Consider the following 57,671-nt stretch of genomic DNA (forward strand, 5'->3'; position numbering starts at 1 on the left):
GTGGTCGAGCAGCCCGCGAGCGCAGCGAGCGCGCGTCGTCGAGACCCCCTTCGACGGACGTCGGCCGTCTCACCGGGCTCGAGGCTCGGTCGCTGCGCGACACTCACACCTCGACCACCGCCAGAGGTCGAGGTGCTCCGAGCTCCAGCGAGGAGCCACGAGACCCCGTACGACGGACGCCCACCTGACCCACGGTGGTCGAGCAGCCCGCGAGCGCAGCGAGCGCGCGTCGTCGAGACCCCCTTCGACGGACGTCGGCCGTCTCACCGGGTCTCGAGGCTCGGTCGCTGCGCGACACTCACACCTCGACCACCGCCGGAGGTCGAGGTGCTCCGAGCCCTGGCGAGGAGCCACGAGACCCCGTACGGCAAGCGCCGATCGGACCTCGGTGGTCGAGCAGCCCGCGAGCGCAGCGAGCGCGCGTCGTCGAGACCCGGTGACCCGCGCCGTTCAGGCGCAGATCAGGCGCAGATCAGGCCCCGAGGCCCCCGGCGCCCGGGAACCCACCGCCGGCGTCCATCTGCTCGAGGAAGCGCCCGAGCTGCTCGACGAGCATGCGGGCCTGGGGCCCGAGGTCGCCGGCGAGGGCGCGGTCGTGGACGTCCGCGAGGGCGGCGAGCCGGTCGCCGGCGTCGCCGTTGCCGGCGGCACGGACGAGCTCCTGACGCAGCTCGGCCGGGACCTCGATCGGGAGCGTGTCGAGGTGGTCCGCCGCGAGCTGCTGGAGCTCGCTCTGGGTGGGCAGCTCGCTGTCGAGGCGGTCGACCTTGTCCTGGACCTCGGTGCCGTAGCGGCCGTCGGCGGCGCGGTCGTGGACCGCGGCCAGCGCGTCGAGACGCTCGCCCAGGTCACCGGACTGCCAGGCCTCCTCGAGGTCCGCCCGCAGCTCGTCCGGCAGGTCGGCGAGGACGTCGTCCAGGTGGCCGCCGAGCGGGCCGGCCATGCCCATCGAGTGGGGTCCGTCGAGGTCCTGGCCCTGGCTCGCGGGGACGACGGTCGCGGAGACCGTCCTGACCGGTTCGTCCTGGCTCAGGGCGAGGCCGGCGACAGACGCGGCGCCGATGGCCAGGGCGGTGAGGGTCCCGGTGAGGGCGAGCTTGACGGACATGGCTGCTCCACTGCTGGACGTCAGGTGTTCCCCTCCAGTGTGCACGGAGGTGGTGGGACGGCGTCCGGCGTCGACCGGCTCAGGTCGGGGAGACGAGCTCCTCGTGACGGCCGTAGTCGTCCTCGAGCCGCTCGATGTCGTCCTCACCGGTGTAGGCGCCGTGCTGCACCTCGATGATGACGAGCTCCTCGTCGTGCGCGTTGGAGATGCGGTGCGCCTGCCCGCAGTCGACGTCCACCGACTCCCCCGGGCCGGCGACGATGACCTCGCCGTCGACCACGCAGGTGGCGATCCCGAAGATCACCACCCAGTGCTCGGAGCGGTGCCGGTGGGTCTGGTACGACAGGCGCTGGCCTGGGTGCACGTGGATGCGCTTGACCTTGTAGCCGTTGGCGTCATCGATGACGTGCCAGGAGCCCCAGGGGCGTTCGGCGGAGTCGTGGGGCATGGCGTTGAAGATACCTGGGTCTCTCGTCCTAGCCGACTCGAGAGGTCCGCTCGACCGACCCGCTGAGGGCGGCGATGGCGTCGCGCACGTGGCCGGTCGATCCGGTCGTCGGCAGGTCCTCGGTCGCCGCGATCGAGATCGGCGGCACGGACACGTGGGAGACCAGCGGGTGCGCGGGCCGGGTGCCCTGCTCCTCGTCCTCGCCGAACAGGTCCTCGTGCAGCTTCTCGCCCGGGCGCAGGCCGGTGAACTCGATGTCGACGGTGGTCTTGCCGGAGTGAGCGATCATCTGGCGCGCCACGTCGACGATGCGGATGGGCTCCCCCATGTCGAGCACCAGCGCCTCGCCGGGGCGACCGATGGCGGCGGCCTGGACGACGAGCTGGCAGGCCTCCTCGACCGTCATGAAGAAGCGGGTGACGTCCGGATCGGTCACGGTGACGGGTCCGCCGACGGCGATCTGCTTGGCGAAGGCCGTCAGGACAGAGCCGCGGCTGCCGAGCACGTTGCCGAAGCGGACGGAGAGGTAGGCCTGGCCCGTGAGGTCCGCGCGCTGCGCGGTGAGGCGCTCGCTGAGACGCTTCGACCAGCCGAGGACGCTGCACGGGTCGGCGGCCTTGTCGGTGGAGATGTTGACGAACCGCTCGACCCCGGCGGCCTGCGCGGCGTCGAGGACGTTGCGGGTGCCCCACACGTTCGTCTTCACGGCCTCGGCCGGGTACTGCTCGAGCATCGGCAGGTGCTTCAACGCCGCGGCGTGGAAGACGACCTCGGGACGGCGCTCGAGCATCACGCGGTGCAGCGCCAGGGTGTCGCGGATGTCGCAGAGGATGACGTCGTCGGAGTCCAGCAGCGCGCGGTCCGTCAGGCTGAGCTGCACGGCGTGCAGGGCCGACTCGTCGCGGTCGAGCATCATCAGCTCCGCCGGCTCGTACCGGCTGATCTGGCGGCACAACTCCGAGCCGATCGAGCCGCCGGCACCGGTGACGAGGATGCGGCGGCCGGTGAGGTACTCCGCGATGGAGTCCACGTCGGTGTCGAGCTGGCTGCGCCCGAGGTAGTCGGTGAGGTTGATGTCGCGGATGTCGCGGATGTCGACCCGGTCGGTCAGCAGCTGCGCCGTCGAGGGCAGCACCTTCACGTCGACGGTGCGGTCCGTCGAGGCGACCGCCCTCCGGATGTCGGTGATGAGCTCTGTAGTGGCGCTCGGGATCGCGATCACCACCGCGTCGGCGCCGGTGCGCTCGAGGGTCGCCGCCAGGTCGGCCAGCGTGCCGGTGACGGCCACGCCGCGCAGGCGGAGGTACCGCTTGCGGGGGTCGTCGTCCAGGAGCGCCACGGGCACCCAGGTGCTGTCGGGGTCACGCTGCATGGAGCGCAAGAGGTCGTTGGCGGCGTCACCCGCGCCCACGACGACGGCCTGGCTGACCCCGTCGGTCCGGCGGTTCCCTGGTACCTGGAGCGCCAGGCGCCAGGCGGCCCGGACGCCCACCATGAGCGCCAGGGCGGTCAGGGCCGCGAGGGCCGGCGCACTGCGGGGCACCCAGATGGGCGCGAGGTTGACGACGAAGATGACGAAGCCGAGGCCGAGCGTCACCACGCCGAGTGTCGTCATCTCCTCCAGGCTCGCGGTGCGGGCCCGCCCCTCGTGCAGGCGCAGCGCCCGGCAGATCACGAGGTGAACGACGCCGGCGGCGGCACCGACGAGGGCGACCTGCGCCCACGGCACCGCCGAGGACTCCGAGAAGCGGAGCGCGGCGAAGAAGAGGAAGCCGGCGATCCAGGCTCCGAGGTCGAAGGCGCCCATCAGGACGGTGCGGCGCTGTCGCACCCACCGCACCAGGGTCTTCTCCCGTGCTGCCAGCAAGCTGCGCATCTGTCTCATCCCCATGTCGGCTTCCCCATGTCGCACGACCGCCCCCGATTCGCGGGCCGGACATGCCCAACCTCAGCGACCCTACGGGTCGCTCCTCAAGATCTCATCAAATCCGGGGTTGACGACAATTCGACCTGCTCCGGGCGTCGAGCGGTCGAGGAAAGGTCTCATGTCGCCCGCCACAGGTACGGTGTGCGCGATCATCGGGCACGGGAATGGGGCGACGTGGAGCTCAGGGACTACTGGCAGACGGTTCGTCGCCGGTGGAAGACCATCGTGGCGTGCCTCGTGCTCGCGCTCGCCGTGGCGGGTGTCGTCACCTGGCAAGCGACGCCCCAGTACGCCTCCACTGCGCAGCTGTTCGTCTCCACCAGCCAGTCCGACACGTCGTCCGACGCCTACACCGGCGGACTGTTCGCCTCTCAGCGCGTGACGTCGTACGCCGACCTCGTGGAGACCCGCGACCTCGCCGAGCGTGCCGCGGACAGCCTGGGCGGAGGGACCGACCCGGAGGACCTGATCGGCAAAGTGACTGCGACGGTGGTGCCCGAGACGGTCATCCTCGAGCTGACGGCGACCGATCCCGACCCGTTACGCGCGCGAGACATCGCCCAGGCGTATGCGGAGGGCCTCAGTGATCTGGTCGAGGACGTCGAGGCCGTCGAGGGCCGAGCAGAGGGGTTCATCAGCGCGTCGATCGTGGACGACGCCCAGGTGCCCGAGACACCCGTTTCGCCCCAGCCGGTGCGGAATCTCGGCCTAGCCGCCGCACTGGGGCTGCTGATCGGTGTCGCGCTCGCGGTCGCCCGCGAGCTGCTTGACACCTCCGTCAAGTCCCCGGACGACGTCGCGGCCGTGACCGAGGCCCCGATCTTGGGGAGCATCCAGGCCGACGGGGACGCGGCCGAGGCCGTGCCGGCGGACGTGCTGGACAACGTGACGCCGTGGGCCGAGACGTTCCGGGTGCTGCGGACGAACATGCAGTACATCCAGGTCGACAGCGAGACCAAGACCGTCGTGGTCTCCAGCGCGCTGCCGGGTGAGGGCAAGTCGACGGTCGCCGCGAACCTCGCCGTGACCCTCGCCCTGGCCGGGCAGCGGGTTTGTCTGGTCGACTGCGACCTCCGACGTCCCCAGGTCGCCAAGCGCCTCGGACTGGACGACGCGGTCGGCACGACCCGGGTCCTGGTGGGCCAGGTCGACCTGTCCGACGCGGTCCAGTCCTACGGCTCGACCGGGCTCCAGGTGCTGACCAGCGGCCCGATCCCGCCGAACCCGTCGGAGCTGCTGCAGTCCCAGGCCATGGCGGAGATGCTGAAGGACCTGCAGAGCCGCTTCGAGGTCGTCATCGTCGATGCGCCGCCGCTCCTGCCCGTCACCGACGCGGCGCTCTTGGCCGCGCAGGCCGACGGCGCGGTCGTGGTCGTCCGGCACGGCAAGACCACCCGGGACCAGCTCGACCACGCGCTGGAACGACTGGAGGCCGTCGAGGCCGCCCCGCTGGGTGTCGTCCTCAACCTGACGCCGTCGCGCCGGTCGGGCAAGGCCTACGGATACGGCTACGGATATGGCTACGGGTACGGCTACGGACCGGAGTCGGACGTGAAGAAGCCGTCCAGGCGACAGCAGAAGAAGGAGCGCAAGAAGGCTGTGGCCGACGCCGCGCGGACCCGCCCCGAGGGCGGCCGTCGCGCCCAGCGCTGACCGGGTCGGTCAGGAGCGCCGGAGCCCCCGAACGGCGGGCCGCACGTCCACGAGGAAGACGATCGCGGCGATCGTGAAGACGATGTTGAGGATGGCCAGCAGGCCCAGCAGCTCCACGACGAGACCAATGCCGAGGATCGCCAGCCACGACGGCTTGGTCAGCTTGTCGGCGGCGAGGTAGCCCTCGGCCGGGAAGGTCAGCGCGAGGATGAAGGCGTAGGCCTTCAGCGCGATGAGAGCGACGGTGACGGCGAGCATGACGCCGCCCTGCGCGTAGGAGAACAGGCTCATGTCCACGCCACGAGCCTATCGGGGCAACCCGACGACACCTGCGAGCGTGCAGCCCGACCAGGGTGGACGCGGCTCGACGCCGCTGGTCGACGTGCGACGAGCCCTTGGCGACGAGCCGCGCACACCGGTACTCGAAACCCGGTAGGGGCCCGGTGATCGGACCGCCGTCCTTCCCACCGGGTCTCGAGGCTCGGTCGCTGCGCGACGCTCGCACCTCGACCACCGACGAGGTGACCGAGCAGCCGGAGATCGAGGTGCGAGGCCGCCCGCGGCCGAGCCACGAGATCCCCGCAGCGCAGCGCCTGTCGCTCGCCGGGTCTCGTGGCCCCTCGCCAGGGCTCGGGGCACCTCGACCTCCGCTGACGATGCGGTCGGGATCCGCCACTCCCCCATGGACGGCGGTCCCGACGCCGACGCGGTGCGTCGCGGTCCGAGACGCACGCCGGCCCGCCACCCGTGACGGGTGGCGGGCCGGCGTCGTGCGGTGACCCGAGGGTCAGGGATCAGTCCCCGACCTTCGCGGCGGCCTCGGTGACGGCCTTGGTCGCGCTCTCGGCGGTCTTCTGCGCCGAGGTGTTCGTGGCCTTGGCGCTGGAGCGCGCGGGCGACTTCTTGGCGGTGTCGGCGGTCTTCTTGGCCGCCGTCTTCGCCGTGTTGGAGGTCTTGGTCGCGCCGCTCTTCGCGGCCGTCCGGGTCTGCGCGGCCGACTTCTTGGCGGTGGTCTGCGTCGACTTCGCGGCGGTCTTCGCGGTCTTGCGGGTCTCCTCCGCGCCCTGCTCGGCGACCTTCTCCACCTTCTCGGCGGTGTTCTTGGCCTGGGTGCGGGTCGTCTTGGCCTTGGCCTTGGTGGTCTTCGCGTTGCGGACGGTGTCCTGCGTCGACTCCTGGCGGCGGATGCGGGTGACGAGGCTCTCGCCGCGCTTGGCGAGACCGACGTAGGTCTCGGTGGCGGCCTCGACGCCCTCGCTGACCAGACCGGTCACACGACGGGGGAAGGACCGGACCTCGTCACGCACCTCGGCGACACGCTGCTCGGCGGCCTCCTGGGCGTCCTCGGCGGCCTTGCCGAGGGCCTCGACGCGCTCGTTGACGCGGCGGGTGGCCTGCTCACGGACCTCGGTGGCGTCGAGGTTCTCGATGCGCTTCTGCGCCTTCTCGGCGCGGGCGTGCACGCCGCCGACGACCTCACGGACGCGCTCGACGGCGAAGTCGGTGACGCCGATGCCGACGTACAGCGGGCGGGTCGGGACGATGCGGTTCGTGTTCTCGAGCTTGGTCTTGGCCATGCTGATCACTCCTTGTGTGACGTGATGGTTGCTGGTGGGTGCGGAAGGGTCAGGACGCGGCGGCCGTCTTGCGGCGGTCGGGGATCTCCCCGGTGGCCAGGTTGGTGGCCACGAACGACGCGTAGACGTCGAGCAGCGACTGCTTCTGCCGCTCGGTGAGCGACGGGTCGCCCAGGATCGACAGCTCGACCGAACCACCCATGCCGTCGGCGGGATCGACGATCCCGGCACGGACGTACAGCTGCTCGGCGCTGATGCGCAGCGCCTTCGCGATCTGCTGCAGGACCTCTGCCGACGGGCGGCGCAGTCCCCGCTCGATCTGGCTGAGGTAGGGGTTCGACACCCCCGCCTGCTCCGCGAGCTGGCGCAGCGACAGCTGCGCTGACACGCGCTGGTCCCTCAGGTAGTCGCCGAGAGACTCGACCGTCTTGCCTACCTTTCCCTTCGCCATGCCTCCATGATGCTAGCTGGTGCTAGCGCATGCAAGCTGCTAGCGCGTGAGGTGCCCCACATCCAGCCTAGAAAGCGCCCCTGACGGGCGATCTCGCCGCTAGCAGAGTTCGCAAACACCCCGAGGTGCTGTCACAGGACAGCACGGATCTGGCCCACCCGGACGCCGCCGCCCAGCAACGGCGCCTCCCCGGTGGCCCGCACCGCGGCACCGTCCACACCGTCCTCGCGGTCCACGCCGGCCCGGGCCAGCGCGGCCGCGAGCACGACCGGCCGAGCGCGGGGCGCGCCGTCGTCCACCTTGAGCGCGAACGCGCGGCCGTCGGCCAGCGCCATCGCGTGGCACGACTCCGCCCCGGCCTTGCCGATGGCACCGGGGACGGCGTGCAGCAGCGCCGCCTCGTCGCGCCGCGACCCCGAGACCATCTCGGGGTGGCTGCGGATGGCGTCCGCGATCCGGCTCTCCGGTGTCCCCTCCGCGGCGACGGCCAGCGCGCGGAAGGCGCGGGCCAGACCCGTCAGGGACGTCGACAGCAGCGGTGCGCCGCAGCCGTCGATGGCGGTGGTCGCCACGGGCTCACCGGTGAGGTCGGCGAACGTCTCGGCGATCGCCACCTGCAGCGGGTGGTCGAGGTCGCGGTAGGACGCGGTGTCCCACCCGTTGACGACGCAGGTGGCGAGCATGGCGGCGTGCTTGCCGGAGCAGTTCATGAGGATCGGCGCCTTCTCCCCGCCGGCACGGATGACCTCGTCCCGGGCGACCTCGTCGATCGGCCAGTCCGGAGGCGTCTGCAGCGCGGACTCGTCCAGTCCCGCGCCGGCGAGGATCCGACGTGCACCGTCGACGTGCATCGGCTCGCCCGAGTGCGACGCCGAGGCGAGGGCGAGGAGGTCGGGCGGCAGGTCGAGGCCGCAGCGGAGCATGCCGAGCGCCTGGACGGGCTTGTTGCAGGACCGGGGCAGGACCGGCGACTCGACGTCGCCGACGGACCATTCCACCGCCCCGGAGGCGTCCAGGGCGACCACCGATCCTCGGTGGTGGCCCTCGACGAACCCGGAGCGGACGATCTCGGCGACGACCTCGTGACTCGGCATGTCCGGACCCTACGAGGACCGGGTTAGGCTGCGCCGGTTGCCCGGCGCGCGCCGGGCCAGCCCGCCCCGCCCGAGCCCCTGGAGTCCGCTGTGTCCCGACGACCGTGGGCCGCGGCCCGCCTCGCCGCCCCTCTCGCTCTCGTGCTCTCCCTGGTCGCGTGCTCCTCCGACGAGGACGCGCCCGCTCCCGAGGCGGACCGGTCCTCCTCCTCGACCGCCAGCGAGGACACCGACCCGGGGGTCGTCACCGAGGACGACGGCAGCAGCGTCACCACCTACCAGGGGATTCCCCCGGGGTTCCCCCTCGACGAGGTCCCCCTCCTCGACGAGGACAACATCGTCAGCGGGAGCACCTCGGAGGAGAAGGGGCGCACCAGCTACTCCGTCATCGTCGGGTCCGACCAGCAGGCCCTCGACGCGCGGGCCGCTGCGGTCGACCAGCTCGCGGGCACCGATCTGCAGCTCCTCGGTGAGGTCCCCACCGCCGAGGACGAGCCCGTCGTCTACACCGGCGACGGCGGCCTCTTCGTCGTCCTGCTCGTGGCGGGCTTCGACGACGGGTCCGAGCTCACCTACAGCGTCGAGACGAAGTGACCGTGCCCCTGCCGCAGCACTGCCCCTCCCCCACCGAGCTGGACGACCTCGAGCTCCTCCTGTCCGGAGCCGCCGCACCGCAGACCACCTTCGGGGGTGCCCTCGCGCTCGATCTCCCGGGCGACGTCGCTGCCGCGCAGCACGACGCCGGGGCGGTCGAGCTGGTCGATCCGGAGGGCCTGCCGCTGGCGCGCCTCGCCCTCGACGGCACCCTGACGGCGCTCTCACGGCCCGAGTACGGCGCGTTCCGGCGCCTCTTCCTGACCCCCGCCGAGTCGCGGACCACCCACGCGGGCCGCGTCGTCGTGCCCGTGGACGCCGAGCTCGGCGACGACCAGCGCGCGAGCCTGGCCGCCGACGGTCGACCGCTGCTCCTGCTGCCGCTGGTCGGCGCCGGCACCTCCTCGCTGTCCCGTCCGGCGCTGCTGCGCACGACGCTGGCCGCCGCCGACGCCCTGCCCGACGCCGCCGTGGTCGCCGTGCCCCTCGCCGCCCACCCCGACCACCCGGGTGCCGACGCCGACCTGCGGCGCACGGTCCTCGCCCACTACGCCGGCGAGGACCCGGTCCTCGACGTGGGCGCCCCCGGCGCAGTGACGGGTCGCATCGCCGACATCGTCGCCGCCGACCGGCCCCCGCTCGCCGAGCAGGGCCTGGTGCTGTTCTTCACCGGCCTGTCCGGCAGCGGCAAGTCGACGATCGCCCGCGCTGTGATGGACCGGATCCTCGAGACCACCGACCGCACCGTCACCAGCCTCGACGGCGACGTCGTCCGCCGGAACCTCAGCGCCGGCCTGACCTTCTCCCGCGCCGACCGCGAGACCAACATCCGCCGCATCGGCTGGGTCGCCGCCGAGATCGCCCGTCACGGCGGTCTCGCCGTGTGCAGCCCCATCGCGCCCTTCGAGGAGACCCGGGCCCAGGTGCGCGCCATGGTCGACGACGCCCGCGGGGCCTTCGTGCTGGTCCACGTCGCGACGCCGCTGGAGGAGTGCGAGCGGCGCGACCGCAAGGGTCTCTACGCGAAGGCACGCCGCGGCGAGATCCCCGACTTCACCGGCATCTCCTCGCCGTACGAGGAGCCGAGTGACGCCGCCGTCCGCGTCGACACGACCGGCCGCACCATCGCCGACTGCGTCGACGAGGTCTGGGCCGCGCTGGTCGCGGCCGGTTACCTGGAGGGCTGAGCCCGTGGACGTGCTGTTCGTCTGCACCGCCAACATCTGCCGCTCGGCGTTCATGGAGCGGTGGGCCGCCCACGCCGCGGCCGGGACCGGCCTGCGCTTCGCCAGCGCCGGGACGCACGGCTACCGCGACCACCCGATGGACGACGAGATGCTCGCGACGCTCCGGCACCGCGGCGTCGACGCCACCGACTTCCGCAGCCGGCGTCTCACGCCGCGCATGGTCGCGGACGCCGACCTGGTGCTGACCGCGTCGCGGGAGCACCGCGACTTCGCTCTCGAGGACTCCCCTGGGGCCTTCCGCAAGATCCTCACCCTGGGCCAGGCGGTCGACGCCGCCGGCCAGCTCCCGCCGGACCTCGAGCCGGGACAGCTGCTCGCGGAGCTCGCCCGCCACCGCGCCGGAGCCGACACCGTCCCCGACGTCGCGGACCCCTACCGGCGGGGCCCCGAGGCCGCGGAGGCCTGCGCCACTACCGTCGTGCAGATGCTCGACGCCCTGCTGCCGGTCCTCGCCGGTCCACCGGTGACCTCAGCCGGTCACGCCCCCCTGGAGACTCCGGAGCCCTGATGGACGACCTCTTCACCACCGCCGCCCTCGCCGTCCTCGTGGTCAGCTTCGGCGTCGGCATCGTCGTCGGCCTGACCGGCATGGGCGGCGGCGCCCTGATGACGCCCGCCCTGATCTTCCTGGGCATCCCCGCAACGGCCGCCGTCGCGAACGACCTCGTCGCCGCAGCGGCCAACAAGACCGTCGGCGCCGCCGTCCACTGGCGCCACGGCAAGCCGAACCTGCGGCTGGCAGGGCTGCTCATCGCCGGGTCGGTCCCCTTCGCCGCCGCGGGCGGCTTCCTCGTGCAGTACCTCGGCGGTGAGTCCACCGAGGAGTTCCTCATCAAGGCGATCGGCGTCGCGCTGCTGTTCGCCGCCGCCAGCTACGCCCTGCGCATGTACCTCCAGCTCCGTGCCGTCACCTCCGGCAACGAGGCCCCGACCGACGACGTCGCCGTGCGCGTGGTCCCCACCGTGCTGGTCGGCGCCGTCGGCGGCCTCCTGGTCGGCATCACCTCCGTCGGCTCGGGCTCGCTGATCATGGTCGCCCTGCTGCTGCTCTACCCCACGCTCTCCGCGCTCCGCCTCGTCGGCACCGACCTGCTGCAGGCCGTGCCCCTGGTCATCGCGGCGGCCATCGGCCACGTCGTCGTGTCCGGGGTCGACTGGGCCGTCCTGATCCCGCTGATCCTCGGCGGGACGCCCGGCACCTTCCTCGGCGCCCGCATGGCGAGCTGGGTCAGCCAGTCCGTCATCCGCCGCGGCATCGTCATCGTCCTGTCGCTGACCGGGTTGAAGATGCTCGGCCTCTCCCCCGAGGCGGTCGGCATCATCGGCGCCGGCCTGCTGCTGCTCGGTCCGCTGGCCTGGGGCTTCGTCCGCCAGACCCGCGGCCTGCCCGCCTTCGACAACAACGCCGCGGCCTGGCGTTTGCCCAGCCGTGCCGACCGCGGACTCGGCAACGCCGACGACGAGAAACAGCCCGACGACAAGGTGCGCTGACTTTCTGAGGACCACCACAGCCACGGATGAGGGCTCGTGAGGTGGTGGTCGGATACTGGAGGGGCACGAGTGTTCCGACGCGGAATGGGGTCCGCTGATGAGTCCGATCACCAGGGTCACGAGGGTCAAGAGGGTCAAGAAGGCGCTGAAGCCGACGTCGCGGCTGCGTGACGTCGAGGGCGGCGTGGTCGAGCGCGACGGTCGGGTGACCGCCACGTGCGGCTGCGGCGCGGTGCGCCATTGGCTCGTAGGGCCGCGGGCCCACGGCTCGGCCGAGCGGTGGCTGAGCCGGCACACGCACCTGGGGTAGGCGTCACTGGGCGGTAGGTGCGGCTGCTCGGTCTCGACGACGCGCGCTCGCTGCGCTCGCGTGCTGCTCGACCACCTGGGCTGCGGCCGCGCCGCGCTGCGCGCGTCGAGACCACCGGCAACGCCATCAGCGCAGTGCGCGCCCCAGTGCCCCCGCCAGGTGCTCGGCGTACGCCGTGCTGACGTGGCCGCGGTCGCGCATGGGGATCATGTCGCCGATCACCGCGGGGCAGCGGCCGTCGGCGCAGAACCACGGCTCGGTGTCGACGAACCGCGCCGGGGTGCCCTCGGTGGCGCGGCGGCTCTGCTCCGTCACCGCCGCGGCCCGCTCGGCCGGCGACGTCAGGCACCCCTGGAGGGTGGCGCCCGACCGGCCGAGGCACTCGACGGGGTCGTCCTGGCGGCGGGGGACGTCACCGAGCATCGCCACCTGCCCGGCGTGGGGGGCGACGTCGTCGACGAGCTCGCGGTAGCCGTCGTACATCGCGGGCAGGGTCTTCTCGGCGTCCTGGGTGAACTCCCCGTCGACGAACATCCCCCGCGGCGCGGAGCCGGCGATGACGACGACATCGGGTGACAGCTCCTCGACCTGCTCCTGCGCCCAGGCGTTGAAGTCGGTGCACTCGCCCCAGGGGCGGTCGGCGTTGCGCGCGACCGAGACCACCCGGGCAGGGGTGCAGGCGGCCTTGACCAGGTAGTGGGTGCGGTAGCCCTCCCGCTCGGCCAGCTTCTCGAAGGCGGGGATCCAGTGGCGGCCGTGCGAGTTGCCGAGCAGGACGATCGACCTCTCGGCGTCGCGGTCGCCGCGGGTGCACAGCTCCCAGGGACCGGCGTCGTCGTAGTCGCAGGCGCCGAGGGGTGCCTTGTCGTCCTGCAGCTGCAGCAGGGTGGGCCGGAGGTCGGCGGGGATGTCCGCACCCTGCCGGGCCGCGACCACCGAGGACTGCACGAGGGCGACGGCGTCGTCGCCGCTCAGCCGGGCGCCGCCGGGGGCCCGGTCGAATCGCGAGGTCGTGATCGGTGCGCCGTCCTCGGCGCCGTCGCCGACGACCGCCATGCCCGCGCCGGCGCCGGTGACCACGAGCAGCAGCGACGCCGGGTACAGGACGAGCTGGCGGCGCAGCCGGGCCGGGGCGTAGGACCGGAACGGCGTCTCGACCCAGCGGTAGGTCAACCACGCCAGGCCGAACGCCAGGGCCACCACGACCACGGTCTCGACGAGGGTCAGCGGACGACCGGCGTACCCGGCCGCGATCACGAGCATCGGCCAGTGCCAGAGGTAGAGCGAGTACGACATGTCGCCCACCAGGCGCAGCGGCGCGACGCCGAGGGCCCGCTGAGCCAGCGGGAGGGGGCCGGTGATGCCGGTCCCGGCGGCCATCACCGCGGCCGTGCCGAGCACGGGCAGCAGCGCGGCGTAACCGGGGAACGGCGTCTGCTCGGTCACCACGAAGCACGCGACGGCGATGGCGAGCAGCCCGCCCGTCGCGAGCAGGTTGCGGGCGAGGGCGGGCAGCCTCACGAACGCCGGCGCCGCGAGCGCGACCAGCGCGCCGACCCCGAACTCCCAGGTGCGGGTCAGGGTCGAGAAGTACGCCGTCTCCGGGCTGGCCACCGAGGCGTGGAGAGACCACGCCAGGCTGAGCGCGGTCATCACGCCGAGCGCGACGCCGATCGCCGTCGTACGACGCATCCCGCGGCGGGCCGCCAGCCAGACGCAGGCCACGAGCAGGACCGGCAGCAGCAGGTAGAACTGCTCCTCCACCGCCAGCGACCAGTAGTGCTGCATCGGCGAGGGGGGTGCCTCGTCGGCGAAGTAGTCGGTGCCGACCAGCGCGAACCGGACGTTGGCGGCGAAGAACGCCGACCAGACCGCGTCAACCGCCGTCTCCCGGGCCCGGACGACGTCCAGCCACAGCGTCGACGCGGCGACCACGGCCACCGCGACCACGCTCGCCGCCGGCAGGATCCGCCGGGCCCGGCGGGCGTAGAACCGCCGCAGGGAGACCGTCCCGTCGCGCTCGACCTCGCGCAGCAGCAGCAGGGTGATGAGGAAGCCGGACAGGACGAAGAAGACGTCCAGGGTCACGAACCCGCCCGGGTAGGGGCTGAGCCCGGCGTGGAACAGGATGATCGCGAGCACCGCCAGGGCGCGCATGCCCTGGATGTCGTCACGGAAGCCCGCTCGCCGCGGAGTGGTCGGGTCGGGCACAGCGTCTCCCGGGCCGGAGGGCCTGGTGGGGGGCAAGGCAAAGCCTCGAACGTAACAGGGGGTCCAGGACCCGCGTCGATATCGGGGCCCGGCCCGGCCGTGGCTACGATGTGGGCTGCTCCCGACGAGAGGTCTTGCGTACACCCATGCCTGAAACCCACGCCGACTACCGGCTGAGCCAGCTCGACCAGCTGGAGGCGGAGTCGATCCACATCTTCCGGGAGGTGGCGGCGGAGCTCGAGAAGCCGGTGCTGATGTTCTCCGGCGGCAAGGACTCCATCGTCATGCTCCGTCTGGCGGAGAAGGCCTTCTACCCGGCGAAGATCCCGTTCCCGGTGCTGCAGGTCGACACCGGCTACGACTTCCCCGAGGTGCTCAGCTGCCGTGACTCCTGGGTCGACCGGTTGGGCGTGCGCCTGATCGTCGCCTCGGTCGAGCAGGCCATCGCCGACGGCGTCGTCGTCGACGACGGCAAGACGAGCCGCAACCGCCTCCAGATCGGCACGCTGCTGAACGCCATCGAGTCCGAGGGCTTCACCGCCGCCTTCGGTGGTGGACGCCGCGACGAGGAGAAGGCCCGCGCCAAGGAGCGCGTCTACTCCCACCGCGACGAGTTCGGCCAGTGGGACCCGAAGATGCAGCGCCCCGAGCTGTGGAGCCTCTACAACGGGCGTCTGCACGAGGGCGAGCACATGCGGATCTTCCCGATCAGCAACTGGACCGAGCTCGACATCTGGGACTACATCGGTCGCGAGGGCATCGAGATCCCCTCGATCTACTACTCCCACCAGCGGCGCGTGTTCCTGCGCGACGGCATGCTGCTGTCGGAGTCGGACTTCAACCCGACCCGCGGCGGCGAGACGGTCGAGGAGCGCACCGTGCGCTTCCGCACCGTCGGCGACCTGACCCTGACCGGCTGCGTCGAGTCGACCGCCAGCACGATCCCCGAGATCATCGCCGAGGTCGCCATGTCCACGGTCACCGAGCGCGGCGCCACCCGTGGCGACGACCGGTTCTCCGAGGCCGCCATGGAGGACCGCAAGAAGGAGGGCTACTTCTGATGAGCACCGCCAGCCAGGAGAGCACCGGCGAGAGCACCGCCACCAACATGGACCTGCTGCGGTTCGCCACCGCGGGCTCCGTGGACGACGGCAAGTCGACCCTCATCGGTCGCCTGCTGCTCGACTCGAAGTCGATCTTCTCCGACCAGATGGAGGCCGTCGAGGCCACCAGCGCGTCGAAGGGCTACGACTACACCGACCTCGCGCTGCTGACCGACGGTCTGCGCTCCGAGCGCGAGCAGGGCATCACCATCGACGTGGCGTACCGCTACTTCGCGACCCCGCAGCGCAAGTTCATCATCGCGGACACCCCGGGCCACGTGCAGTACACGCGGAACATGGTCACCGGCGCCTCGACGTCCGACCTGGGCCTCGTGCTCGTCGACGCCCGCCAGGGCCTCACCGAGCAGTCCCGCCGCCACGCGGTGATCCTGTCGCTGCTCCGCGTGCCGCACCTCGTGCTGGCCGTCAACAAGATGGACCTCGTCGACTTCGACCAGGCCACCTACCAGCGGATCCACGACGAGTTCACGCAGTTCGCGACGAAGCTGAACATCCCGGACCTCGAGGTCATCCCGATCTCGGCGCTCCAGGGGGACAACGTCGTGAACCGCTCCGAGAACATGAGCTGGTACTCCGGTCCCACGCTCATGCACCACCTCGAGAACGTCCACGTCGCCTCCGACCGCGACCTGATCGACGCCCGCTTCCCGGTCCAGTACGTCGTGCGCCCGAAGTCCGACGCCCACCACGACTACCGCGGCTTCGGCGGCCAGGTCGCCGGCGGCGTCCTCAAGCCCGGCGACGAGGTCGTCGTCCTGCCCTCGGGCATGACCTCGACCATCGAGGGCATCGACCTGTTCGACAAGGAGGTCCCCGAGGCCTTCCCGCCGATGTCGGTCACGGTGCGTCTCACCGACGACGTCGACGTCTCCCGCGGCGACATGATCGCCCGGGTCAACAACGCGCCGAAGCCCAGCCAGGACATCGACGCGATGGTCTGCTGGATGACCACCGCCCCGCTGAAGCCGCGTCAGAAGCTCGCGATCAAGCACACGACGCGCACGGGCCGGGCCCTGGTCAAGGACATCCAGTACCGCCTCGACGTCAACACGCTGCACCGTGACCAGGAGACCAAGGAGCTCGGGGTCAACGAGATCGGCCGCGTCCAGCTGCGCACCACCGTGCCGCTGCTCGCCGACCCCTACTCGAAGAACCGCACCACCGGCTCCTTCATCCTCATCGACGAGGCCACCGGCGTCACCGTCGGCGCCGGGATGATCAACTCCGGCACCTGAGCCCACCGTCACCACCCGCACGGCCCGTCGTCCTCATGGACGGCGGGCCGTCGCCGTTGACCCCTCGGGGCTCAGCCACGCACGTTCGAGGCCACCAGCGCGTAGTCCTGGTCCAGGGGTTCGTCGTTCCCTGGCACGCCATCGGCGTTCACACCGCGAGCGACCACCCGCACCGTGACCGGCCCGCTCACACCCGGCGGTAGGAACACGTTCTCGAGGTTGTTGCGGGGGTCCGCGGCACCGCCGGCGACGGAGGTGCTGCCGCTGAACACGTTGCCGCGGTAGGTCTGGCCGCCCGCGATGACCTCCAGGTCGAGGTCGTTCACCCACGCGTTGCCGGTGGTGGCGCCGGGGACGTCGGTGAAGGCGAGGCTCACCCGCACGGGTCGCGTGGAGTCGACGACCCGGCCGGACCACGACTCCTCCTGGCCCGCCGCCGTGAACGTCTCGTTGTCAGCCTGGTCGCGCACCACCCGGGCCAGTGACGACTCCGTCAACCGCCCGAGGTTCGGCACACCCCAGCCCTGGCCGGTTGCGGGCAGCGTGCCGCCCGCGCCATCGCCGGTGAGGTAGCGCGGGGTGTTCACCATCAGCGCGCGCAGCATGGCTGGGCTGGCGGTGCGTCCTGGCGCGAGCACGCGCCCGTAGTACTCCTGCGCCAGCGACACCGCACCGGCGACGGCGGGGGCGGCGTGGCTGGTGCCGCTGGACCAGGTGTACCGAGTCTGGCCCCTCGGGTGGTACCGGTTGTCTTGCGCCCCGCAGACACTGGCGCCGTCGAACGAGGGGTCTTGACTGGCCGGACCCTGGACGTGGGTGCCTGCCGCCACCACGTCCGGCTTGGCGCGCCCGTCGCGCGTGGGGCCCAGGGAGGAGAACTTGGCGATGTCCGAGTCGTTGTCTGCGTATCTCACCCCGCAGCCGTCGAGCCGGCCCTGCTCGCGCACGTTCTCGGTCGCTCCGACGGTGAGCACGTTCTTGGCCGTGCCGGGCGACCCGACGGTGTACAGGCCCCCGTCCTCCCCGGCGCCGTCGTTGCCTGCCGAGAAGACGTGCAGCATCTCCTGCGTCCCGGGCGTGAGCATGCTGGCGTCCCGCGTCAGGGCGTCGTACGCCTGCGCGTTTGCGGTGTACGCACCGTAATCGCTCGACCCCCACGAGTTGGTGGTGAGATCGGCACCCTCTGCGAAGGCCCGTTCGACGACCCCCACCGGCGTACCGCCGCAGCTGCTGCGATCGTGGCGGCCATCGAACCGGAAGACCTTGACCCCGGAAAGCCGACCGTACGGGGAGACACCGAGCCCGTACTGGTAGCCGGCCCGGTCCTCGTGCGCCGCGCCCGACCTGACGTTGTAACCGCCGACGATGCCCGCGTCGATCGTGCCGTGACCACTCGTGTCCCGGGCGGCTGGATCGCCAGTGCAGTTGCCGTTGACGACGAGCCGGTCCGGGCTTCCCGACCGCGGCCCGGCGAAGTCGGGATGCCTCGGCGTGTCCGAACCGGTGTCGATCCCGCTGTCGACCACCGCGACCTGGGGATAGCTCGAGGGGGTGGTCGGGAAGCCTCGGTTGCGGAGCCAGGCGAGGTAACCGGGCGCCCTCGGCACGGTCTTGCCCTCTCGCAGGACGACGTTGCCTGCCAGGAGCTGGCTCTGCCTCTCGTCCTGGAGCTCAGGGGCGAGGTACGGCTCGACGTTGAAGACCCCCGGCAAAGACGCGATGTCGTCGAGGTCCGACCGCGAGGTCGTCACGGTCACCGACCGCAGCGCCGCCACGTCGAAGGCGGGCTGCACGACCGTGCGGCCCGCCAGCACGCTCCGCATCGAGGCATCGACGCCCCGCACGACCTGCACCGTCACGTCGACGGTTTCCTCCCCTCCCCCGCGCGCGAGCGGGGCGAGGTCGGGTGAGAGGCGGTACGCCGGGTCGTAGGGCCCGCTGTACTGCACGTGCGGCGTCGTCCGGACCAGCGCGTCGAGGTCTGCCGCCGCGGCGGCGCTCGCCCAGACGATGTAGGCGTTGGTCGGCAGGTAGGCGACGATCTGCGCGCCGGTGCTCGTGATCTCGTCGAGCCAGGGCTGGGTGGCGGGACCGGCGAGCTGGACCAGGCGCAGCTGGTCCCCGCTGCTGACCGGTGCGGCGAGGTAGGCCGGCGGCGGGACGCTTTCGGACGTGTCCAGCGTGCGGTCACGCAGTCCGATGCTCGCCAGCTGCGTCGAGCCGGCGAGAGAGCGGACCCCGGTCAACGGCCCGTCGTCCTCCGCCCGCCAGAGCGAGAAGGCACCGTAGTCGGCGATCTCCTCGGCGCCGGCCGCCTGAGCCGCCCGCAGGCTGCGTCGGTCGCGGACGTCGATGAGGGCCGACGGCTCGTCGCCTGCGCTGATGCCGACCCGACTGGGCCGGTCGGCGCCTGCACCGGGCTCAGGCACCGCTACCGCGACCGGACTCGCCGCCAGGGCGGCCAGGGCGAGGAGGCCGGTCGGCATCGCGATCCGGACCGAGAGGTGGTGACGACCTGCCATGGCCTGGCTCCCTCGTGATCCGGTCCGCGGAGTCGGATCGTACGACGGCAGCTCCGACATGGACATGGCGAAATGGCCGGACCTGTGGCTCCGGCGGACACGCTCGAGTTCTGCCGTGACGTCCCGACGGGCGCGTCCTCGAGCCCGGCGACGAGGAGGCGGCCGACGGTGAGGACGCGCTCGAGGTGCCGGTCCTCGGCGACCTCCGAACCGGTCTCGACCCGGAGCCGTACGACCGCAGCCCCCGCCACCGCGGGCGCTGACGGGGGCTGCGGTCCGGGCGCGCCGTCCTAGCGGCGCACCGTCACCGTGACCGGTTTGCTCCCGGCCGAGCGTCCGATCGCGTTGACGGCCACGACGGTGAAGCTGTGCTTCCCGGGGCGGAGGCCGCGGACGACGAGCTTGGTCGGCGTGGCCGACACCTTCTTCGTGACGTCGCCGGTGGTGACCTCGTACCTCGTGATCGGCGACCCGTTGGCCGCGGGTGCCGTCCAGCGCAGGGTCACGTCGCGTCCGCTCACCGAGGCGGTGGGCTTGTCGACCTGCTCCGGCCTGCCCGCCGGGACCACGGCAGCGCTCGTCGGCGAGGCCGTCGAGCTGCCCACGTCGTTGGTCGCCACGACCCTGAAGCGGTAGGCCGTCCCGTTCCGCAGCCCCGGCACGACGGCCTGGGTGGCCCATCCTCCGACCGTGACGCTCGCGCCACCCGGGGACGCCGTCACCGTGTACCCGGTGATCTCCGCGCCGTTGGTCGCCGGAGCGGCCCAGGTGACCTTCGCGCTCCGGTCACCGCGCGCGGCGGTGGGTCGGCCGACCCGCCCCGGGACCCCCGCGGGCGTCACCGCGTCGGAGGCCTCCGAAGGCGCGGAGTCCCCCGTCGCGTTGGTGGCCACGACGGTGAAGGTGTACGCCGTGCCGTTGTCGAGCCCGGTCACGGTCGCCGAGGTCGCTCCGCCGGCGGTGGACGCGGTGGCCCCGCCCGGCGACGCCGTGACGGTGTACCCGGTCACGTCCTGCCCGAGGACGTCGGCGGGCTCCCAGGAGACGGTCGCCTGCCGGTCACCTCGCGTCGCGGTCGGCTTGTCGACCGCGTTCGGCACGCTGTCGTCGTCGGTAACGGTCACCTCGACGGAGTCGCCGTCACGGAAGCGCACGGCGTCGCTGCTGGCGGTGATGGTGAACGTCTCGGACTCCTCGATCGCGGCGTCGTCGATCAGCGGGACGACGGCGGCCTGCAGGTCGGAGTCGCCCGGTCCCCAGGTCACGGTCACCGGGTCCCCGACGAAGTCCTCCCCTGCCGTCGCGGTGCCGTCGGAAGGGGTGAACGTGACGCTGACGGGATCGTCCGGGTCGCGTCCGCTCAGCGTCACCGGCACCTCGGCGATGCCGGCGCTGGCGCCGGCCCTCTCGGACGCGTCCCGGGGCTGGTCCAGCTCGCCGTTCACGCGGATCGGCTCGCACGCGCTGTACACGGCGGGGAGGGTCTCGAGACTCCAGCTGGCGAGCGACCCGACATCACCGGCCTGCCTGTCGTTGACCTCGAGGCGCCAGACCCCGGCGAGGGGGAGGTCGGCCAGGGCAGCCAGCGGACGCTCGGGACGGAAGCTCCCCGTGAAGGGCGGGGATGCCGCACCGATGGCGGTTGCCGCCGCGTCGTCGAAGACCGTGTCGGTGAAGTTGTCGCCCGAGCCGCCACGGTTGGTGACCAGTGGGACTCGCGTGCCGTCGGGGGCGACCAGCGTGACCGCCAGGTCGGCGTCCCAGGTGTGGGTCATCGACATGCGCACGCGGGCCGAGGCCAGCCCGGCGGTCTCCGTCGAGGGGATGGACACGGTGGAGGTGATCGTCTGCTTGTCGACGATCCACTGCGGCAGGTCCGTCGCGGACCAGGTCGTCGGGGCGCCAGCGGCAGGATCGCCTCCGACCCGGAAGCGCAGGTCCTCGGACACGCTCTGCCCGTCCACCGTGTAGACGTGCCGTAGGACGACGAAGGCACCGCAGCCGGCGTCCCGCGTCACCTGGACCCGGTAGGGCTCGACGTTGCTCCCCGTCTGCCCCCCCGAGATGGGGTCGTAGGTCGACGATCCTCGCCGCACCACCGCGGGTCCCGAGACCACGGTCAGGGTTCCGGCACCTGCCGGGAGGGCCGGCCCCGGCGCAGCCTTGACGGACGCCGTGACGGCACCGACCTCTCCGGGCAGCATGACGGTGTCGGCGTCCGCGCTGTCGGCGAGGACGAGACCGCCGGTGAGCGCGGACGGCTGGTCCACCGGATCACGCAGGTTGGACGCGACGAGGGCGAAGTCCTGGTCGAGCGCTGCGCCGTTGCCCGGGACGCCGTCGCCGTTGATGCCACGGGCCACGACCTTGACGCTCACCGGTCCGCTCGTGCCGGCGGGCAGGAACACGTTCTCGAGGTTGTTGCGGGCGTCGGCGGTCCCACCGGTCGTCGAGGTGCCGCCGCTGAACACGTTGCCGCGGTACGTCGCACCGCCGGCTGTGACCTCGAGGTCGAGGTCGTTGACCCAGGCGTTGCCCGTGGTCGACCCGGGCGTGTCCGTGAAGGCCAGGCTGATGCGCACGGGTCGGCCGGTGTCGGAGACCCGGCCGGTCCAGGTCTGTGCCTCCCCTGCCGCCGCGAAGGTGGCGTTGTCGTCCTGGTCCCGGACCACGCGGGAGAGAGAGGTGTCGGTCAGCTCACCGAGGTCGGGGACGCCCCAGCCCTGACCGGCGGCGGGGAGGTTGCCCCCGGCACCCGCACCGGTGATGTAGCGGGGCGTGTTGACCATCAGCGCACGGAGCATCGCGGGGCTCGCGGTCCGCCCCGGGTCCAGCGTCCGCCCGTAGTACTCCTGCGCCAGCGAGACGGCACCCGCGACAGCGGGCGTGGAGTGGCTGGTGCCACTCGACCAGGTGTAGCGGGTCTGTCCGGCGGGCCGGTACCGGTCGCTGGGCATCGCACAGACCCCGGAGCCGTCGAAGCCGGGATCCTGGCTCGCGGGTCCCTCCACGTGGGTTCCGGCTGCCACCACGTCGGGCTTCATCCGGAGGTCGGTCGTCGGCCCACGGGAGGAGAAGGTGGCCAGGTCGGAGTCGCTGTCGCCGTTGCCCTCGTTGCAACCGTCGATCGTGCCCTGCTCGCGGACGTTCTCGGTCGCGCCGACGGTCAGCACGTTCTTGGCTGTACCGGGCGAGCCGATGGTGCGTGCGCCCGACCCGTCGTTGCCGGCGGAGAAGACGTGCAGCATCTGCTGGAGCCCGGCGGTCGACGCACTGGCGTCGCGGGTCAGCGCGTCGTACGCCTGGGCGTCGGCGTTGTAGGCGCCGTTGACCGGGGCGCCCCACGAGTTCGTCGTCAGGTCGGCACCGCCCGCGAAGGCGTTCTGCACCACTCCGGCGGGCGTCGACCCGCAGCGGCTGATGCTGTAGTTCCCGGCGTTGGTGAAGATCTTGACGCTGGAGAGTCGGCCGTACGGTGAGACGCCCAGCCCGTACTGGTAGCCGTCGGCGTCCTCGTGGGCTGCCCCGGTGTCGGTGTTGTAGCCGCCGACGATCCCGGCGTTGATGGTGCCGTGGCCGCCGACGTCGTTGGCGGCGGCGTCGGTGGTGCAGTTGGCGTTGGTCGCCAGGCGGTCCGTGCCGCCCGTCCCGGGTCCGACGAAGTCGGGGTGCACAGGGGTGTCGGAGCCGGTGTCGAAACCGCCGTCGACGACGGCGACCTGCGGGTAGCTCGACGGAGAGGTCGGGAACCCACGACTCTCGAGCCACTGCTCGTAGCCGGGGGCTGTCGGGACCGTCTTCCCGTTCTGGGTGGTGACGTTGCCGGCGAGCAGCTGGTTCTGCCGCTCGTCGTCCATCTCGGGGGCGACGTAGGGCTCGACGTTGAACACCCCCGGGAGGGAGGCAAGATCGTCGAGGTCGGACCTGGTCGCAGAGACGGTGACCGCGCGCAGCCCCGCCGCGTCGAACTCCGGTCGCACCACCTCGCGACCGGCGAGCACCGTCCGCAGGCTGGCGCCGTCCTCGGGAACGACCTGCACCGTCACGTCGACGGTCTGATCGCCGCCCCGACGGGTGGCGGTGAGCAGATCCGGCGCGAGTCGGTACGCCGGGTCGTAGGGCCCGCTGTACTGCACGTACGAGGTCGTGCGGACGAGCTTGTCGAGATCGGCCGCCGCGTCGGTGTCTGCCCACACGACGTAGGCGTTCGTCGGGAGGAAGCTGACGGTCTCCGCGCCGGTCGCCGTCACGTCGTCGAGCCACGCCTGCGTGGCCGGACCGGCGAACTGGACGATCCGCAGCTGCTGGCCGGTCACGCTCGGTGCTGCGAGGTACGACGGCGCCGGGACGTTCTCGGAGGTGTCCAGGGTGCGGTCCCGCAGGCCGATGCTCGTCAGCGCCCCCGGCGGAGTGACCGAGCTGACGCCCGTCAGCGGCTCGTCGCCCGTCGCCTGCCACAGGGAGAAGGTGCCGTAGTCAGCGATCTTCTCCGCCCCGGCCAAGCGGGCAGCCTTCAGGCTGCGCCGGTCGGTCGCGTCGATGAGCGCGGAGGCCTCCTCCCCACCGCTGATCCCGGTCCGGCTGGGGGTCTCCCCCGGGTCCGGCGCCGCGACGGCCGAGGGCACAGCGGCCACCGCCCCCAGTCCCAGGATCCCGGCCAACAGGCCGACCGATGCGGTGGAACGCAGACGACGCGTCACGTGGTGCCCCCTCTGTCACGCCGCCCACGACGGGCACGCACACGGGCGGGAATCTAGGTCGTCCGCACCTCAATCAACCCGCGATGTTGGCTCAAGATCGACTCAACTTTGGCCACCTCATGGGTCCCCCGTTCATGCACCACCTCGAGAACGTCCACGTCGCCTCCGACCGCGACCTGATCGACGCCCGCTTCCCGGTGCAGTACGTCGTGCGCCCGAAGTCGGACGCCCACCACGACTACCGCGGCTTCGGCGGCCAGGTCGCCGACGGCGTCCTCAAGCCGGGCGACGAGGTCGTCGTCCTGCCCTCGGGCATGACCTCGACCATCGAGGGCATCGACCTGTTCGACACCGAGGTCCCCGAGGCCTTCCCGCCGATGTCGGTCACGGTTCGTCTTACCGACGACGTCGACGTCTCCCGCGGCGACATGATCGCCCGGGTCAACAACGCGCCGAAGCCCAGCCAGGACATCGACGCGATGGTCCGTTGGATGACCACCGCCCCGCTCAAGCCGCGTCAGAAGCTCGCGATCAAGCACACGACGCGCACGGGCCGGGCCCTGGTGAAGGACATCCACTACCGCCTCGACGTCAACACGCTGCACCGTGACCAGGAGACCAAGGAGCTCGGGGTCAACGAGATCGGCCGCGTCCAGCTGCGCACCACCGTGCCGCTGCTCGCCGACCCCTACTCGAAGAACCGCACCACCGGCTCCTTCATCCTCATCGACGAGGCCACCGGCGTCACCGTCAGCGCGGGCCTCACGCCCCGGAGCGACGGCCACATCCAGGAAAACGAGCCCCGCCGTCTCCGCCCGCGCCGGAGTTGGCGGGCCATCGACACCCGGCCCCGACGACGCTCAGGCCGCTGCCTCCGTTGCAGGACGCTGCGCGATGTTGCTCCGGACCCGGTCCCGGATCGGTCGCTCGACGAACTTGTAACTGGCAGCGGCCAGCGCGAACGGCAGCACGAGCTGGATGGCCATCCGGGGAAGAACGGGGGCGACCATCTCGCTGGCGAAGAAGATGACCGGAAAGTGCCAGAGATATAGGCTGTACGAGGTCGCCGAGCCACACGGCAGGCCGGACTGAGGTGACCCTAGACAGCACGGTCACTCTGTCGATGAGGCCGAGAAGCAGGACCGCGGCGGCGACGTCGAAGGCCGTCACCCCATACCGCCAGACCAGCGGATCTCGGCTTGTGGCTAGCACCATCCCTGCTCCCAAGCACGCGGCGACCACGATCGGTAGCCACCCTGAAATCTTGGCACCGATCCGGCCGTGCGACCGGATCAGAAGTGCACCAGTAGCAGCGCCGGCCATTAGGCCTGCCGCTCGGGTGTCTGTGGCGTAATAGACGCGGTTCCACCAGTCACCTGAGTCGTTGACCAAGGCCCAGCGGGCAACCGCGCTCGCCCCAAAGCCTGCGCTCGCGCTGACGGCGACACCGGTCGCGCCCACCTGCGGCCAGCGAGGACGCCGATGATCGGCCAGACGAGGTAGTACTGTTCCTCGATCGTCAGGGACCAGACATGGTGGATCGCCGCGTAGTCGAACCCCAGTACGGCGCTGCCCCAGTTGGCGATGTAGGCCAGGGACAGCACAGCCCCGGTGGCGGTCTTTGCTTGGGCCGTGTCGGTCAGGAACGCGAACGCCGTGCACACGAGAACGGTGAGAGTCAGTGCAGGTGCGAGAGGACTGACCCGGCGCCAATAGAAGGACCGCAGGCTCACCGTCCCGCGCTCGACTTCCGTCAATAGTAGCGCAGTGATGAGGAACCCGGAGAGAACGAAGAAGAGCTCGACGCCGAGCCAGCCACCGTGAAGTCGCCCGAGGTGGAACGCGGAGACTGCAAGCACCGTAATGCCGCAGAGCCCTTGCAGCGCGGGTTGCTGTCGCAGCCGCCAGCCTGTCTCAGGCATGTTCACTCGCGGGTCAGTGTCGCTTGCGGTAGGCGGAGCGGATCTGCCGCCGCAGTGGCTCCTCGTACTTCTGAAAGACGAGGACCGAGAATCCGATGACGGTGGGCCACACCAACAGGTCCCCGACTAGACCGCCGTCGAAGAGTCGGTCGAGCCAGGCGTAGATCGCGCCCTGAAAGATGTAGATGCCGTAGCTGGCGCCGCCGAGGAGGACGAACGCCCGCGAGCCCAGGAGGCGCGTGACTGAGCCCTCGCTGGATGCGGCGACGAAGATGACTAGCCCAAACAGGACTGCGGCGGAAGCGCGGACGAACTCGTTGTCGGTTGCTGCCAGCACGACGACAGTCGCAGCGGCGGTACCCAGCAAAACACCGTTGCCAAAACGCCAAGCGCGGCAGAAGTACAGATGTGCCAGCAGCATCCCGCTGATGAACTCAGGCACACGCAGCAGCGCGAACGGGACCAGTTCGAGCGCCGGATGCACAAACTCGATAACGCCGGGTTCGGGAAAGGTTCTCGGCAGACGCAGGCCGACCATAAGCATCCAGGTCACGACGAGCGCGACGCCCAGCGCTTTCGGCCCTAGGCGTCGGGTGACCAGCACCAGGGCGGGGAAGAGCAAGTAGAACAGCGCCTCTACCGACAGCGACCATGCGAGGCCATTCCACGGCGTCCCCCCGAACATAGCGGTCGGCAGCCAAGACTGCACCAGCAACAGGCTCCCTGCCGCCCACTCCAAGCTCGCGGACGGCAGGAACAGCGGCAGCGCAATCAGCAGCGAGAGGTAGTAGACCGGTACAATGCGCGCCACGCGGCCAACGCCGAAGTCGGTCAGAGTGCGCTGGTCCCACCGGGTGCGGGAATAAGTATAGGTGAGGATGAACCCCGACAAGATGAAGAAGAAACTCACGCCGAGCTGACCGCCCCGCAGGAAGTTCACGACCGGTTCGGGCGCACCCGCGCCCACAACGACTGACGACCCAGCGTGGAGCAGAAGCACGTAGAGGGCCGCGAACAGCCGCAGCGAAGTCAGAAGATCCAAGGCCGGCGGACGGCTAGCGTCCGTCGGACCTACAACCTGTCTTGTGCCAGCTTGCTGTCTTGTGCCAGCTTGCGCGCCATTGCCTAGCGACCGTCCCCATGTCACCGGAGCAACCTATGTCGGGCCGCACCCAGATAGCCACCTGCACCTCTGCAAGCCGCCCCACATCGCCCCATGCCACTAGTGCGGCTTCTGCGCTGTCCGAATCGCCCCGGGACTGGTGGAGGCTCCCAACCGACGGAGGGTCAGGGTCATGGAAGCACCTGGAAGTACCGTGACGAGTTGCGTGAGCGAGCCTCTCGGATGGCGGTAAGGCTGCGCGCCGATCCGGCGACGAAGCGGGGACCGACCGCTCGGGCGGCCTTGAAACTGGGGGATCCATCCCAAGAAGTTGCGCAGTTGGGTCCGGCAGGCCGAGGTGGACGGTGGTATGCGGCCGGGTAGGACCGTGAGTGACGCACAGAGGCTGGCCGAGCTCGAGCATGAGGTCCGCAAGTTGCGGCGGGCCAACCACATCTTCAAGACGGCCTCGGCTTTCTTCGCGGCCAAGCTTGAGCGCCCGACCCGCGGGTTGTCGCCTACCTCGACGCCCATCGCCACGATGTGGTCGATGGGCGCGAGGTCGGGTAAGGCCGATCTGAGCCGTAATCAAGCACGCCGTCGTCACGATCGCCCTGAGTAGCTACTGCGCCGCCATGACCAGTCGATCCTCGCCACGCGCGGTGCGCGACGCCGAACTGATCGCCACGAGATCCAGTTCTCGCCCCCAAGCTAACCCCGGATGTCTACGGCGCCCCGGACGGTCCATCCTGAGCTCAACCGCCAGGGCATTCGGGGCCGCGCGCTGCACGATCGAGCGGCAAGTGCGTGTCGAGGGGCTGCGTGGGATCGCGCGGGAGCGGACCCGCGAGACCACCATGGGCGACGGCGCCGAGACCGAACGGCTAGAGGACCTGGTCGCCCGGAAGCTCGCGGCGACCGCATCGAACTAGCTGTGTGTGGCCGACTTGACCCTACGTTCCGCGCCCGTGCCGGCTGGACCTACGTCGCGTTCGTCCTCGTTGTCTTCAACCGGATAATCGTAGGCTGGGCGGCCTCCACCAGCCTGCGCACGCATCTCGCCTGGGACACCCTCGACATGGGGCTGCGGGCCCGCAGCGCGCCGGCCCCGACGTCACCGGTTTGGTTCATCACAGTGACCGCGGAGTCCAGGATCGAGCGATTGGCTGCACCGAGCGGCTCGCCGAAGCTGAGGCCTTTAATCCGTCGGATTTAGCCGAATCTCCCACGACAGCGCTACGACCGAGGAGCTCAACTCGCTGTTCGACGCCGAGTGCATCCACCACCGGTCATGGCATCCCACAGAGGCTGGAGGTCAGTCGGCGGCGCGAGGATTGCCGTTGCCGAGTAGATCGACTGGTTCCCCACAGAGGCGCCTTCACGGCGAGATCGGCCTCGTCCGACCCGCCGAGATCGACACCAACCACCAGGCCCCAGTCGGCCCAGTTCACTACCCTAAGACACCTGCCCAGGCTCGGGCTGATCAAACGAAATCAAGCCTCCATGAACGCCGGGGCGATTCAAATTGACACTAGGCTTCTTTGCGGTCGGACGTCTCAGCGGGCCTAATCCCACCATCGACTGGCCGTGTCGGAATACTCGATTGACACCGGCTCTATCATTGCCTTCATGACCACACGACGCCGCGCCTTTGAAGCCGCCGTCGCTCTGCCCTCTGGCCGACGCCTACTATCGTTCTCGCGAGCGTTTGAACTTCGACGAATGGGCGAACCATCGACACGCGTGCAGTTCGACCTTCAGTCAGGCGGCTGGATCCACGAGGCAGATGGCGAGACGCAAGTTCTTGCGGAGCCGCGCGGCCCGGGCATCGTGGGCATCCGAAACTTTACTCAACACGCTTTTCTCCGAGACTACGATCTCAAGCGCGGAGATGTGGTGATGGACGTCGGCGCTGGCGTCGGGACCGAGACCATTCCGTTCGCACATGCTGTCGGAGCGACAGGTCTTGTGGTAGCGCTCGAGGCACACCCAGCCACCTTCACGCTGCTCAAGCGCGCAGTTGATCTCAACAACCTGCGTCATGTGCGATTGCACAATGCCGCCGCGACAGAGACCGTCGGCGCGGTCTCGTTCACCGACGTCGGGGCTGACCAGAACCACGTCAATCGCGTTGGATCAGGACCACTGAGCGTGGAGGGCGTCCCGTTGGCGCACGTGTTCGAGAAGGTCGAGGTCGAGCACGTCGACTTTCTCAAGATGAACATCGAGGGTGCGGAGTTGTCCGCGCTGCTGGGACTAGGACGTCACATCGGTCAGGTACGCCACATGGCGGTCAGTTGCCACGATTTCCTGGCGGATCAGACCGGTGACAACAGCTACCGCACAAAGGCGCAAGTCAAGGAGCTGCTCAAGGACGAGCGCTTCAGCATCAAAACCTTCGACGACGATCGTCACGACTGGGCCCGTGACTACGTCTTCGCGACGAACCGCTCTTGCTCGACCTAACCCCATCCCCCCGAGCCAGCTAGCAGGTCAGCGCCATTGCGGACCTGCTGACGAAATTCGGCCCAGGTCGGCAGTCTCCGGTCCCGGGCCCCACGGCGCAGGTGACTCAAGAGTTCACGTGACTCGGCGAGCTCGCTCAGACTGGTCACGAGGCCCTCTAGGTCACCGGCCTCCACAAAGATCGCGTTCTCGCCGTCCTGAGCGATGTCGGGGGCACCGGAGTTCGCGGTGGCGATGATCGGAAGTCCGGCGCGAAGCGCCTCCGCGTAGACGAGTCCGAAGCCCTCGACCAACGAGGGCATCACGAAGGCGTCGTGACTGGCGAAAACGCGGTCCATCGCCCCTGCTTCCACCCGCATGAGAGACACGTTGTCGGGCAAGGGTTGAAGCCATGTTGGGACTTCCGATCTGCTTACGATGGTTAATTCAACAAGGCCGCTGAGTCGACGTGCCGCCTCGAAGAGCCAGTGCGGGCCTTTCCGATAGGCGAGTTGACCTATCCACAGCAATCTCAAGGGCCGGCCGGTCGACCGCGACTGCCAGGATGATCGCCTAGGTGCCGTCGCGATTCGGTCTGATCCGTAGACGGCTTGCCGCACACGCTCACTGTCGACTCCCAGATCCTGAAGTCCTCGCTTCGTGAACTGAGAGGCAACCAGGAATCCGTCTGCCTTCTTCAGCGACGCCTCCTCGGTTTCGAGGTCGTGAACCGAGAACCTCTCCTCGCCCTCCATTCCCGCGTCGATTCCCGATCGCTCCCGATCAGCCTTCAGAATCGACCGGACCTGGCGCGCGACGGGGTGAACCTGGAACACGAACGCCGGGGAACTCCTGCCCGCTCGCTCATGGATCTGCTGGAATCCCCGCCAGTAGTAGCTGTAGACAACGGCTGGCCCGATCACCTTCCGAGCGGCCGCTCGACCTATCGCCGCGTCGTAATCCCACCGATCGAAAAATGGCTTGTGAAGCGGCAGTGACGCCCAGTGGATCCTGATGACATCCTTGCTGGGGATCTGTTCGTGCGAGCGACGTAACAGCTTGCTGCGGGCCCTGGAAGGCACGAGCCAAGAGTCAAGGAACTCAGGTCGGTAGAAATCCGTAACCAATGAGTCGAGTCGGCCCATCTCGGCAAACGCCGCTGGAACCTCGTAATGGTCCCTCGACCCACGGAAGACGCAGCTGAAGTTCAACGGGGCCGTATTTCCAGAGTTGCCCATGTCATCCCATCCTTCTCCGGCAGACGGTCTCATAAAAGGGCACGAGTTGCTTCTTGGTGGCCTCGATATCGGCCCGCTCCCGGACCAACTGCTTGTTGACAGTGGCGGCTTGCGCCCTCAAGAGCGGACTCCGCACAGCACGCAGCAGCGCCGCTGCGATCTGCTCGACATCCTCACTGTCCGCCATCAAGCCGTTCGCTCCGGGCGTGATCCACTCGCGAATTGACTCCAAGCCACTGACCACAGGGAAAGTGCCCGCGCGCATCGCCTCGAGCAGCGTGTTAGGGGTCCCGTCGTGGGTGGTCAGCGACACCGAGACGTCACTGGCTGCGAAGAGTTCCTCCATCCGCCTCGGTTCAAGGGCTTGCAGCAGGTGAATTCTTCCCCCATGGGCCATCCGCTCAATGGCTTCGCGTGCGGGTGCGTGGCCTTGCAGCCCCACCAGGATTGCGTGGACGTTCGGCTCGGCTCCCATCACCCGCTCGAGGCCTTCCAGGAACTGCGGAATCCGCACGTACTCACGAACCCCACGTGGGTTCACGACCACGACCGCATCATTTGGAATGCCGAGCTCACGACGCAGGCCCACCCCCGTCACGTCCGGGTCCACCACGGTCGGCAGGCCACCCGAACCGGGCGCGACCAGCGTGGGCAGATCGCCGTCGAACCCCCAGGCCTCCGCCAGCCGGATGTCGCGTCGACAGTCGGCGTGGAGGCCATCAACCCGCGTCATCGCGTGGCGCGTCGCTCTCCTGAACACGACGCTCCGGTTCGCATGGAGGGTGAAGTCGTTCCCCCAGACGGAGGCGACCATCGGAACACCGGTCCTCGTACGGGCCATTGCCATCGCTTCGAGCGGGATCCTCAACGCGTGCACGACGTCGGGCGCCTGGGCTCTGACGATCGACGAGAGATACGGACTGCCTGCCCGAGCGACAAGCGGATTCAGTCCTCGCAGCCGATTGAGAGACCCGCGGCCCCGTCCCCTGTCGCTGTTCACCTCAGTGGTCTGCATCCCGGCAGAACCTCTCTGGCCTCGGCCACGAACACGAGCGAGCCCGAGCTGCGCGAGGGCTTCCAGCCCGAGCGGTGCCGTGAACGTCTCGACGCCCAGGCTGCGATATCCGGGGCGGCTGGAAACGGCGACGACGTCGATGCCTGCGTCGACGGCCATGGTGACCCACGCGCGGGCAATTGGGCTTCGCAGGTCGGCCAGGTATAGCACCTTCACAGCACCGCGCCTGCCTGACGATAGATCTCAGGCAACATCACAGCTTGGCCCTCGGTCGACCGGTGCTGGCGAATCCAAGTCGAGACTCCTCGTGACAGAGCGTTGTAGTCCGATTCGCTCAGGTTGAGCACCATCCCCAATGTCTGGGATAGTTCGTCGACCATCTTCTCGGTCACGAGGTGCTCGTAGGAGGGGGGAACCATCTCGACCGTCCCGCCGACGTCATACGAGACCACGGGCACACCCATCGCCTGCGCTTCCATCAGGACCGTCGGAGCTGCGTCAGAAATGCCGGCCACTGTTTGGGTCGGCAGCACCAAGCAGGTCGCCGTCGCCAGCATTGCTCTGACCTGATCCCGTTCCAGGGACCCTTCGAGGTTGATGTGGTCTTGAGACCGCGTGCGCTCCTGCAGCTCCGCCAGCAACGGGCCTCGACCGACGACACTCAGTCGATGCGGCACGTCGTGCTGCAGACTTATCGATGCTTCGACGGCGTCTCTGACGCCCTTCAACTCCGTCAGATGCCCGACAAAGACGATGTGCCGGGCCGAGAGTCGGGATGACGAACTTGTCGACGTCGACCAGTATTCAGTGTCGATACCGAGGTAGTGGGTCCGTATCCGATCGCGGGAGACACCCACCGACTCCAGCCACGCTCCTATGTAGTTGCTAACGGCAAGAAACATGCTGCTGTCGTCCACCACGCGATGACAGTCATCGGCAAGCCAGCGCTCTCGGGCCGACCGCCCCGTCCCGACCAGGATGGGCTCCTGCGCGTGGACCGTGGTGACCAGCGGGACAGACCCTGAGCGCGCTGCGTCCGCGGCGAAACCACCCAGTGCCATGAAGTGAAGGTGAACGACATCAGGGTGCCACTGCCGCACTGATTGACTGAGTCGACGTCGCGTCAGGCGATACGCACGCCGCCGCACGCTGAAGGGCAGCGGAACCGCGGAGAACGGCCGATGGACACCCAGGGTCCGTGGCGGTTCCGCTGCCCGAAGAGCGTACGTGAATGTCCTGACCTGATGATGGCGCGCAAGATTTGATCTGTGCGCGAGCACGAATCGCTTCTCAGGGATTGTCAGGTTCGCCGTCGCAAGAGCGATCCTTCCGGAACTATCCGATGCCATGGTCAGTCCGACCGAACCTCTCCGCCGCGATGGCGACGCAATAACAGGAGGGAACAGAGAACAGCGACGTAAGCCGTGGTGGAGACGATCGCTGCACCCAGCATCCCTGCGTACAGAATTGCTGGCACCACCAAGACCACGGTCAGGGCGGCACCGACCAGTTGCGCCGCCGCCAGTGAGGCCACCCTTCCCTCGCCCTTTGCCTCCGCGGTGAAGGCTGCAGCAGCGACCAACGCCACTGCACCCGGCAGCAGCAACCACAGCGGCTTCGTGGCTGCCGCGAACTCACGGCCGTAGATCGCGGAGATGACGGGGCTCGCTGTCAAGCCGATCCCCAGGGCCAGCAGCGATGTTGCTGCGGTCGAGGCGATACATGCACGAACGATCTGCTTGCGGCTGAGGGAGCCCGCCGCGAAGCGCGGGAAGAGGATCTGCTCGATCGACGTCCCGACCAGCATGATCACGGAGACCACCGAGGCGGCGACGCTGTAGATCCCCAGCATCGCGGGGGCTGCAACGGCACCCATCACGAGTTGATCGAGACGCTGGTTGGCCATGTTGGGGAGATTGGCGGCGACGAGTAAGCGCCCGTATCGACGCATCACCGCTGGATCAACGTCCGAACCACCAGCACCAGCTGCGTCCGGGGCCGGCGTCACGAGCCGAGCGACGAGGACCGTCAGCAGGTTCGCCCCCAGGAGGCCTACCACCGCGGTCAGCACACTTAGCTCGGACGCCAGGGCCAGTCCGGCGATCGCAACGAGGTAGCCAAGCGCGGGTGTCAACCTGATGGCGTTCCAACGACCGAAGTCCTGCGCTGCCCGCACCGGGACCATCGTCATCTGGATCAGAACACTCAGGGGCGGCAGTGATCCAAGCGCCACCACGATCATCACGCGCGGGAGCCAATCGAACTCGGCGCTCAGCAAGAAGGTGATGGCACAGGTCGCACTGGCCCCAAGCGCACTCTGGACGACGAGTGATGTGCGGAGCGATCGCACCAGCGCGCGAGCACGACCGAGGTCCCCCTCTGCCTTCTGGATGACGGCCTCCTCCAGGCCCAGTGTGGACAGGGCCGCGATGAGGAGTGCCCACATCGAGAGGGCGAGAAGCTGTCCGCGACCCTCCGGCGCGAGAAGCCTGGCAATGACCACGCCGCCGACGAGGCCCGCCATCACGATGGCCATGCTCGTGACGAACGTCGTACTCAAGCTCCGGAGGAAGCCTTGTGATCCGCTCAGCGCCGCGACCCCGCTACTTCGAAAAGCTCGACCACCCGGCGTGCCCATGCAGGGTTGGTGACCTCGGCCCCCGCCTCCGCACTCGGACGGTCGGCGGCAGTCACTCGCAGCACGGCGGCCGCGGCCGCCTCTCCCGTCATGTCCTCCATCAGCTCGACCCCCGCTGTTCCCCTCGCGTGCTGGGCGTAGGCGATCGCTGGGGAGACCACGATCCTCAGCCCGAGCGCTAGAGCCTCGGAGTAGGTCAGCGGGGCTGGATCACGTCGACTCGGGATCGCCCAGACGTCGTCGCTGCGGAGGAGCTGGACGATCTCCCCGAGCGGAGCACCCCCGGAGTGAAGCCGGCAGTTGTCTGGAGCACCCGACCCGAGACCCTCGGAGTCCTTTCCCCATGCCTCACCCGACCACGTCGGACCGAGCGCACGGCACGCGTCGAGGAAGATGTCGAAGCCCTTCCGATGGCTGAACTCGCCCACGAAGATGATCCGCCGTGACGGGGTCGACGACGCCTTCGGGAGCCTGTCCCAGCTCACTGGGTTAGGTACGACAGCCACGGACGCGTCCGGTGCAAAACGGCGGACGAAAGACCTGCTCGCCTCCGTCGGCACGAGGAAAGCCGCCGCGCGTCGCGCGAGTCGTTTCTTCACTGCCCCGAGCGCTCGACCGGCCCGCGATCCCGTCGACGTGTTGGACTCAACCCACAACACCGCGCGCGCTCCTGATCTGGTCGCGTAGCGGAGCGCACCTCGCGCCACGGGGGTGTCCCAGCCGGCGATGAGCAGATGGGTCGGCGACAGTCCATCGATCACGCCGCGCGCGGCCGCTGGTCGATAGAGCGTCACCTTGCTGAACGAGAGGCACGCGTTGGACAGGAACCGGTGAGCGAAGGTCAGCTCCTCGTCGGGCGAGAAAAACCACTCGGGGCGCCGACGCGGATCCCGCCGAGCCTGGTAGACGACGGTCATGCGGCCGCCGGTTGTCTGACTCCATTCCTCTTCCAAGGCGGCGAAGCTCGCCGTCCGGTATCGAGCCGGGACGTTGTTGATCACGACCAAGTGAGGAGCGGTCACCGGATCGCCACCTCTCTCCCTGTCCGCCTGGCCGTGTTTCGTGGTCTCCCACGGGGGCTCCGCTCGCCCCGGGGAATGCGGAAGTGCAGGGCGACGATCGCTGCCAGCGGCAACTGGTGCACGAGGATAAATACCGGCAACGAGATCAGTCCGTCCCGGGCCACCTGGACGAACGCGGCGAAGAAGAGCAAGAACAGGAGGCGCTGCGCCGACCGATGGGTCATGGCGCTCGAATAGGCTCGTCGCCAGAGAGACGCCGTCCAGCGCGCGAAGACGAACATTACGAGGCCCACCCCTAGCCATCCGAAGTTCAGGTAGATATCGCCCGGGAGCGTGGAAACTGCACCGATGCTGGCGAGTGGTCTGATGGGTGTGGACAGCTCCACGAGGTGCTCGTTCAGGCCCGGCTTACCCTCCCAAAGGGGTCGTGGGATCGGCAGGGTCAGCACGTTCAGGTAGGGAGAGCCGAGGAAAAAGCTTCCGCGGTCATCTGTGAGCGAGATCGTCGCCGCAAGCCCGTCGAGAATCGTCTGGTCGCTTGCGGTTCCCGTCCTCGTCTCCTCAAACGATCTCGACACCTCGTCGCGGAAGACGTCGAGACCCCCACCGGCTTGAATCGCAACTCCGATGCTCTTCAGCGGAACGAAGAGGATTGCCACGGCAACGAACCCAGCCAGCATCCACACGGGCGGCCAAGCCCGTCCTTTGCGGTCTAGCCACATGACCACGAGGAGGATGAGCGGGAGCACCAGCCGGTACCGTCCGAACCCCTGCACCGCCATCAGCGAGAGGTAGGCGAGCATGGGAAACATCAGATACCAGCGGAAACCATACCGGTAGATCAGCACCAAGAGCGCCAATCCAGGCCAGGTGACGGCGAGTGTCTGGTAAGACGTGGTGACCTCGCTCTGAGCCGCCTCCGAACCGGGTATCCGTGCGTAGGTGACGAGCGTGACCAGTCCCACAGGCACGGTGGCGACGATGACGGCCCACATCCGTCGGTCGTCAAAAGGCCGCCACCAGCCCGAGTCGCCCGCCTCGGAGGAAGCCGCGTTCGCGCTCAGCGAGCGAGCCGTCAGCCAGCCGACCGTTGCACACGCCAAGCCCAAGTCGGCAACGAGAAGCGCCTTCACGGTCTCCTGCTCGGTCACAAAAAGTGTTGCCGGAGCGCCGTTCAGCAAAGCCCACGCCCTCGTGCTGAGGACCGTCAGGTGGAACCCGATGTAAAGCACGGCGGGGTGAGAGGCTCTCAGTCCACCTCGCAGCGCAAGGAGCATGATCGCCGAGCAGACGACGAACAGGTCGAGGACGACGGCTGATTGCAACGTCACGGCGTTCCAGTCACGCTCTGGAGAAGGTCATCCAGCCTCCGCGCCATGGCCGAACGCGACTGATGCTTCGCAATCCAGTCCTGTCCGGCTCTGCCCGCTGACGGCGATGGCCGGAGCACCATCTCGCGGAGGCCATCTGCCAATCCGCCGGGCTCGACCGACACACCCGCACCGGTGGTGGTGACGAGATCGCCCACCAGCCCCGGCGAGTTCGTGAGCACCGGCAGACCCGCAGCGAAGTAGTCGAAGACCTTGTTGGGACTCACGGCCGAGCGGAACAGCTCGACATCGGCGAGCACGTGCACGCCCGCATCGGCGGCGACGAGAATGCTACTGACCTCGGACTTGGGAACGGGATCCAGAAAGGTGACATTGCGGATCCCCTCGTCGCTGGCGCGCTTCACCAGCCTGTCCCGCTCCACTCCACCTCCGATCAGCACGATGTCCAGGTCGAGGTCCGCAACATCGAGGGCAGCGTCGAGAAGTAAGTCGAGGCCGTTGGCAGGGCCGTGCGCTCCCGCGTAGACGAACGTGAACCGGTCGAAGCCCCACCTCGAGCGCAGCGCTTCCCTCGATTCTTCACGAACGAAGTCCTCGGGGTCCGATCCGTTCGGTATGTAGTGGATCCTCGAGGGCTCGACCCCCCGCCTCATCAATTCGTTCCGGCTCCCTTCCGCCATGACGACCACAGCATCGGCGCGCCGGTACAAGAAGCCCTCGACGGAAGTGAGACACCGGAACACCAACGACGACTCCGACAGCACACCCATGTCGAGCAGGACCTTCGGCCAGAGGTCACGGACCTCGAGCACGAAGCGTGCCCCGCGGAGTACGGCGACAACCCACGCCGCAACCGCTGCCACCAAGTGCGGCGACGAGCCGTACACCACTCGGGGCTTCTTCGCCACCAGTCCGACAAGCGTGGCCCTCACACCGAACTCGAGCCACCCGCGGACGCGTCGTCCTCCGTTCGAACTGTGACGGGAGACCCTGACCATCCGAAAACCGTCCGCGTCAGCCTGCCAATCACCGGTCAGGACGTTCCGACGGCTCGCCACGACCAGGTACTGCCAACCGTCGAGTCTCGAGAAGAGCTCGCTGTGCCTCGTCCCACCGGGCTGCCCCGGGGGCGCTGCGAAGTGGTTGAAAACGAGAACTCGTCGTTCAGACATCGTGCGCCACCAGTTCATGTGTTTCGTCGTCGACCCTGCACTGCACGCGTGCCGAACCGTCAGACCAGTGGATCCGATACGTCGCATCGTCTGCCACGACGTCCTCCGGCCCAGTGACGACTCCCCGATCCACGCCCACGGACCACGAGGCAGCTCGTCCGACCATCGTGCAGCTGATCCACTGCGAAGGCTCCCAGGCTCCGTAGGTCCTGCTGTGCCAACCCCGGAACGGCTCGCTCACCCCGGACTGGACAGCTCCCGGGAGGTCGAGTCCCAGATCGATGGCCTGATCGGTGATCGGCACATTCATAACCCATGCACTGGGCGGATCGACCTCGACGAAGTCGACGACCCTCACACCCGAGCTCTGCAGGTGCACCAGTCGTGCCACACGGCCACCGCCATCTGCGACGAAAGCACCGTGCACCACCAGGACGAACCTGCTCCCAACGACATCCGCCTCGGCAGCGGACGGCCGGATAGTGGAGAGCCAACGGAAGGCGCGGTGCGGCACCAGCTGATCGCGACTTCCCAGGCACCACACTGGATGCCCAGAGGAGCTGCGGAAACCGTTGCGGACGACGAGAGGCCCGTTGTACGTGCCGGTCCCAGGTTCCCGTGTCACCCACTGACCGTCCTTGCTGATCCACGCTGAGGTGATGTCGGCGTGTTGATGGGACGGGCCAGTGCCCGACTTCACCCACACCGTCCAGGGGCCCGCCTTCATCACATGAAGCCCACCCGAGCGCCTGAGATTGCTGTGTGCCGAAGCCGGTCCTGGCTCATCCGACGTGGGAGGGTCGACGTACCAAGCCAGCTCGTCGTCGCTCTCCCAGCTCGCAGACGCCAAGGAGCCGCCAGTCACAGCAAGCGCCAACCTGGCCGACCCGGCCACACCACCCGCTGGTTGCGAATCGGCGAGAACTCGGCCTTCATCCCAGTCCCCGTACTGCGGGACGTCGCCCTCGAGAGCGCCCAGGACCTGGAGGTGTCGCCCCGCCCCGGCAAGTGCGACCTCCACCTCCCGCGAGGCACTGCCGAGCAGCGTCCTGACGGCGAGCATCTCCAGCACGAACCGGTGGTAGGAGAGTGAGTCCTCGATCATCGAACCGTCGCTGCGCATGTGCCGACGAAGCTGCTTGTGGAAGAGCGCGTCGCCCACTCGGTGCCACTGGCCGGATCCGCGGAGGTCCGGGAACATGCGCGCTAGAACGACCAGACCCAGGCCGTCGCCCAGAAGGTGGTTGTTCTTCATGCTGCTGACCGTGTACGGAAGCTCGACGAGGATGTGGCGGGCACTGGCGACGAGCTGGTGGTCCATCTGCGCACGGACGTCGGCCTCCAGCTCGCCGTCCAGCAGACTGATGACCTGCGCCCACGCGATTGCGCGAAGTGCGAGCTCGAGGCTGGAGTACCAGTGCACGCCCCTCTCAGGACGGCACTGCGCGACCCAAGCGCGCAGCATCGCGTGCAGCTCGTTCAGCCACGGGCCGTCGGGCTCCAAGACCGAAGCGCGCGCCAGGACCACCAGGTCGCGATGACGCCCGGCCTCCCAGACCCACTTGACGTCGGAGAGACGGGCGCCGCTCCGAATGTCGATCTGCCACCACGGGGTCGACTCCGGCCAGACGTTCCCCGAGAGCGGATCGACGTTCCAGGGCGCGTGGACGCCGGTCGGCACCCGGGTCCCGAAGACGCGGACACCGGTGGCGAGGATCTCCGCGGCGTCCGCGAGGCACCGGTCCCTGGCTGCGTTGGACCGCGGGACCACGTTCCCGAGACCGATGGCACGCGAGCGCGCTCCACGGTCAGGGACCTCCCGAAAGAGCAACGTGTGTCCGCCGCTGCGCTTGGAGAGCTCGTACGCCGCCCGGAGCGGGGCCGAGCCGCCGAGGGCGCGCAGGTCGCTGACCGCCGTGCTCAGCCTCACCGGAACGGGTCCGCTGAGACGCGCATGTCGGGGCGGACCACGTGCCCGGTGCTCAGCGACCTGGCGGCGGCCAAGCTCGTCGCCGTGCTAGTGATCGTCGCCCGCAGGTCGGAGTCGTCGGACGCGGACGCGAGGGAGTCCTGGAACGCGCGCAGGTTCTCGACGTGTCCCTTGCCCGACGATGGAAGCTTCACGTCCTTGCCGTCCACCACCAGACGGGCGAAGTCGTCGACGACCACGCTGCGTCCTCGCCCGAGGACCTCGAGGCGCTCTTTCGTCGTCGCCGGGTGCGGGTACTCGGCGTAGGTGATGCTCGCCAGCGAGCCGTCGGGAAAGCGGAGGGTTACGGCGAGGTCCTCCTGCAGGAGGCTCTCGGCGCGACGGGAACCCAGGGCCACGACCTCCTCGGCGGGTTGCCCCACGATCCAGGCCGCGAGGTCGATGAAGTGGCACACCTCGCCGAGCAGGCGACCGCCCTGCCTGCGGTCCTTGTACCAGTGCGTGTCCGGGAGACGTCCCGCGCTGACCCGGTAGGTCAGGACGAGTGGGCCGCCCTCCCGGCCGAGGGCGCGGCGGGCCTCCACGACGGCCGGGCTGTGGCGTCGGTTGAACCCTCCCCACAGCTGAGTGTCGCTGGAGGAGAGCGCCTGGACGACGTCGTCCAGCTCGTCGTCCGAAAGCGCCAGTGGCTTCTCGACGAACACGTTCTTGCCGGCGCGGAGAGCCTTACCGGCGATCTCGGCGTGGGAGTCGTGCCGCGACAGCACGAAGATCGTCCTGAGCCCCGGGTCCGAGAGGAGGTCGTCGACCCCCGGAACCACCGCGGCGATGTCGTGGCGCTGCGCGAGGTGCCGCGCGCTCAGTCCGCCGGTGGACGTCACGGCCGCGATGGACATCCCGACCGACTTCATCGCCGGGACCAGCGTCATCTTGGCATAGTTGCCCGCGCCGACCAGACCGATGTCACCCGAGGAGGTCGAACGAGGACGCAGCTCGACTGCGCCGCGCGACACTGCCGCCGGGTCGTAGGTGAACTGCACCGCGAGAGCGCGATCGTCCCTGCTGATCGTCTCGTAGGCGTCCTCGTGGTCCGTGATCGGGAAGGAGTGGGTGACGAGGTCGTCGACGGTCAATCGACCGCGGGCGACGAGATCCAGGAACGCCTCGATGTTCCGCCCCTCGGTCCAGCGCACCTGTCCGACGGGGTAGTCGACGGCGTACTCCTCGTACGAGCGCTCGTAGCGGCCGGGGCCGTAGGAGCGGGCGAACCGTAGGTCGACCTCCTTCATGTAGAAGGGGGTGCGTGACAACTCGAGGCCGACGTCACCGACGACAACCACGACGCCACGGTCCCTGACACGGTCGACGGCCAGCATGACCGGGTCCGACGACTTCGTCGAGGCGGTGACCAAGACCGCGTCGACCCCACGTCCGCGGGTGCGGTCCAGGACGGCGTCCGTTGTCGCGGCACCCGACTCCTCAAGTCCCAGACCACCGGCGGCGGTCACCATCTCCGCCGTCCAGGAGCGCAGGTCGACACCGATGACGTCGTACCCGGCGGCGAGGGCGAGGCGAGCCGTCAACTGTCCCACCAGGCCCAGTCCGACGACGAGGACGCTGCCCCCGGGCTCGACGCCGGCCTGTCGGATGCCCTGGAGCGCGATGGCGGCGACGGCGCCGAAGGCGGCGGACTCGTCCGAGACACCGTCGGGGACAGGGATGGCCAGCAGTCCAGGCACGACCTGGAGCTCCGCGTGCCCAGCAGATGCCGTGGCGACCCGCATGCCGGGGGTGATCCCGGCAACTGCGTCGCCGACCTCCGTCACCTCGCCAACCGCGCTGTAGCCGAGGGGCATGTCCTCGTCCAGGCGGGTCCTGACGGCCTGCACGGTGTTTCGCAGCCCCTCAGTCCGAGCCTTGCGCACCACCTGACGGACAAGGTCGGGGCGCGCCTTGGCCTTCTCGAACAGGCTCGCGCTGGCCAGCTCCCGCACCGCCTTCTCCGTGCCCGTGGACAGCAGGGAACGGCGCGTCGAGACCAGCACCTCGGCCGGCCCAGCGCTCGGTGACGGGACGTCGACGACCTGGAGGCTGCCGTCGCCGATGGACTGGACGATCTGCTTCACGAGGTCCTCTCGAGGGGGTGGGCGGCGGCCTTGAGCAGACCCCGGGTGTCGACGACCTGCTTGTCCCGCAGGTCTCTGAGCGTCAGGTCCGTGAACGCCTGATGGTCGACCAGGAGCACCACGACATCAGCAGCATCGACCGCCGCATCGAGCGGGGTGAGCGAAACCGAGTCACGCGCGGCGAGGGACGGAGGCAGGGCCTCCACGTGGGGCTCCACCGCCAAGAGCCGTGCTTCGGGCAACGCGTCGGCCAGGAGCTCGACGATCTGGATCGCGGGGCTCTCCCGAAGGTCGTCCACGTTCGCTTTGAAGGCCAGACCGAGGACCGCGATGGTCGAGGTCGGCTTGGCCAGGGACACGGTCTGAGCGACCACCGCGTGGGGCCGTGCGTCGTTGATCTCGCGGGCGGTCCGGATGATACGGGACTGCTCCGGCGCCGCGGCGACGATGAACCACGGGTCCACGGCGATGCAGTGACCACCCACGCCCGGACCGGGCTTGAGGATGTTGACACGCGGATGCTTGTTGGCGAGCTCGATGACCTGCCACACGTCCAGGCCGAGGTGTTCGCAGATGCCGGCCAACTCGTTCGCGAAGGCGATGTTCACGTCACGGAACGAGTTCTCAACGAGCTTGGCCATCTCGGCCGTGGTGGCGTCGGTCAGCACGATCTCTCCCCGGCAGAACAAGGAGTACACCTCGGCGGCCCGCTCCGCGCAGGCGCGGGTGATCCCGCCCACGAGACGGTCGTTCTCGACGATCTCGACCATGATTCGGCCTGGGAGTACCCGCTCCGGGCAGTGGGCGACGTGGATGTCGTGCGGACCCTCCCCCTGGTGCGGGAGGGACAGGTCAGGCCTGGCAGCCGCGATCCACTCGCTGACCTGGCGCGTCGTGCCCGGCGGGGAGGTCGACTCGAGGATGACGACGTCACCGGTCTTGAGCACTGGGGCCACCGACTCCGCCGCTGCCTTCACATAGGAGAGGTCAGGCGCCTTGCCCTCGTCGCTCGGGGTGGGGACCGCGAGCATGAAGGCGTCCGCCGGTGGGACGGCCATGGTCGCTCTGAGGGTGCCCAGTGAGACCGCACCGGCGACCGCGATGTCGAGGTCGGGCTCCACGATCGGCACCCTGCCGAGATTGATGGCGTCGACGACGTCCTGCCTGACGTCGATCCCGGTGACGGACACTCCCTGCGTCGCGATGGCAGCGCTGGTCGGCAGGCCGATGTACCCCAGGCCGACGACGACGATCCCGTTCTCGAACAATGCTCAGTCTCCGTAGTGGTGGGGGTCGAAGTCGGGCTCTCGGTCACCCAGGCCAAAGAACTCTGCGATCGCGGCCACCGAACGCGAGGCTGCGACTCCGTCGCCGTACGGGTTCACCGCGCGGGCCATGGACGCGTACACCCCGGCGTCCTCGATCAGCTCGTTGAGGGCGGCGGACACCACCGCGGTGTCCGTGCCCACGAGCCTCACCGCACCAGCCTCGACCGCCTCGGGGCGCTCCGTGGTGTCCCGCATGACCAGCACCGGGGACGCGAGGCTGGGCCCTTCTTCCTGGACGCCACCAGAATCGGTGAGCACCAAGTGAGCAGCTTTCATGACGTGGCAGAACTCGTGGTAGTCGAGCGGCTCGCACAGCAGGACCTGGCCCCGGTCGTCGAGCGTCTCCCTCACGACGTCCCGGACGACGGGGTTCCTGTGCATGGGGACGACCCAGTGCAGCTCGGGATGCCGCTCGGCCACTTGCCGGATGGCGGTCATCGCGTTCCGCATTGGCTGGCCCCACGACTCGCGCCGGTGGGCCGTCACCAGGACGAAGCGCCGACCGCTCGACACCATCGCCGCCACCGCGGGCTCCGAGTATGTGGGCTCCTGCTCGATCGCCTCCACCAGCGCGTCGATCACCGTGTTGCCTGTCACCGCGATGCTCGCCGGCGTGATGTGCTCCTGCACGAGGTTCTGTCGTGCGGCCTGTGTCGGGGCCAGGTGCAGCGCTGCCACCCGGCTCAGGAGTTGGCGGTTCGCCTCCTCCGGGAACGGGGCGTCGAGGTCGTAGGTCCGCAGTCCCGCCTCCAGGTGAATCACGGGGATCCCCTGGTAGAAGGCGGCGAGCGCGGCAATGAAGGCCGTTGAGGTGTCGCCCTGGACCACGACCGCGTCAGGTGCGTGCTCCCTGAGAACAGGCTCGAGCGTCGCGAGGGCGGCGACGGAGAGCTCCGTGAGGGTGGCACCCGGCCGCATCAGATCGAGGTCGGCGACTGGCTTGATCCCGAAGATGCTGTTGACCTGGTCGAGCATCTCTCGATGCTGCCCCGTGACGACCGGCAAGACGGCGAACCGGTCGTCAGACTTCAGGGCGCCGATGACCGGGGCGACCTTGATGGCCTCGGGTCGGGTCCCGTAGACGACCATGACCTTCTTCACGCAGACACTCCTGCTCGGATCGTCCTCGCGGGTACGCCGACCACTGTGGTGCCGGGGGCAACGTCCGAGGTCACGCACGCCGCAGCGCCGACCAGCGCGTCTGTCCCGACCGTGAGCCGGTTCAGCACGACGCCCTGCACGCCGATGAGCACACCGTCCTCGACGGTGCAGTCACCTGAGATCGAAGCAGCCGGATTGACGCTGACGAAGTCGCCAAGTGTGGTGTCGTGCCCGATGGTGGCATTCGGGTTCACGTGCACGTGCTGACCGAGACGGATGTTCGTGGTGAGCCGCGCTCCGGCGCATATCACGGTGCCCGGCCCCAGCATCACCTCGGTGCCGAGCGACGCCGCGGGGTGCACCAGCACGGCCGCGCTCCACCCCTGGCGGTCGAACAGTCCAACCAGGTCGCGACGGGTCGCCGGCGAACCGATACCGACGACGTACGCGGACATCGCTCCGGCCAGCACGTCGGACGTCGTGCCGAGGTATCGAAGGCCGCGGGCAGACAGACGGGTGAGATTTGGCTCGCTGGGCCGGTCATCGGCGACGCCGAGAACGTTCCACGTGGGCGTGCCGTCCGCCGATCGCATTGCCTCGGCGACGTCCACGGCCTCACGTCCGAAGCCACCGGCGCCGACGATGATCAAGTCTTCAGGCACCGAGGTCACCACCCGAGTCGCGGGCGAGGAACTCCGCCATGGACACGCCGTCGGAGTCGCTGATCCCATCGCGCTTGACCACCTTGGCCACGGTCGACAGCAGGATCCGCACGTCGAGAGCCAGGCTCCGCCGGTCCACGTACTCGACGTCGAGGGCGAACTTCTCGTCCCAGGTCAAGCCGTTGCGTCCGCCCACCTGAACGAGACCGGTCACGCCCGGGCGGACTTCGTGCCGGCGCGCCTGCTCGGGGGTATAGCGGTCCAGGTACGACACCAGCAAGGGTCGCGGTCCGACCAAGCTCATGTGGCCGCGGACGACGTTCCAGAGCGTCGGGAGCTCGTCCATGCTCGTCGAGCGGAGCCGCTGGCCGAAAGGGGTGAGCCGGTCGGCGTCGGTCACCAACCCGCGGTCCGGGTCGACGTCGGTCATCGAGCGGAACTTCACCAGCTCGAAGATCTCGCCGTCCCGGCCGGGACGCTCCTGGCGGAAGAGCACGGGCGAGCCGAGATTCCGTCGCACGAGCAGTGCGACGAGTGCCGTGACCGGAGCGGTCACGATCATCAGCACCAGCGCGCCGACCAGGTCGATGACACGTTTCGGACCGTCGTACGCGCGCCTCACCGCAGCGCCTTCGCCAGCACGTCGGTGACCTCGCCGAACTGGGCCTCGCTCATCCCGGACCCGGAGGGCAGGGTCAAACCGAGGTTGAAGACGTGCTCGGCGGTGCCGTCCAGGGTGGCGGAGTGCTCGGCGTACACCGGCTGGAGATGCATGGGCTTCCACACCGGGCGGCTCTCGATGCCGACCGATAGCAGCGCCTGGCCAACGTCACGGGCGGTAGTGCCGGCCCGCTCAGGGTCCACGACCAGCGCGGTAAGCCAGCAGTTGTCGTGCGCGTCGTCGTTCGGGTCGTCGGAACCCAGGACGCGCACGCCGGGAAGCTCGGCGACGATCTCGCGGTATCGACGCCGCCAGCCGCGGCGGCGCTCGATCATCCCGTCGAGCCGGCTCAGCTGGGCCCGGCCCATCGCGGCGAGGATGTTGGAGAGCCGATAGTTGTAGCCGACTTCTGTGTGCTCGTAGTGCGGGACCGGCTCACGGGCCTGGGTGGACAGCTTGCGGACGTGCGCGGCGAGGGCACCGTCGTCGGTGAGGAGCATCCCGCCGCCGGAAGTGGTCATGATCTTGTTGCCGTTGAACGACAGGACGGACGCGTCGCCCCAGGCCCCGGCCGGTCGGCCCGCGTGCGTGGCGCCGAAGGACTCCGCGCTGTCGCAGAGGAGCCGGGCTTCTGCGGACTCGGCGATCTTGGTCACGGCTTCGAGGTCGACGCACCGGCCCAGCAGGTCGACGGGCACGATCGCCGGCACCCGTCGTCCTGCGGCCAGCAGCTCGTCGACCGCCTGCGCGAGAAGGTCGGTGTCGATGTTGCCGTCGTCGGTGCGGGAGTCCACGAAGTGGGGCTCCGCCCCGACGTAGCGGATGGCGTTGACGGTGGCAGCGAACGTCAGCGTCGAGACCGGGACGACGTCGCCGGGACCGACGCCCCACGAGACGAGTGCCAGGTGGAGTGCCGCGGTGCCTGAGGCGAGGGCCACCGCGTGCTGCACGCCGACGCGGGCGGCGACCTCTTCCTCGAAGGCGAGGAGGTCAGGTCCGGCGGGGGCGACCCAGCCGGACCGCATTGCTCGCAGGACGGCCTCCTGCTCGAGCTCACCCACATCCGGGGGTGACAGCAACGTGGACAGCACTGTGCACCTCCAAAACTCGACCTGGCGATCGACCCCATGACCGTCGCGGGGAGTCTAGACGACCCCGGCTCCCGCCTCGTCGGAGCGGCTCAGACCGGTCTAGACCGGCTCGGTGGTCCCGACCGAGTCCGCCGTACCGGGTGAGGGCTCACGCGTGTCCCGTCGGCGGATGACGACACGCAGCGCCGATCCGATGATCGCGCCCACGGCGACGCCAGTGGTGTTGGCGACGACGTCGAGGGCACTTGCTGACCTCTCCGGCAGGAACAGCCCCTGGAAGACCTCGACAGCGGTGGCGATCACGAAGCCGACGGCGGTCCAGTCCCGCCAGCTGTATCCGGGCCGCAGCAGGCGACCGAGCAGCGCCAGGGGCACCATGATCGCGACGTTGAGCAGGACCTCCATGCGCTCAGATGTCACCAGCGACGGATCACCGCCGATGCTCTGCACGAAGTCCGTGATGATGCTGACGCTCGTCGACGGCATCTCGCCGCGCGGAAAGAGCAGCACGAAGGCAAGGAACAGGATGTAGACGACCAGAAGCCCGAGCAGGAGGCGCCGGGGGCCGCGGGCGGGAGTCGTCACTGATCGAGCCTAGGGCTCGGGCGGTGGGTGGGCGCAGTTGCCAGGAAGGCAGGGCTCCGACCGGCGGCACGTGGTCGTGCAGCACACGGGCTCTCGTGGCTGCTGCGCTCCTGCGTCGCTCCGCCGCACCTCGACCTCCGAGCGGTGCGAGTCATCGGGACGTTCCCGACTCGACCTTTGAGCTACTCGAGGTCTCGACGATCTCGACCACCGGTAGAGACGAAGAGTCGACCCGAGCGCGGACTGCTGGGCTGGGGATTGCGGGGGCTCGTGGCTGCTGCGCTCCTGCGTCGCTCCGCCGCACCTCGACCTCCGGTGGCCGCGACGGGTCTCGCCAGCTCGACCACCGATGGAGCGGCGTCTCGACACTCGCCGTCGTCGTCGTCAGAGGGGGAGGCGGACCGTCACGGTCGTGCCGACGCCCGCCTTGCTGGTGAGGTCGACGGTGCCACCGTGGGCCTCGACGAAAGCCCGCACGAGGACGAGCCCGAGCCCGGTGCCGGGGATCTGCCGCGACCGCGCCTCGCCGCCGCGGAAGAACCGGGTGAACAGGCGGTCGAGCTCCGCCTCCTCGATACCCAGCCCCTCGTCGGCGATGGTGAGGATGGCTTCGTCGTCGACAGGGCTGACGGCAATTCGGACCACTCCCCCGGGCTCGGAGTACTTCACGGCGTTCGAGAGCAGGTTGTCCAGGACCTGTCGGATCCGCCCGGGGTCCACCGGTGCCTGGAGGCTCTCCTGGGGCTCGATCACGACAGAGAGGCCCGCTAACGACGCGGCCGGCCTCACGGCCTCCACCGCTTGGGCGACCAGGTCGGTGAGGTCGACGTCCGTGCGAGTGACGGACAGTCGACCCTCCCGCTGTCGCGCGACCTCGAGGAGGTCGGCGACCAGGGCGTCGAGACGCAGGGCGTTGCGCTCGATGACGGCGAGACGGTGCGCGACCGCGGCCGGGAGGTCCGGAAGCTCGTTGGCGATCTCCAGGTGGCCGAGCACCGAGGTCAGCGGTGTCCGGAGCTCGTGCGAGACCGCGGACAGGAACTCGTCCCGCACGGACATCGCCCGGAGGTAGTCGGTGACGTCCTTGTAGACCAGGGCGGCGCCGTGGAAGAGGCCGTTCGCGTCACGGACCGAACGCGCTGAGACCGACAGGGCCCGGCGCTCCTCGGCTGTCACCCCGATCCAGATCCGGAGGTCGTCGAACTCCTCGCCCCGAGCGGCGCGCCACGTGGGCATGTCCTCCCGGGTCAGAGGCGTTCGACCGTCCTCACCGAAGACCTGCCCGGGCTGGCCTGCCTGTCCGGCGTGACCGTCGGGATAGCCGACGCGCATCAACGCCTCGTGGTGGCGGTTCATGGACTCGTAGCGGCCGTCGGCGTCGATCAGCACGAGACCGACGTCCACGGAGTCGAAGATGGCCTCGGCCCGCCGCAGCTGGCGGTCGAGGCGAGCCTCGGTCTCCGCGAGACGGGCGCGGTCGTCGTGCTGCTGGGTGACGTCCATGACCTGGGAGACGAGGTGCAGGGGGCTGCCGTCGTCATCGTGGACCAGGGCGACGGAGAGGTCACCCCAGACCACCTCCCCGTCCGGGCGCAGGAAGCGCTTGACCATGCGGTAGGACGGCACCTTGTCAGCGAGCAGGGTGGCCAGCAGCTCGAGGTCGAGCGCCAGGTCGTCGGGGTGGGTGATCTCCTGGAAGGTCAGGGTGAGCAGGACCTCGCTGGGTCGGTCCAGCATCCGGCAGAGCGCCTGGTTGACCGCGAGGAAGCGACCCTCGGGCGACACGATCGTCATCCCGACCGGGGAGTGCTCCAACGTGAGTCGCCACAATCGGTCGGAGACCTCAATGCCGTCCATCCTCGACTCCTCGTCCAGGGGCACACACCCGGAAGCGGGTGACACCCCAGCATGGTCCGAGATCGTCGGATTCCAGGGTGCTTGCGGAGAACAAGAGCAGAGCCTGCGTTTCGGAGGCGGCAGCCCGAATCAGCAGCTGCTCGGGGACACCGCGTTCTTGTCACCCGGCACGATGCTCGGGGTGACGCCCACCTGGACGTCATCGGTCTGCCCCGCGCCGGTCGTCATCTGCCAGTCGACGTCGACGGGATCCGTGGAGGACAAGAGGGCACCCGCGGTCACGACGGGACGGCCGTCGAAAGGGATCGTCGCGGACGGCACGAGCTCGCGTCCGACCCGCAATCGCTCGATGGTCCCGCCGTAGGGGCCGATGATGGTGATGCTCACGAGCTGGCTGCCGGGATCGGTGCCGAAGTTGCCCCCACCTGTGACGGACGGCGGCAGGTCCGCCGCTTCCTCGGACTCGATGGTCGACCTGAGTCGCATCGATCCAGAGAGGACCTGTCCGCCGGCTCTGCAGCCCTCCGAGCTGACCTCGACGCCGTACCGGAGGTAGTAGGACATCTTCGACCCTGTGGCGTCGTTCAGAGAGACGTCCACGTGAGGGGTGGCGCCGTCGTCGCCGGAGAGCTCGCCCGCGACACGCGTGCCTGCAAGCCGGCGCTGTTCCTCGTCGTCGAAGGAGTGCAGCAGGAAGCGGCCCTCCCGGCCAGCACGAGCCGCACCACGGAGGAATTCCACCGGGGACGTCAGATCGGTCACGGCGGTCTCAAAGATGGCCCGTGCGGTCTGCTCGAACAACTCGTCCTGGGCCTCCGGCTCGAGCTCGAGGTACGGGCGGCTGAGGAGCTCCTCGACCAGGCTGTCGGCCGTCACGGTGGCGTCGCCGACCTCGACGGGACCGAGCGCCGGCAGCAAGTAGCTGAGTGCGACCGGGTCGATCGACATGACGGCATCGAGCTCGTCCGGACTGCCCGCTGCCTCCCAGTGAGCGTTGACCAGCTCCGCCGTACGAGGAAAGTCGGGGGTGAAGTTCGCGTCCTGGAAGAACGTGCCGAGATTCTCGCTGAAGATCGCGGTCTCCGCGTCGGTGAGCGGGATGATCGGCTCGGGCAGGTCGCCCTCGAAGTCGCGCGGGCCACCCTGCCGGGTGATCTCGATCCGTCCCTCGTCGGCGCGCAGGAGGACAAATGCCCCGGGCAGGCCACCGGTGGCGCGGATCTCGGCGTTGTTCTGGATGAGGACCAGCAGGTTCCGCGGGCCGTCCCCGCCGGCCATCGTCGGTAGGAGGTCGGTCGCGGCGTCAGCCGCCCCGAGACCGGACTCCAGTCCTTCGACCGTGTCGACGTACTCGTCGTAGGGCTCACGGAGCCGTCCGATGAAACCGCTGCTGTCGACGGCACGGACCTCGGCCGCGGCCTCCGACGTGGCGGCGTAACCCTGGCTGACCGGCTCGCCGAGCTCACTGACGACATCCAGGTCGACACCGCCGTCGACGGCGAGACCGTCCAGGTCACCCGTGGCTTCGGCTAGAGGCAGGACGGCGTCCGCGGCCAGGGTGTGGAGAGAGGAGCTGAGTGCGCGGAGCCCGGCGGCGTCGTCGCCGACACCGGGCACGACCGTCAGGGCCGCCCAGTCCCACCCGTCGGTGCGATCCATGGCGGACCGGGCCGAGCTCTCCAGCGCAGCACCCGCATCGCGGGCCCCGGCGGCGTCCCCGGTCGACAGCGCTGCCGTGAGGCGCGACGCCTCACCCTGCGCGTCGGACAGGTCGCCGTAGGTCTGGTAGCCGGACCACCCGAACCACAGCAGGGCAGCGGCGACGAGCAGCCCGAGAGGGGCCAGGACCGCCAGTGCGATCCGACCCCTGCTCCGTGACCTCTGCGCACGACGATGCCCCGTCGCGGAGCGACGAGGCATCGGTCGTGGGGAGCGGTCGGATCGAGCGATCAGCTGCGCGGCCGGTTGCGGACGAACTGGTTCGCCGAGTCCGTGCAGCTCTTGAACACCGAGCCGCGCGGCGGGTTGAAGCGGATCACGACGTAGTAGCGACCCGGCTGGCGCAGCGCGGGGAAGCTGTAGACGGTGGGCTGCCCGTTGTAGTCGCGCGAGTACGAGCGGCGCTGACCACCGTCGCGGCGCACGTAGTTCACGCGGACGGTGCCGCGCGGGGCGCGGTTGGTGCCCCGGGGCCGGATGTTGACCCGGAGACGCGGGCGCTCCAAGCGGTTCACCGCACCCTGCGAGGTCGCGTTGCAGTTGGTCTCGAACGGCGGCGGGTAAGGCGCGGCCGAGGCGGTCGCCGTGGACGCAGCGACGAGACCGGCAGACATGAGCAGCGCAACGATGACGCTGACGGCGAACTTCTTCACTTCAGGACTCCCCATGATGGTGGTGTTGCGAGAACAGTAGGACACAACCGGCCTGAGTCCACCATCAGTCTTGAAATGTCGTGCGTCGTTCACCTCAGGGGCCTGCAGGGAGGGGCTTTCGCTGTGCGCCTTGGGGAAATCTTGCGATTCGGGCCGCGACCCCCCGGGGGGAGCTGACCACCGCTCAGCGCAGCTTCGGACGCACGTGCAGGCCGACCTCGGGGTCGACCACCGTCTCCTGCGCGGCGGGGATGCCGTCGGCGTCCAGGGTGGTGGCGAGGTCGACGTTGCGCTTCACCAGGGCGAGCGCGATGGGGCCGAGCTCGTGGTGGCGGGCGGAGGTGCCGATGACGCCGACGGTCTTCTCCCCCGCCATCAGCGGGGCGCCGCGGGTGGGCAGGCGGTTCTCGGAGCCGTCGAGGTGGAGCAGCGTGAGCCGGCGGGGCGGGCGGCCGAGGGTGTGGACGCGGGCCACGGTCTCCTGGCCGCGGTAGCAGCCCTTGTCGAGGTGGACGGCGGGCCCGACCCAGCCGACCTCGTTGGGGATGGTGCGGTGGTCGGTGTCGAGGCCGTGGCGGGGCTCGCCGCGGGCGATCCGCAGCGCTTCGAACGCCCAGAGCCCGGCGGCGGGGCCGGCGGCCTCGGCGTACGCCGCGAGCTGGTCGCGCGGGACGAGCTCGTAGCCGGCGTACCAGTCGTCCGCGGCGGCGCCGGCCTCCACGGCCTTGGCGACGGCCGCGGGGCGCCAGGCGACGGCCTGCTCGGCGGTGACGTCGGCGACCTCGACGCGGGACATGAAGCGCATCGAGTCCAGCCAGCCGACGAGGGCTGCGGCGGCGCCGGGCTCGGTGTGGGCCCAGAACGTCTCGCCGTCGTCGTAGCCGGTCATGGCGTGCTCGACGTGGCCGTGCGGCGACAGCACGAGGACGCCGGTCCAGCGGCGCGGCGGCAGCTGGAGCAGGTGCTGGGTGGTCAGCGCATGGAGCCAGGTGAGGCGGTCGGGTCCGGTGACGCGCAGGACGTCGCGGTGGGACAGGTCGACGAACCCCTCCCCCGCCTCCAGCCTGCGCTGCTCGCCGTTGAAGGAGCCGTAGTGGGCCGCGACGGCGGCGTCGGGGGCGTCGGCGGACACGGCGCCGGGAAGGTCGAGCATCGGTGGAGCCTCCTGGAGGTGGTGGCGGCCCGGGTGGTCGGCCCCGGTCAGCCGCAGTCGGCGCAGTGGCCGTGCAGCGCGAGGTGACCGATGTCGGGCACGAAGCCGAGGTCCGCGGTCAGCCTCTCGACCAGTCCGCGGGCCACGTCGGCGTCAACGGAGGTGACCTTGCCGCAATTCCGGCAGACCAGGTGGAAGTGCTCGTGGTCGGACACCGAGTGGTACGTCGGGGCGCGGTCCGACAGGTGCGTGTGGCGCACCAGGCCGAGCTCCTGGAGGACTTCGAGGGTCCGGTAGACCGTGGAGACGTTGACGGCGGACGACGACTTGCGGACCTCCGCGTGGACCTCGTCGGGGGTCGCGTGACCGAGGGCGTCCACCGCGGCGAGGATCAGCTCGCGCTGCGGGGTGAGCCGGTAGCCCTGGCCGCGCAGGCGCTGGCGCCAGTCGTCCTGGGGCTCGGTGGTCATGGACCGATCGTAGTCCCGGAGCCGCGGGGCTCAGCGCGGCGCGGCACCCACCACGAACGGGACCTCGTCGCCGGCGGCGACGCGGATCGTCGTCGGCCGGCGGTGGCGGACCAGGGTGCCGTCGGCGTACGACACGGCTCCCCGTCGTACGCGGATGCGCAGCGGGGCGCCCTGCTCCCGCAGGGTCGCGAGCGGGGTGTCCAGACGCTCCAGCTCGGTGGCCATCTCCACCCCGAGCCGGCGGGTCAGGTCGGGCCGGGCGCCGGCCCGGTCGCGGTCCTCGGCCGGGTTCCGCTCGAGGTCGAACAACCGCAGCCGCCGGGTCTCGTAGTCGTACTTGAGCTTCCACCGTCCGGAGCGCAGCACCGTGCCGGGGCGCTGGTCGCGGCCGCGACCGAGGCTGTAGCCCGGGTAGTGCAGGAGCAGCGACCTGCGCGCCTCGGCCCCCTCCGCGAGGGCCGCCCGCAGGGACACCCCGTCGAGGTCGCGCCGCCGTCGCTCCGGGACCCGGCCGAGGTCGGCGAGGGTCGCCGCGACGTCGGTGACGTGCACCAGGGTCGGGTTGACGGCGCCTGACCGGACCAGGGCGGGGTTGCCGCTCCAGGCGGCTGTGGGCACGCGGATGCCGCCGTCCCACAGCTGCATCTTCTCGCCGCGCAGAGGACCGTTGTCGGCGCCGACCCCGAGCGTGCTGCGTCCGTCCCGGCTCAGGCGGCCGCCGTTGTCGGAGGTGAGGAGGACGAGCGTGTTGTCGGCCAGGGTGCGGCCGGGCGCCCGCGGGTCGCGCCGCTCACCCAGCTCGTCGAGGATCCGGCCGACCGTCTGGTCGACCCCCTCGACCATCGCCGAGTACGACGGCACCCGCCCGTCACCCGACCGGGACCGCTGCCGGTACTTGCCCAGCAGGTCGGGCCGGGCCTGGCCCGCGTCGGTCGGGCTGTGGACGCCGAAGTGGTTCACCGAGACGAGGAACGGGTCGCCGGTCCGCGCCCCACGGCGCACGGACTCCACGGCGGCGTCGCCGACGGCGTCGGTGAGGTTCTTCGGCCTGCCTGCCAGGTGGAGCGCCTCGGCGCGGGACACCCCGGTCGAGTAGGGCAGCACGTTCTCCCGCACGTAGTCGCGGGTGTACGGCGCCGCGAAGCGGTCCAGCGTCTCGTCCACGGGCTTGGCGAAGGCGAACCGGCCGCCCCCGCGCCGGGAGGCGACGTACCGGCCGGGGTCACCGGCGCGACTGCCGCCGTAGTTGACGTCGTACCCGTGCTTGCGGGTGATCTGGCCGGTCCCGCCCGTGACGTGGAACTTGCCGACGTGCGCGGTCCAGTAGCCCGCGTCAGCCAGGCGCTCCGGGACGGTGAGGGTGGACGGCGCCAGCCTGGACGAGCCGGTGGGGTTCCGGTTGTCGACGCCGCGCAGCGTCGCCGGGTCCCCGTCGTACGACGGCGGCACGGAGTTGGGGTTCAGCCCGCCGTACACGCCGTTGTCGGGGCCCTGGGCGTACTGCCCCGTGAGCAGGCTCATCCGGCTCGGCGCGCAGCTCAGCGCGCCGTACGCGTTCGGGAAGGTCGTGCCCTGCGCGGCGAGGCGGTCCATCGACGGGGTGTCGACGAAGCCGTTGGGGTGGCCGTCGTTGAACAGGCCGCTGCCGAGGTCGCCCCACCCCAGGTCGTCGACGACGACGAGGACGAGGTTGGGGCGGGTGTCCGCGGCGGGCGCGGACGCGGGGGCACGGTCGACCTCGGCGACACCGCTGGCCCCGCCCACCCCGGCGTGCGCCGGGAGCGGGACCAGGGCGCACGCCGACGCGACCACCGCCCCGACGGCCGCCCGTCCGAGTCGAGCCCCGAGAACCATCAGTCACTCCTGTCCGTCTGCTTCCGACGGACGATCATCCACGGCGCCGACGCCGAACCGGGCATTGTTGTCTCGTGGGTGCCGGAAGGCACGGCCGATCGGTGAGCGGGCGGGTCAGTCCTGCGGGGCCGGGGCGACGACCACCGGCACCTCGTCGCCCGCCCGGAGGCGGAGGACGGCCGGGCGGCGGTGGCGGACGAGGGTGTCGTCGGCGTAGGTGAGGGTCCCCGGTCGCACCCGGACGAGAAGGGGCGCGGAGTCCGCCCGCAGGGTCGGGAGCGGGGTGTCCAACCGGTCCAGCTCGGCGGCCATCCGGACGCCCAGGCGTCGCGTCAGGACGGGTCGCGCGGGCGCCACGTCGCGGGACTCGCCGAGGTCGTCGACGAGGTCGAACACCCGCAGCCGGCGCGACTCGTAGTCGTAGCGGACCTTCCACCGGCCCGACCGCAGCACCGTGGCGGGCCGCTGGTCGCGCCCCTTGCCCAGGCTGTACGCCGGGTAGTGCTGCAGCAGCGGACGGCTCACCTCCGCACCCCGGGCGAGCGCGGCCCGGACGGACTGGCCGTCCAGGTCGCGGCGGGCCGCCGCCGGCACCTGCGCGAGGTCGGCGAGGGTGGCGGCGACGTCGGTGACGTGGACGATCGAGCGGTTCACCTCTCCCCGCCGGACCAGCCGGGGGTCGCCGCTCCACGCCGCCAGGGGGACGCGGATGCCGCCCTCCCACAGCTGCATCTTCTCGCCGCGCAGCGGGCCGTTGTCGCCGCCGATCCTCCGGTCGCTCCTCCCGCTGTACCGGACGCGGCCGCCGTTGTCGGAGAGCAGGACGACGACGGTGTTCTCCGCGAGCGTGCGGCCCGGAGCACGCGGGTCCGGGGTCTCCTCGAGGTGGTCGACGAGGCGGCCGACCGTCTGGTCCACCCCCTCCACCATCGCGGCGTACGCCGGCACGCGGCCGTCGCCCGGGCGGGACCGCTCGCGGTACTTCGCCAGCAGGTCGGGCCGCGCCTGGGAGGGGTCGACGGGGCTGTGGACGGCGAAGTGGTTGACGGAGACGAGGAAGGGCCCGCCGGTCCCCGCGCCCTCGTCGACGGCGAGCAGCGCCGCGTCACCGACGGCGTCGGTGAGGTTCTTCGGCCCGCCGGCGAGGTCGAGGGCCGCGGCCCCACCGACGCCGTCCGACTGCGGGAGCACCGCCTGCTCGACGTACGCCGGCGTGTAGGGCTCGGCGAAGGCGTCCAGGCCGTCGTCGACCCGCTCGCCCCAGGTCCAGCCGCCGGACCCGTCGGGCCGGGCGGTGTAGGTGGCCGGGCTGCCGGCGGGCCCGCCGCCGTAGTTGACGTCGTACCCGTGCTTCTCGGTGATCTGGTCGGCGCCGCCGGTGACGTCGAACTTGCCGACGTGGGCGGTGAAGTACCCGGCCGCCGCCAGGCGCTCGGGGATGGTGTCGGTGTCCGTCGACAGGCGCGAGCCTCCCGAGCGGCTCCGGTTGCCGATGCCGCGCAGCCGGGGCGGTGGGCCGGAGTACCGGGGGGCGACGGTGTCGGGGTCGAGGCCGCCGTACAGGCCGTTGTCGGGTCGCTGCGGGTACTGCCCGGTGAGCAGGCCCATCCGGCTCGGCGCGCAGCTCAGCGCGCCGTACCCGTTGGGGAAGACGGTGCCCCGCGCGGCGAGACGGTCCATCGACGGGGTGTCGACGAACCGGTTCGGGTGGCCCTCGTCGAACACCCCGCTGCCGAGGTCGCCCCACCCGAGGTCGTCGACCACGACCAGCACCAGGTTCGGTCGCGGGTCGTCGGTCTGCGGGGTCCCGGACGGCTGCGACGGCTGCGACGGCTGTGACGGCTGCGCCGCCGGGTCCGCACGCTCGCCCGCGGTGCAGCCGGCCAGCGGCACGAGGACGCACAGGGCCGCGGCACCGGCCACCCGGCGCCTGTCTGGTGTCGTCGTCCCGCGCACGCGCCGCCCCCGCCCCCACGTCGATGCTGCGTCACCACCGTGCTGCCGCGCCCGGCGACCGTCCCCGCACCGGGCGCGGCGATCCTGCCACCCCGCTCCACACCGCCGCACGGTCGTCGGAGACGTAGTGTCGGTCCTGCGCCCCGGCACGTGTCGGTGGCGCTGCCCGATGGGGGGGCCGATGCGCGACCGCAGCTCCGGACCGCTCCCGGGTGCACGACGGGTTCACGCCATCACGCTCCACTTCCACCCCGACTGGCCGAGCCAGCGCGGGACCGTCGTCGACTCGATGGTGGCCGACGACCGGTACCTCTCGCAGTTCGTCACCGGCAGCTCCAACGGCGGTCTCACCGCCGTCCAGGGCGGCGACCGCTGGCTGTGGGAGAGCCGGCTCTTCGAGGGCCGGTACGACGACCGGTCGGCCCGCTCGCGACCGGTGTACGGCGCGTGGAACCGCACCGAGAGCCCGTACGGCGCGAGCCCGCGCTTCGGGTCGGCGTACATCCGGCTGCGGTCCGGCCTCATCGACCGGTCCACGTTCTGCTACCCCGACTCCGCCCACGGGCCCGAGCGGGTCGTTGACGCCACCAAGCTCAAGGAGCTCACCCGCGAGGCCGACGAGGAGGCCGACCGGGGCAGGATCGACGCCCTCGACGACTACGTCGAGGCCCACGTCCACGGACCGGTGATGTTCTCCGTCGACGTGGCGGCCGTGGTCCTCGACCCGTGCTACGCGGGGTCGCCGATCGAGACCGCGGCCCACCGGCTGGGGTGCCCGATCGAGTTCCACCCGGGGTTCCGGGTGAGCGCCGACGACCTCGACGAGGCCTACCGCGGCCCGGAGGCCGTAGCCCTCGCCCACTCGCTCGGCGGCGACCTGACCCCGCTGACGCTCGGGGAGGCCGCACGCCGCGACGACGTCGCTCCGCGGACGCTCAAGCACCTCTG

The 57,671-nt window shown here is 70.0% G+C and carries 46 protein-coding genes (1 of these 46 running past the window's edge); 12 read left to right on the forward strand and 34 right to left on the reverse strand.

The genetic code is table 11. The features are described from left to right. Positions 1-472: 472 nt before the first annotated feature. From Q0858_RS20170 to Q0858_RS20180, 3 genes are all read right to left on the reverse strand, one after another. Positions 473-1,108, reverse strand: a complete 636-nt coding sequence (locus tag Q0858_RS20170; protein WP_299058159.1) for a hypothetical protein — start codon at positions 1,106-1,108, stop codon at positions 473-475. A 79-nt stretch (positions 1,109-1,187) separates the two neighbouring features. Next, positions 1,188-1,556, reverse strand: coding sequence for a phosphomannose isomerase type II C-terminal cupin domain (locus tag Q0858_RS20175; protein ID WP_299058160.1), 369 nt, complete (start codon positions 1,554-1,556; stop codon positions 1,188-1,190). 28 nt (positions 1,557-1,584) lie between these two features. Further along, complete coding sequence (locus Q0858_RS20180; protein ID WP_299058161.1) at positions 1,585-3,432, reverse strand: nucleoside-diphosphate sugar epimerase/dehydratase; 1,848 nt, start codon at positions 3,430-3,432, stop codon at positions 1,585-1,587. Positions 3,433-3,459: 27 nt separating this feature from the next. Here Q0858_RS20180 and Q0858_RS20185 point away from each other — a divergent pair, with 27 nt between their 5' ends. After that, positions 3,460-5,136, forward strand: coding sequence for a polysaccharide biosynthesis tyrosine autokinase (locus Q0858_RS20185; protein WP_299058162.1), 1,677 nt, complete (start codon positions 3,460-3,462; stop codon positions 5,134-5,136). A gap of 9 nt (positions 5,137-5,145) precedes the next feature. Here the strand turns inward: Q0858_RS20185 and Q0858_RS20190 are convergent, their stop codons facing one another. The 4 genes from Q0858_RS20190 to Q0858_RS20205 all read right to left on the reverse strand — a co-directional run bounded on the left by Q0858_RS20190 (position 5,146) and on the right by Q0858_RS20205 (position 8,258). Then, positions 5,146-5,427: a DUF2516 family protein gene (locus Q0858_RS20190; protein WP_299058238.1), complete on the reverse strand. Its 282-nt coding sequence runs from the start codon at positions 5,425-5,427 to the stop codon at positions 5,146-5,148. Positions 5,428-5,930: 503 nt separating this feature from the next. After that, a complete protein-coding gene (locus tag Q0858_RS20195) occupies positions 5,931-6,713 on the reverse strand; it encodes a hypothetical protein (protein ID WP_299058163.1) in 783 nt (260 codons plus the stop codon). 49 nt (positions 6,714-6,762) lie between these two features. Next, positions 6,763-7,164: a helix-turn-helix transcriptional regulator gene (locus Q0858_RS20200; RefSeq protein ID WP_299058164.1), complete on the reverse strand. Its 402-nt coding sequence runs from the start codon at positions 7,162-7,164 to the stop codon at positions 6,763-6,765. 131 nt (positions 7,165-7,295) lie between these two features. Further along, positions 7,296-8,258 carry an asparaginase gene (locus tag Q0858_RS20205; protein WP_299058165.1) on the reverse strand — a complete coding sequence of 321 codons (963 nt, stop codon included), beginning with the start codon at positions 8,256-8,258 and terminating at the stop codon, positions 7,296-7,298. A 90-nt stretch (positions 8,259-8,348) separates the two neighbouring features. Here Q0858_RS20205 and Q0858_RS20210 point away from each other — a divergent pair, with 90 nt between their 5' ends. From Q0858_RS20210 to Q0858_RS20230, 5 genes are all read left to right on the forward strand, one after another. Next, positions 8,349-8,852: a hypothetical protein gene (locus tag Q0858_RS20210; protein WP_299058166.1), complete on the forward strand. Its 504-nt coding sequence runs from the start codon at positions 8,349-8,351 to the stop codon at positions 8,850-8,852. A gap of 2 nt (positions 8,853-8,854) precedes the next feature. Continuing rightward, positions 8,855-10,039: an adenylyl-sulfate kinase gene (gene cysC, locus Q0858_RS20215; protein WP_299058167.1), complete on the forward strand. Its 1,185-nt coding sequence runs from the start codon at positions 8,855-8,857 to the stop codon at positions 10,037-10,039. A gap of 4 nt (positions 10,040-10,043) precedes the next feature. Then, positions 10,044-10,607, forward strand: coding sequence for a hypothetical protein (locus tag Q0858_RS20220; protein ID WP_299058168.1), 564 nt, complete (start codon positions 10,044-10,046; stop codon positions 10,605-10,607). Next, positions 10,607-11,590: a sulfite exporter TauE/SafE family protein gene (locus Q0858_RS20225; protein WP_299058169.1), complete on the forward strand. Its 984-nt coding sequence runs from the start codon at positions 10,607-10,609 to the stop codon at positions 11,588-11,590. Before Q0858_RS20220 ends, Q0858_RS20225 begins: the two co-directional genes overlap by 1 nt. A gap of 97 nt (positions 11,591-11,687) precedes the next feature. Then, complete coding sequence (locus Q0858_RS20230) at positions 11,688-11,900, forward strand: hypothetical protein (RefSeq protein ID WP_299058170.1); 213 nt, start codon at positions 11,688-11,690, stop codon at positions 11,898-11,900. A gap of 126 nt (positions 11,901-12,026) precedes the next feature. Here Q0858_RS20230 and Q0858_RS20235 read toward each other — a convergent pair whose 3' ends face one another. After that, positions 12,027-14,111 carry an acyltransferase family protein gene (locus Q0858_RS20235; protein ID WP_299058171.1) on the reverse strand — a complete coding sequence of 695 codons (2,085 nt, stop codon included), beginning with the start codon at positions 14,109-14,111 and terminating at the stop codon, positions 12,027-12,029. A gap of 146 nt (positions 14,112-14,257) precedes the next feature. Between Q0858_RS20235 and cysD the strand changes: the two genes are divergently transcribed. Together cysD and Q0858_RS20245 are read left to right on the forward strand one after the other, a co-directional pair. Beyond that, positions 14,258-15,172: a sulfate adenylyltransferase subunit CysD gene (gene cysD, locus Q0858_RS20240; protein ID WP_299058172.1), complete on the forward strand. Its 915-nt coding sequence runs from the start codon at positions 14,258-14,260 to the stop codon at positions 15,170-15,172. Continuing rightward, on the forward strand, positions 15,172-16,470 hold the full coding sequence (locus tag Q0858_RS20245) for a GTP-binding protein (protein ID WP_299058173.1): 1,299 nt from the start codon (positions 15,172-15,174) through the stop codon (positions 16,468-16,470). Before cysD ends, Q0858_RS20245 begins: the two co-directional genes overlap by 1 nt. A gap of 71 nt (positions 16,471-16,541) precedes the next feature. Here Q0858_RS20245 and Q0858_RS20250 read toward each other — a convergent pair whose 3' ends face one another. Next, positions 16,542-19,058 carry a S8 family serine peptidase gene (locus Q0858_RS20250; protein ID WP_299058174.1) on the reverse strand — a complete coding sequence of 839 codons (2,517 nt, stop codon included), beginning with the start codon at positions 19,056-19,058 and terminating at the stop codon, positions 16,542-16,544. A 224-nt stretch (positions 19,059-19,282) separates the two neighbouring features. After that, entirely contained in the window at positions 19,283-23,692 is a 4,410-nt protein-coding gene (locus Q0858_RS20255) for a S8 family serine peptidase (RefSeq protein ID WP_299058175.1), read from the reverse strand. Here Q0858_RS20255 and Q0858_RS20260 point away from each other — a divergent pair. Next, positions 23,665-24,744 (forward strand): hypothetical protein, encoded by a 1,080-nt coding sequence (locus Q0858_RS20260; protein WP_299058176.1) that lies wholly within the window; start codon positions 23,665-23,667, stop codon positions 24,742-24,744. The genes Q0858_RS20255 and Q0858_RS20260 overlap by 28 nt on opposite strands. 270 nt (positions 24,745-25,014) lie before the next feature. Here the strand turns inward: Q0858_RS20260 and Q0858_RS20265 are convergent, their stop codons facing one another. Both Q0858_RS20265 and Q0858_RS20270 read right to left on the reverse strand, forming a co-directional pair. Beyond that, a complete protein-coding gene (locus Q0858_RS20265; protein WP_299058239.1) occupies positions 25,015-25,614 on the reverse strand; it encodes an acyltransferase in 600 nt (199 codons plus the stop codon). A 13-nt stretch (positions 25,615-25,627) separates the two neighbouring features. Next, positions 25,628-26,761: an acyltransferase gene (locus tag Q0858_RS20270; protein WP_299058177.1), complete on the reverse strand. Its 1,134-nt coding sequence runs from the start codon at positions 26,759-26,761 to the stop codon at positions 25,628-25,630. Between the two features lie 271 nt (positions 26,762-27,032). Here Q0858_RS20270 and Q0858_RS21565 point away from each other — a divergent pair, with 271 nt between their 5' ends. Together Q0858_RS21565 and Q0858_RS20275 are read left to right on the forward strand one after the other, a co-directional pair. Next, the gene (locus tag Q0858_RS21565; RefSeq protein ID WP_366916034.1) at positions 27,033-27,338 is read left to right on the forward strand and encodes a transposase; all 306 of its coding nucleotides are present in this window, start codon (positions 27,033-27,035) and stop codon (positions 27,336-27,338) included. A gap of 1,007 nt (positions 27,339-28,345) precedes the next feature. Further along, the gene (locus tag Q0858_RS20275; RefSeq protein WP_299058178.1) at positions 28,346-29,182 is read left to right on the forward strand and encodes an FkbM family methyltransferase; all 837 of its coding nucleotides are present in this window, start codon (positions 28,346-28,348) and stop codon (positions 29,180-29,182) included. On the opposite strand, the gene Q0858_RS20280 is transcribed toward Q0858_RS20275, so the two are convergent. The 22 genes from Q0858_RS20280 to Q0858_RS20385 form a co-directional block, all read right to left on the reverse strand. Beyond that, the gene (locus tag Q0858_RS20280) at positions 29,179-30,399 is read right to left on the reverse strand and encodes a glycosyltransferase family 4 protein (protein WP_299058179.1); all 1,221 of its coding nucleotides are present in this window, start codon (positions 30,397-30,399) and stop codon (positions 29,179-29,181) included. The genes Q0858_RS20275 and Q0858_RS20280 overlap by 4 nt on opposite strands. 1 nt (position 30,400) lies before the next feature. Continuing rightward, the gene (locus Q0858_RS20285; RefSeq protein ID WP_299058180.1) at positions 30,401-31,630 is read right to left on the reverse strand and encodes a glycosyltransferase; all 1,230 of its coding nucleotides are present in this window, start codon (positions 31,628-31,630) and stop codon (positions 30,401-30,403) included. Then, positions 31,627-32,763 carry a glycosyltransferase family 4 protein gene (locus tag Q0858_RS20290; protein WP_299058181.1) on the reverse strand — a complete coding sequence of 379 codons (1,137 nt, stop codon included), beginning with the start codon at positions 32,761-32,763 and terminating at the stop codon, positions 31,627-31,629. Before Q0858_RS20290 ends, Q0858_RS20285 begins: the two co-directional genes overlap by 4 nt. A 2-nt stretch (positions 32,764-32,765) precedes the next feature. After that, complete coding sequence (locus Q0858_RS20295; protein WP_299058182.1) at positions 32,766-33,950, reverse strand: oligosaccharide flippase family protein; 1,185 nt, start codon at positions 33,948-33,950, stop codon at positions 32,766-32,768. A 50-nt stretch (positions 33,951-34,000) separates the two neighbouring features. Next, positions 34,001-35,074, reverse strand: coding sequence for a glycosyltransferase (locus Q0858_RS20300; protein ID WP_299058183.1), 1,074 nt, complete (start codon positions 35,072-35,074; stop codon positions 34,001-34,003). Continuing rightward, entirely contained in the window at positions 35,071-36,405 is a 1,335-nt protein-coding gene (locus tag Q0858_RS20305) for a hypothetical protein (protein WP_299058184.1), read from the reverse strand. The genes Q0858_RS20300 and Q0858_RS20305 overlap by 4 nt, the downstream gene beginning before the upstream one ends. Beyond that, positions 36,402-37,595, reverse strand: coding sequence for a glycosyltransferase family 4 protein (locus Q0858_RS20310; protein ID WP_299058185.1), 1,194 nt, complete (start codon positions 37,593-37,595; stop codon positions 36,402-36,404). The genes Q0858_RS20305 and Q0858_RS20310 overlap by 4 nt, the downstream gene beginning before the upstream one ends. After that, a complete protein-coding gene (locus Q0858_RS20315; protein WP_299058186.1) occupies positions 37,570-39,507 on the reverse strand; it encodes a heparinase II/III family protein in 1,938 nt (645 codons plus the stop codon). The genes Q0858_RS20310 and Q0858_RS20315 overlap by 26 nt, the downstream gene beginning before the upstream one ends. Continuing rightward, the gene (locus Q0858_RS20320) at positions 39,504-41,633 is read right to left on the reverse strand and encodes a bi-domain-containing oxidoreductase (protein WP_299058187.1); all 2,130 of its coding nucleotides are present in this window, start codon (positions 41,631-41,633) and stop codon (positions 39,504-39,506) included. The genes Q0858_RS20315 and Q0858_RS20320 overlap by 4 nt, the downstream gene beginning before the upstream one ends. Further along, positions 41,630-42,901 (reverse strand): UDP-N-acetyl-D-mannosamine dehydrogenase, encoded by a 1,272-nt coding sequence (gene wecC / locus Q0858_RS20325; RefSeq protein WP_299058188.1) that lies wholly within the window; start codon positions 42,899-42,901, stop codon positions 41,630-41,632. Before wecC ends, Q0858_RS20320 begins: the two co-directional genes overlap by 4 nt. Before the next feature lie 3 nt (positions 42,902-42,904). After that, a complete protein-coding gene (gene wecB, locus Q0858_RS20330; protein ID WP_299058189.1) occupies positions 42,905-44,062 on the reverse strand; it encodes a non-hydrolyzing UDP-N-acetylglucosamine 2-epimerase in 1,158 nt (385 codons plus the stop codon). Next, positions 44,059-44,733: an acetyltransferase gene (locus Q0858_RS20335; RefSeq protein WP_299058190.1), complete on the reverse strand. Its 675-nt coding sequence runs from the start codon at positions 44,731-44,733 to the stop codon at positions 44,059-44,061. Before Q0858_RS20335 ends, wecB begins: the two co-directional genes overlap by 4 nt. Then, a complete protein-coding gene (locus tag Q0858_RS20340) occupies positions 44,717-45,346 on the reverse strand; it encodes a sugar transferase (protein ID WP_299058191.1) in 630 nt (209 codons plus the stop codon). The genes Q0858_RS20335 and Q0858_RS20340 overlap by 17 nt, the downstream gene beginning before the upstream one ends. Continuing rightward, complete coding sequence (locus Q0858_RS20345) at positions 45,343-46,446, reverse strand: aminotransferase class I/II-fold pyridoxal phosphate-dependent enzyme (RefSeq protein ID WP_299058192.1); 1,104 nt, start codon at positions 46,444-46,446, stop codon at positions 45,343-45,345. Before Q0858_RS20345 ends, Q0858_RS20340 begins: the two co-directional genes overlap by 4 nt. Before the next feature lie 129 nt (positions 46,447-46,575). Beyond that, a complete protein-coding gene (locus Q0858_RS20350; protein ID WP_299058193.1) occupies positions 46,576-47,061 on the reverse strand; it encodes a VanZ family protein in 486 nt (161 codons plus the stop codon). A gap of 384 nt (positions 47,062-47,445) precedes the next feature. Next, a complete protein-coding gene (locus Q0858_RS20355) occupies positions 47,446-48,918 on the reverse strand; it encodes an ATP-binding protein (protein WP_299058194.1) in 1,473 nt (490 codons plus the stop codon). Positions 48,919-49,047: 129 nt separating this feature from the next. Beyond that, positions 49,048-50,838: a DUF4012 domain-containing protein gene (locus tag Q0858_RS20360; protein WP_299058195.1), complete on the reverse strand. Its 1,791-nt coding sequence runs from the start codon at positions 50,836-50,838 to the stop codon at positions 49,048-49,050. A 29-nt stretch (positions 50,839-50,867) separates the two neighbouring features. Next, positions 50,868-51,305 (reverse strand): hypothetical protein, encoded by a 438-nt coding sequence (locus Q0858_RS20365; protein WP_299058196.1) that lies wholly within the window; start codon positions 51,303-51,305, stop codon positions 50,868-50,870. Between the two features lie 169 nt (positions 51,306-51,474). After that, positions 51,475-52,443: a folate-binding protein gene (locus Q0858_RS20370; RefSeq protein ID WP_299058197.1), complete on the reverse strand. Its 969-nt coding sequence runs from the start codon at positions 52,441-52,443 to the stop codon at positions 51,475-51,477. Between the two features lie 47 nt (positions 52,444-52,490). Next, positions 52,491-52,913, reverse strand: a complete 423-nt coding sequence (locus tag Q0858_RS20375) for a Fur family transcriptional regulator (protein ID WP_299058198.1) — start codon at positions 52,911-52,913, stop codon at positions 52,491-52,493. Between the two features lie 30 nt (positions 52,914-52,943). Beyond that, positions 52,944-54,767: a sulfatase-like hydrolase/transferase gene (locus Q0858_RS20380; RefSeq protein ID WP_299058199.1), complete on the reverse strand. Its 1,824-nt coding sequence runs from the start codon at positions 54,765-54,767 to the stop codon at positions 52,944-52,946. Between the two features lie 114 nt (positions 54,768-54,881). After that, the gene (locus tag Q0858_RS20385) at positions 54,882-56,690 is read right to left on the reverse strand and encodes a sulfatase-like hydrolase/transferase (RefSeq protein WP_299058200.1); all 1,809 of its coding nucleotides are present in this window, start codon (positions 56,688-56,690) and stop codon (positions 54,882-54,884) included. A 214-nt stretch (positions 56,691-56,904) separates the two neighbouring features. Between Q0858_RS20385 and Q0858_RS20390 the strand changes: the two genes are divergently transcribed. Next, positions 56,905-57,671: the 5' portion of a DUF3626 domain-containing protein gene (locus Q0858_RS20390; protein WP_299058201.1), read on the forward strand. Its footprint extends 76 nt past the window's final position; 767 of the gene's 843 nt are visible here — the first part of the coding sequence; the start codon lies at positions 56,905-56,907; its stop codon lies beyond the right edge, outside the window.

The organism is uncultured Nocardioides sp. (genome assembly GCF_947489365.1).
GTDB lineage: Bacteria > Actinomycetota > Actinomycetes > Propionibacteriales > Nocardioidaceae > Nocardioides.

What these genes read in the sequence shown, in the direction of transcription:
- Q0858_RS20170 (WP_299058159.1), bottom strand. Translation starts at nt 1,108, where the DNA reads ATGTCCGTCAAGCTCGCCCTCACCGGGACCCTCACCGCCCTGGCCATC.
- Q0858_RS20175 (WP_299058160.1), bottom strand. Translation starts at nt 1,556, where the DNA reads ATGCCCCACGACTCCGCCGAACGCCCCTGGGGCTCCTGGCACGTCATC.
- Q0858_RS20180 (WP_299058161.1), bottom strand. Translation starts at nt 3,432, where the DNA reads ATGCGCAGCTTGCTGGCAGCACGGGAGAAGACCCTGGTGCGGTGGGTG.
- Q0858_RS20185 (WP_299058162.1), top strand. Translation starts at nt 3,460, where the DNA reads ATGTCGCACGACCGCCCCCGATTCGCGGGCCGGACATGCCCAACCTCA.
- Q0858_RS20190 (WP_299058238.1), bottom strand. Translation starts at nt 5,427, where the DNA reads ATGAGCCTGTTCTCCTACGCGCAGGGCGGCGTCATGCTCGCCGTCACC.
- Q0858_RS20195 (WP_299058163.1), bottom strand. Translation starts at nt 6,713, where the DNA reads ATGGCCAAGACCAAGCTCGAGAACACGAACCGCATCGTCCCGACCCGC.
- Q0858_RS20200 (WP_299058164.1), bottom strand. Translation starts at nt 7,164, where the DNA reads ATGGCGAAGGGAAAGGTAGGCAAGACGGTCGAGTCTCTCGGCGACTAC.
- Q0858_RS20205 (WP_299058165.1), bottom strand. Translation starts at nt 8,258, where the DNA reads ATGCCGAGTCACGAGGTCGTCGCCGAGATCGTCCGCTCCGGGTTCGTC.
- Q0858_RS20225 (WP_299058169.1), top strand. Translation starts at nt 10,607, where the DNA reads ATGGACGACCTCTTCACCACCGCCGCCCTCGCCGTCCTCGTGGTCAGC.
- Q0858_RS20230 (WP_299058170.1), top strand. Translation starts at nt 11,688, where the DNA reads ATGAGTCCGATCACCAGGGTCACGAGGGTCAAGAGGGTCAAGAAGGCG.
- cysD (WP_299058172.1), top strand. Translation starts at nt 14,258, where the DNA reads ATGCCTGAAACCCACGCCGACTACCGGCTGAGCCAGCTCGACCAGCTG.
- Q0858_RS20245 (WP_299058173.1), top strand. Translation starts at nt 15,172, where the DNA reads ATGAGCACCGCCAGCCAGGAGAGCACCGGCGAGAGCACCGCCACCAAC.
- Q0858_RS20250 (WP_299058174.1), bottom strand. Translation starts at nt 19,058, where the DNA reads ATGTCCATGTCGGAGCTGCCGTCGTACGATCCGACTCCGCGGACCGGA.
- Q0858_RS20260 (WP_299058176.1), top strand. Translation starts at nt 23,665, where the DNA reads ATGCGGTGGAACGCAGACGACGCGTCACGTGGTGCCCCCTCTGTCACG.
- Q0858_RS20265 (WP_299058239.1), bottom strand. Translation starts at nt 25,614, where the DNA reads ATGCCTGAGACAGGCTGGCGGCTGCGACAGCAACCCGCGCTGCAAGGG.
- Q0858_RS20275 (WP_299058178.1), top strand. Translation starts at nt 28,346, where the DNA reads ATGACCACACGACGCCGCGCCTTTGAAGCCGCCGTCGCTCTGCCCTCT.
- Q0858_RS20280 (WP_299058179.1), bottom strand. Translation starts at nt 30,399, where the DNA reads ATGGGCAACTCTGGAAATACGGCCCCGTTGAACTTCAGCTGCGTCTTC.
- Q0858_RS20290 (WP_299058181.1), bottom strand. Translation starts at nt 32,763, where the DNA reads ATGGCATCGGATAGTTCCGGAAGGATCGCTCTTGCGACGGCGAACCTG.
- Q0858_RS20295 (WP_299058182.1), bottom strand. Translation starts at nt 33,950, where the DNA reads ATGGCCATCGTGATGGCGGGCCTCGTCGGCGGCGTGGTCATTGCCAGG.
- Q0858_RS20310 (WP_299058185.1), bottom strand. Translation starts at nt 37,595, where the DNA reads ATGAACTGGTGGCGCACGATGTCTGAACGACGAGTTCTCGTTTTCAAC.
- Q0858_RS20355 (WP_299058194.1), bottom strand. Translation starts at nt 48,918, where the DNA reads ATGGACGGCATTGAGGTCTCCGACCGATTGTGGCGACTCACGTTGGAG.
- Q0858_RS20360 (WP_299058195.1), bottom strand. Translation starts at nt 50,838, where the DNA reads ATGCCTCGTCGCTCCGCGACGGGGCATCGTCGTGCGCAGAGGTCACGG.
- Q0858_RS20365 (WP_299058196.1), bottom strand. Translation starts at nt 51,305, where the DNA reads ATGGGGAGTCCTGAAGTGAAGAAGTTCGCCGTCAGCGTCATCGTTGCG.
- Q0858_RS20370 (WP_299058197.1), bottom strand. Translation starts at nt 52,443, where the DNA reads ATGCTCGACCTTCCCGGCGCCGTGTCCGCCGACGCCCCCGACGCCGCC.
- Q0858_RS20375 (WP_299058198.1), bottom strand. Translation starts at nt 52,913, where the DNA reads ATGACCACCGAGCCCCAGGACGACTGGCGCCAGCGCCTGCGCGGCCAG.
- Q0858_RS20380 (WP_299058199.1), bottom strand. Translation starts at nt 54,767, where the DNA reads ATGGTTCTCGGGGCTCGACTCGGACGGGCGGCCGTCGGGGCGGTGGTC.